Here is a 57,671-nt window from a genome sequence, read left to right on the forward strand (position 1 = left end):
TCCTGTACTCATTGTATTATATTTAATTTATTAATAATACGTTATAGTATTCAACAAGTGTGCCAGAAATAAAACCTTGCTAATTAACCGATTTTAAAGTTGTTTGAATCCTATAGTCGATAAAATTGGTCGCTACAGCACATAATTTAGATTTCAAATGTATATACGGATAACTTTGTAATCAGATTTCCCTCAGTCTATGATTACTTAAATAGATGTTTTATGGAAACTAAATTCTCTTTATTCAACCAGATTAATAGTTTATGTTACTGGTTATTAGTCTCAAGTGATTACCGAACCTCAGTAAAATTAGATGCCGAAAACGACACCTACAGTGTTTGCATTAATCATGCTGGCGTAGAACTTTACAGCAATACAATTACAGGCTTCAGTAAAAGAAACCCAACGTTTTTAGAACATGAATTAGATGGTATGGTCGCTGGCTTATTGCATTTAAAACAAAATGTTGAACAGAAATCTGCTTAGTGTTTTTATTGGTGAAAGTTATTGGGTTAGTAAGTTAATGAGTTATTCGATTGACTAATTTATCTGAAAACACAATGGAACCTAACTATGAGAGCACTCTTCAAAAACAAAATAACCAAATACACTTATATTATAAATAACTTTGTAGAGGTCAGTAGATAGTTACTTAAATTAGAGTTTAAATTTGAGTTAAATGTCTGGTTGAGCGCAGTCGAAACCTACTTTTTGTAAACGACTAGTTCTCGACTGCGCTCGAACGGACAACACAATTTAATTTAAAACCCTAAAAATCAATATGTTATTTTCTACTTTGGATAAGTATCTAACTACTGACCTATCGCGCCAATTTGCGCAACGCTACCCATTGTTTTAGCATCTCTCTAGAATCTACTGCAGGATAACCCAATACCGTTTTTCCAGCAGCCACATCACCCATAACACCAGAACCAGCACCAACGGTTGCACCAGAATGAATCGTAGTATGATCTTTTATAGAAGCACTACCTCCAATAACCACACCATCACCTAAGGTTACCGAACCTGCAAGTCCTGAACTTCCAGCCATAATACAAGAACGGCCTAAGACACAATTGTGCGCAATCTGCACCAAATTATCAATCTTACAACCATCGCCTAAAATCGTTGAGCTGAACTTACCACGATCTACACAAGAATTCGCACCAATTTCTACAGCATTACCAATAACCACGTTACCAATATGCGGAATCTTAACGAGGCCTCTTCCATCATCACTTGGACGATATCCAAAACCGTCAGCTCCAATACTCACATTATTATGAAAAATACAATGGCTACCAATCACAGAACGTTCTCTAATAATAGTACCAGACCATATGACGGTGTGATCTCCAATTGTAGTTTCATCCATAATAGTCACATTAGGATAAATGGTAACATGTTCGCCTATAACCACATCTTTACCAATATAGGAACCAGCTCCTACCCGACTTCCATTTCCGATTTTAGCAGTTTTATCAATCGTTGCCGAAGGATGAATATCAGTTTCGAAATGTGGTGGCTTAGGTGTAAATGTTTCTAATAGTTTAGCCATTGCCAAATCCGCGTTTTTCACTTTAATAAACACACGATTTTCGCCAGGTTCAATATCAATATTGTCATTTACAATAGCTAAACTTGCTTTAGAATCTTTCCACAAGCCTGCGAATTTACGGTTACCAATAAAGGTAGCCTGATTTTCGTTTGCCTTCTGAATTTGTTCCAATCCTGTTATTACATTTGTGGTTTCGCCAAAAACGGTACCATTTACAATGGCATTGATGTCTTCTATTGAGAATGATTTCATTGGTCTTAAATTGTATGTTAATTATAAAACACACAAGATAATACTAAATTTTGAAAATGTCTTTTTTCAACCTTAGACAATTTTTATGGGTTCAGAGTAAGAATTAGAAAAAATCAATACGGACTTCGACTACAAAGGATTGGTTCGTCGTACTCATATTTTTCTAAAAGGTGCGACTCCTCTGAAGTCGCAATTAACCATAGATGATTGTTTTTACAACTATTTGATGCCGCTGGCATCATCAAAAAGTATCAATAAACAGATAATGAAAAAATAGGTGATCTAAAAATATGTTACATAGTCATCTCCCGAAACGAAATGCCTAACGCTTTTTGAATGTCTAATATTTTTTGCATTTCTCCAGGAATAATAAGAGCAATGGATAGTCCCGTTTTTCCTGCTCTAGCAGTTCTACCACTTCTATGCGTGTAATATTCTAAATGTTCTGGCAATTGGTGATGTAACACGAAAGCAAGATTATTCACATCGATACCTCGTGCCGAAACGTCTGTAGAAATTAGAACTTGTACACTTTCATTTTTAAACGCTCGCATCACTTTATCACGTTCGCGTTGTTGCATGTCGCCTTCTAAAGCGCCAACCGCAAATCCCTCTTGCTGTAATTGATGTGTTAAGGCCTGTGTGCCTGCTTTAGTTCTACAAAAAATGATGCCTCTTTCGTCTTGGCGTTTTTCCAAAATTCGGATAATCATATGTTGTTTATCCTTTATACTGGTATGAATAAAATGGTGTGAAATATTTTCGTTCACCAAAGCATTTTTATTCACTTCAACTCGCACTGCATCAGCAGACATATACGTTTTTACAATGTTTTTAATTTCGTCTGGCATCGTTGCAGAAAACAACCACGTATTGCGTTTTTTAGTATTGTATTTTAAAATTTTAGTTAAATCTTCTTTAAAACCCATGCTTAGCATTTCATCGGCTTCATCTAAAACAAGAATCTTTACATTCGAAATATCAACAGCACCACGTTCTACCAAATCCAATAAACGGCCTGGTGTGGCTACGACGATATGCGTAGTTCGTGTTAAGTTTTTAATCTGACGGTCTATTTTTTCGCCACCATAAACACCTTCAGAAAAAATCTTTTGGTCAATGTACTTTGTGAATCGAAACAGTTGTTTTTGTATTTGCTGAACCAATTCGCGCGTTGGTGCAATAATCAAAGCTTGTATATCAGAATTATTAACATCAATCGCATGTAACACTGGCAAGCCAAAAGCAGCTGTTTTTCCGGTTCCGGTTTGTGCTAAGCCGATTAAATCTGTTTTAGATTTTAAAAGCGTCGGAATTACAGTTTGTTGTATTTCTGTCGGATTTACAATACCCAGTTCTTTTAATCCTTTGATATAGTTTTTATGGATGCCTAATTCTGAAAATGTTTTCATAGTGTTTTATTGTTGCACAAAGGTAATTTGTACTTTGCATAATTAGTAATTTTAAAGTCGAAAATTAGTTGGCTTGTTGAATTTAGTAAAACGATCTAAATTCTCTTACAAAATAGGTTTCGACTGCGCTCAACAAGACATTAATCCTAAATATCAAAATGAAGTGGATAGTACAACGTTCGAATTCGTCTTCAACTTCGGCTTCGATTTCTCTCAATAACTATTGAGATTCTGCTACCAACTTATCGGACGATAATCCTTCAAGAATTTCCCACACCAGTGTTTCCCTGTATTAATACCATCAAAAAGCGGATCCATAACACGTGCAGCGCCATCAACAATATCTAATGGTGGTTGAAAATCGTGTAACTCTTGTTTGCGTTTTGCTAATTCAGCCGGATCTTCATCGGTAACCCAACCTGTATCCACGGCATTCATATAAATACCTTCTTTAGCCAAACTACCAGCAGCAGTATGTGTTAACATATTTAAAGCCGCTTTGGCCATATTGGTATGTGGATGACGATCTTCTTTAAAGAAACTGTGAAACTTCCCTTCCATCGCAGATACATTGATAATGTGTTTTTGACCTGTGTGATCTTTCTTCATAACTTCAGACAAACGGTTACACAATACAAATGGTGCGACAGAATTAACGAGTTGAACCTCAATCATTTCAGTGGTTTCAATTTCACCTAATTTTAAGCGCCAACTGTTGGTTTTTCTTAAATCGACTTGTTGTAAATCGGCATCTAATTTTCCTTCGGGAAAGACTTCTTGGGATACCAAGGTATTATCGAAACTGTAAGGAATCTGAGATAATTTAGCAGACGATCTTAGTCCAATACCAGGTTCTGGTCCATGCCATGTGACTGGCATATTTTTATTAGAGGATGCTCCAGAAGTTAATTGCGTTAACTCATGCAAGCATTCCGAATGATCGTTGAGTAAATCGCGTGCAAATTTAGGGAAGTCTTCTATTGGTCGTTCTTCATTTGGCATGAGATGGCTGTAAAAACCAGCTGGTCGTCTTACGGTTTGTGCCGCATTATTGATAAGAATATCGAGTTTTTCGTAGCGTTGCTCTATAAAATTACAGAAGATTTCAACACTCGGAATATGTCTTAAATCTAATCCATGAATTTTTAAGCGATGTCCCCATTCTGTAAAATCTTCTTCTTTAGAAAATCGTAAAGCAGAATCCACAGGGAAACGCGTCGTTGCAATAACCGTTGCACCTCCTCTTAATAACATTAAAGTAATATGATATCCAATTTTTAATCGCGAACCTGTAATAACAGCTACTTGCCCTTTAACATCTGCGGTTTGAAAACGCTTGGCGTAATTAAAATCACCACATTCCGTGCACATCTGATCATAAAAATGATGTAATTTGGTAAATAGGGTTTTGCAGACGTAACAGTTTCTTGGCGACTCTAATTCTAGTTGTTCTTTCGCTTTTAAATCGGCTTCTGGTAATAATTTAGGTGCCACAAAAATGTGCGCTTCCCTTGCACTTCTTATGCCTGTGACTTTTCTGGCGTTTTTATCGCGTGCAGCTTGCTTTCGTTTGGCAGCTTTTTTCGCATCTTTTTTACGACGCGAAAATTCTTCTCTACTCGGACGTGATAATTGTCCAGAAGCTTTGATTAAAGCAGTACGTTGAGCTTCTGGTATTTCAAAAATGTCATCAGTATTTGCAACCAGATGTTCTAAAATGCTAATACATTTTTCAATATCTTCTGAAGCTATTTCTTTAGATGGTTCTGTGTTATCGCTGCTCATTGTTTAAAATGTATATTAAGTCCTCTTAATTTTAAAATCAATTTTTAGAAAAGAACGCCAAGGCTTAATCCAACTCCGTTCGCTCTTATTACAAAATCAGATGTACCAATCCATTCCTCTGTAAGGCTTATCGTCTTATGAGCAAATGAAAGGTCTGATACTAAACATAAATTATTCGCAACTTTAAATTTATAACCCATACCTATATTAAACACCATGCCTTTTCTTAATTTTGAATTTTCACCACCGATTCTTAGAGAAGGTCCAATATTTAAAAAGGTATAAAAAGCATCTTCATCATCCGATACATATGCTCTAATGTCCAGTAGAACTGGTAAAGTATTAAAATTTGGATTGTTATAACCATCTAATCCAATTGCAATTCCAAGAGAAAAAGTTGGCGAAATAAAATAGCCGTTTATAGTTTGTAAACTCCAAGCATCAGAATTTTCACTCGGAAGATCAGAAAAAAAGCTGCCTTCGCCTTCAATAAAGACCTCTTGTTTTAATTTAGTATTAGAAATGTACCCAATTTTGGTGATGTTAAAAAAACCTTCATTTTTATCCGATTCATTCTGTGCAAAGCCAAAAAGGTGGATGAAGAGCAGGTATGATACTACTAATTTTCTCATAACGTTGGAGTTAATTTTTAACACATCTAATTAAGAATTACTTCTGCCTTATTTTACGCTTCTGCAAGTTCTTTCTTAGACTTTCTGTACAAATAAGAATTGAAAATACTTCGTCTTGCAAAACGCATTTGTTTGTCTGAATTTACAAACTTAATAAAAACGTTTTTAGGCACTCCAAAATATTCATAAGTACTACCATCTAAAAATGTAATCTCTAATTGTAAACCTTTATGCTGAAAATCTTGAATACCAGAATTTGTAATTAACTCGGTGTATTCTTCAAGATTTGCAGCCTTAGTTTCTGGCGCAATACTCACTAAAAAATGATACCCATCGATAATTTCAACACTTTTCTTTTCAGCTTCTTCTTGACCTTCATCTCCATCTTGAAATTTATCTGGATGCCATTCTTTTACTAAATTTCTATAGGTTTTCTTTAAGGTTTTTAAATCGATTGAACCTTCGATAGAAAAAAGTGTTTTGTATTGCTTAATGCGTTTCATTTGAAGTGCTTTATTTTGAGGCGCGAAATTACGTTATTTCGTGAGATAAATAGTTATGGATTGTGAGATAAAAAGTTATTGATTATTAAGTGATTTCGGTATTCCATATAAGTAAAAAACCACACCTTCTTAGAAGGTGGCTTTGAAAAGCTCCTAAAACGGGTAAATGAGCAACGTATAAAAAATCAGGCTTCTCTATTGAGTCAGACCTTTCAGGTTTTTAAAACCTGAAAGGTTTAAAAAGCAGGCAAAGCCAGAAGAGCATTACCACCTACTCTTCAGGCGGAAACCCATGAATCTCTTCAAACTTCTCATCAAAATTAGTTCTTAAATACGATTTCAATTTCTTTTCGTAATCATCCTTCAACCATTTTAGGAAGTTGTAGGTGCTTCTACTAATACATTTAGCATAGGTTTCAATACGTTGGTTGATATCGTCTTTTAATAATTTTGCTAAGGCTAGTGCGTCATAAACATCTTCACTGTTTTCAATACAAATTTTAGCATGTTGTTCTATGGAACGTTCTAAAACTACTTTTGAAGATTCACCACTATCAACAGCATCTTTATACGTTTGTTTGATATCGAAATACGTTTCTTCAGATTTTGAAAATTCATCTTTTATCTCGTCTGATAAATCGTGCTTAAAATTAGATTCAATAGCCGCATCATCCTTAATACGATCTGCATACCAGTTTGGTGACTTAAAGATCAGTTGCCAATCCAAATCCGCTCCCCAAGGTCCAAAACGATATAAGTTATTCCCTAAATCTATAGTTGTGAATTTCGATTTATTGTTCAAAATACGAGAACCACGACCAATCATTTGGTAATATAACGTCAATGACTTTGTGGCTCTATTGAGTATAATGGTATCAATGGTTGGTTCATCAAAACCTGTAGTTAAAATACTTACCGACGTTAAAATAGCATCTGGTGTCTCGTGAAACCACTGTAAAATCTGCTTTCGTTGCTTTTTTGTCGCTGTGTTATCCAAATGCATTACTGGCAAATCAGCTTCTTTAAAAGCATAATAGACACTTATTGAAGTGTTAATTCCATTATTAAAGATCAAGGTTTTTTTTCCAAGCGAATGTTTTTTATAAGCATCTACTAATTTTTGCAACATGGCAGGACTCGAGTATAAATCTTCAGACGATTTTACCGTATAATCTCCGTTAGAACCTACTTCTAAAGACGTTAAGCCCATGTCGTACGCATAAGTTTCGGCTCGTGCTAAGAATTCATTTTCAATAAGATTTTCTATGGTTTCACCAGTAATAAGTTCATCGTAGTTATCCTTCATTGGTAACTCTTTATTAGAACTTAAGGGTGTCGCAGTAACGCCAAGAATAAAGGATTTTTCAAAAAATTTGAATAACTTGGTGAAGGAATTGTAATGTGCCTCATCAATAATCACCAAACCAACATCTGAGATGTCTAGCATATCGTCGTTTAAACGGTTGTTTAAGGTTTCAACCATAGCTACAAAACACGAATATTCTGCTTGGTCATCTAAATTCGCCTTACTATTTACCACTTTATTCGTCACGCCAAAACCATCTAGCATTTTAGAGGTTTGGTTACAGAGTTCTACTCTGTGCGTCATTATCAAAACCTTCTTATCGTGATTTTTAAGGTACTGACGAACCATTTCAGAAAAAATAACGGTTTTTCCACCACCTGTTGGCAATTGGTATAGTAAGTGGTAATCCTCACGTTCGTTATCGAACTTTTCAAAAATTTGACTTATAGCGCCTTGTTGATAGTCGTATAATTCTTTGTCAGTTTTTTTTTCTTGAACAGCTTGATTTGTTTGAGACATATATTTTATTTCGAAGTATTAATTGCAGTTGCAAATTTACAACACTTTAACCGACGAAAAAAGTAAGAGTTCTATGGATATTTTTCTAATAGCCTTAAAATCGGTTATTTCAAATTCAGGTTCATTTTCAAGATAAATAATATTTATTATATATTTACGTTTCAAAAGCCGACGAGATTATTTTTTCCCTCTATGAAGTCCATTTTTTTTAGTCTTATTTTTTGCGTTTCGCTTCAGGTCTTAGCCCAAGATGTACCAAATTCCAAGTCATTAAAAATTGAATTACAGACGATTAGATCTAATAAAGGAGTTGTTATTGAAGCTATTGAAATTCCCTTTATAAAAAAAGAAGTGGATCTTTTAGGTATAAAGACCAAAATCAAGACTATTGATAAAAATAGTATTGATATTAAAGCCGACTATTGGGATACCACCTTGCATAATCCTTATGTAGATACAAACCAAGAATTTCCGTTAGAATTAAAATTTACCGACACCACTTATGCCTCTCCAGTGCCTCATACCAAAGTCGTGACTTCGCGTTACGGTTGGCGAAGAGGTCGGCCACATAACGGTATTGATATTGATTTAGTCACAGGTGATAGTGTCGTTTCTGTACTTGATGGTATTGTACGTTTTGCTAGATATGCTAATGGCTTTGGAAATACAATTGTAGTACGCCATTATAATGGTTTAGAATCTACGTATGCGCATTTATCTTATATCGCTGTTAAAGCAAACGATACCATTGCGAAAGGCGAATATATTGGTAAAGGTGGCAATACTGGTAACTCAAGAGGTAGCCATTTACATTTAGAACTTTCATATAAAGGCGAATCGATTCATCCTGAATATTTGTTTGATTTTTCTTCAAAAAACACCATAAGATCCCAAAACGTTTGGGTGACACAGAAATGGACACATGCACGTTTTCATAATTCTAAGCGCATAAGCAAAGTTAAAGTCATACGATCCGCAGATGAAGCCGCCCTCTTGAATTTAACGAAGCGTCCCAAATTTCATGTCGTACAAAAAGGCGATACGCTTTATGGTATATCGCGACGAAATAATTTGTCTGTAGCTAAGCTCTGTAAAACCAATGGTATTACGCAATCCTCTCCTTTAAAAATTGGACAAAAATTAGTTTTAGAACTTTAGGACAAGATTATAGACCGCTTCGTTTTTAGAATTAAGATCCAAGACTACATTCTCACTCACTGAGAAAATTAGTTTATCGAGGTCAGTAGTTAAATACTTATCCAAAGCAAAAACTAATATCTTTATTCTTATAGTTTTAAATTTAGTTGTGTTGTCCGTTCGAGCGCAGTCGAGAACTAGTCGTTTACAAAAAGTAGGTTTCGACTGCGCTCAACCAAACATTTAGCTCAAATTTGAACTCTATTTGAAGTCACTATCTACTGACCTCTATTATTTTATTCAAGATTTTATTTGTTTTTAGGTCTTATTTTGATTTCTAAATTTGAAATAGAATTAAGATAATCTATTCGCGTATTGGTGATAAAATATTTTTAAAATTCACTAATTTGCAACTTCAAAAACTTAAACACATTTGAAAGTCTGTATTGCCGAAAAACCAAGTGTTGCCAGAGAAATCGCATCTGTATTAGGAGCCACAACAAGACACGATGGCTACTATGAAGGTAATGGTTATGCGGTGACGTATACGTTTGGACATCTGTGTACCTTATACGAACCCGCAGATTACAAACCGTATTGGAAAAGTTGGGATCTCAACAATTTACCCATGTTACCAGAAAAGTTTCAGGTAAAGGTTTCTAACAATGATGGTATAAAAAAGCAATTCAACATTGTAAAACGTTTATTCGATAAAGCTGAAGTGGTCATCAACTGTGGTGATGCTGGTCAAGAAGGAGAACTCATTCAGCGTTGGGTCATTAACGAAGCAAATTATAAGGGTAAAGTGCTGCGTTTGTGGATTTCATCTTTGACGACGGAAGCTATAAAAGAAGGATTCAAAAATTTAAAACCTTCTGAAAATTACGATAATCTCTATTATGCTGGGTTTTCACGCTCTATTGGAGATTGGCTTTTAGGCATCAATGCCACAAGACTTTATACCGTAAAACATGGCGGTTACAAGCAAGTACTTTCTGTAGGACGCGTGCAAACGCCAACATTAGCCATGCTTGTGAATCGTTTTAAAGAAATTGAAAACTTTGTGCCACAACCCTATTGGGAACTACAAACACTTTACCGAGATACGCTTTTTAGTTACGAAGAAGGGCGTTTTCTAAAAATGGAAGATGGCGAACTATTGGCCAATAAAGTTAAAGAGCACGAATTTGAAATTGTATCGACCACTAAAAAGAAAGGCACAGAATATGCACCAAAATTATTTGACCTTACTGGTTTACAGGTGTATTGCAATACAAAATTCGGGTTTTCAGCAGACGATACACTCAAAATTGCACAACGCTTATATGAGAGAAAAGTGGTTACGTACCCAAGAGTAGATACTACTTTTTTACCGAATGACGTGTATCCAAAAGTAAAAGGTATATTATCTAAACTTGTTGACTATAAGCAGCTTACTTCACCTCTTTTAGATAAAAAGATAAAGAAATCTGCGCGCGTTTTTAATGACAAGAAAGTAACGGATCACCATGCTATAATTCCAACAGGCATGCAAACCAATCTGCAATACAACGAGCAGCAGGTGTATGATATTATCGTAAAACGTTTTATTGCTGTGTTTTATGACGATTGTAAAGTTTCTAATACCACAGTGATTGGGAAAGCCGCAGATGTGAATTTTAAAACTACAGGAAAAGAGATTTTGTCTAAGGGTTGGCGAATTGTATTTGAGGCTTCGGGTGCAAATGACGCATCAAAAGATAACATGCTACCGGCTTTTGTTAAAGGTGAAAAAGGACCACATCAACCGTCGTTTTTAGAAAAACAAACCAAGCCACCAAATCAATTTACGGAAGCCTCTCTCCTACGCGCTATGGAAACAGCAGGCAAGCAAGTAGATGATGACGAGCTAAGAGATATTATGAAAGAGAATGGTATTGGTCGTCCATCGACACGTGCTAATATTATTGAGACGCTATTTAGACGGAAATATGTCAAACGAAATAAGAAACAATTACTTCCTACAGTAACAGGAATTCAGTTGATAGATACCATACAAAACGAATTGCTTAAATCAGCAGAACTTACGGGAAGTTGGGAAAAGCAATTAAAGGATATTGAAAAAGGTGAATTTAGCGCTAGTGCATTTATAAAAGGCATGAAGCGCATGGTTGATGCTTTAGTTTATGAAGTTCGGAGTGAAAAGGTGCAAACAAGGATTTCCGCAGTAAATAATAAACCTGCTTTGAAGTCGAAATCGAGTTTAAAGAAAAATTCAAAAGGAAAAACGGAAACACTTGTTGGTCAGTCTTGTCCTAAATGTAAATCGGGTCAGCTTTTAAAAGGGAAATCGGCTTATGGCTGTAATCTTTATGGGAAGTCTTGTGATTTTACCTTGACTTTTAGTTTTGGTGATAAGAAAATTTCAGAAAAGCAATACATTCGGTTGTTAACAAAAGGCTCTACGATCAACTTAAAAGGTTTTAAAATTGAAGGCAGTTCTCAAGAAGGTTTGTTGCGATTTGATGCGAATTTCAAACTAAAATTTGAACCGAAACAGGTGGTGAAAAAAGCAACTATTGAAGCTGGTGCTGCTTGTCCTAAATGTAAAACTGGGAAGGTTCTAAAAGGGAAAGCCGCTTTTGGTTGCAGCAATTATAAGGTTGGGTGTGATTTTCGAGTTGGATTTTGATGTTGAATGACGGAGTTATGACGGATTATGGCTCATCAGTAACAGATTCAAATAGTTTTTTAATAATATGCTGTTGATGCTTTGGTGTAACATCTCTAAAATACTTCAGCAAATCTTTACTCGTTGCGTATCTGTCCGTTTTAGTTTTTAGCTTACCATTAATAGTGTTCCAATCTTCAAGAAAGCGTCGTAGCGCTTTGTTTACCTTCTCCTCACCTATGGTTTTCTGAAATTGATACATAGCAATAGCACCTTTTGCATAATACACATAATCTTGATTCTCAACTAATGCCAATGAAGGCTCATTAAGACTACCTTTATCTTTTCCTTTTTTATAAATTTCTTTCTGATTTTCTAAAAACTGAAGTAGCTTTTCTTCGGAATAACGTTCTCTTAAAACCATCATTGCTCCATATTGTGCCAATGTTTCTAAAATGAAGTTTTTACCTTTTACATTTGCAGCTTCTACTTGCATACCAAACCATTGATGTGCCACTTCATGAGCCGTTATATAATAAGCCATATCTACATCTTTAGTAGCGTCTATATTTAAAACAAAGCCTATTGATTCTGAAAAAGGGATGGTTCCCGGAAATGATTGTGCAAATTGCGCGTAGCGCGGAAATTCCATGATTCTTAATTGCTCGTATTGATAAGGACTGAAATGTTTACTATAATAAGCAAGAGAGGCCTTCATAGAAGCCATCATTCTCTCAATGTTATAGTCATGTGCTTTGTGATAATAAATTTCAAGATTAATAGATTTTGCTACTGAATCTGATGAAGATATCCATTTGTCTTTATAAATTTCGTATTTAGCAGATACGATGGAATAAAAATTAACCATCGGAACCTGCATTTTATATTGATAATAGTTGCGGTTATCTGCTATCCATTGTCGTATTAAATTCCCTGGAGCTAAAGCGGTTTGATCTTTAGATGTTCCGATAATCATTTCAAAATTAATACCATCAGAATCACTACCTGATCTGGCGTTTTTGAGTTCGTTTATAGCTCCTCGTTCTGATTTATTAGTTCGAATAGGTAAATTATAGTCTTTTCGTTCGTCTTTATCATTTAGTTCATATTTGCGGTTGTAACCAATGGTCGGAAGATTAGTGTTATTAAAAAAAGTACCATTCTCTACAATGTTAGAGTTTGAATCACCAACCTCAAACCCTTTTGTGGTGAATGATTGTTTAAATTTCATTTTAATAGTGTCACTAGGATTCAGTACATTGTTTAATTTGTAAATTGTGTAATCGTAGTTTTCGTATTGTTTATTTTCAGTGGCACCTCCTTCAAAAATTACAGAATTTAATATAACATTCCCTTCTATTAATTTTTGAATATGAATCTCAGTAATCGGTTGCTCATTAGTGTTTTCCAAAATATAATAGCCTTCTGCCGTATAGTTTCTAGATGAAGGATAGAGCTCTACTCTTAAATACACATCCACAATTTTGGGTTGTGGTAGATACTCTAATGACTTCAGGTTTTTTTCATAAGCAACTCTAAATTCGGTAGCTTCTGTATTTGACCAATATTCGTTTAAAATATTTGTGTTGTAAAAAATGAAACTTCCAAAGGCAATAAATAGTCCTGCGATAACACTTGCGAACACAAAGAGCGGTTTACTTATACCATACTTAGCACCTTTTAACCGTTTTATAAGATTTGTTTCTGTACCTCTTACCATTAAAAGCGCTCCTATGATAAGTAGCAAAATTCCGAAGAAAAACCAATACGATTTAATAATGAGATAGGGTTTTAAAAAATGACCATAACCATTCATATCTGAATAGGCACCTAAAGCGTTTCCTCCAAATACATATAAGTAGTGATCAAAGCCAAATACACTGAGACTATTATTGGCAATAAAGCATGCTACGACGAGTATAATCCCTATAAACTTATGATTAATAAGAGATTGAATAAAAAATGCGATACAGGTGTATAATGCTAAAAATGGTAAAATTTCTAAGAAGAAACCATAGAAATAAACTTGAAACTCATAGTTATAATACCCACTTAATGTTTGAAATATAATTCCTGAACTGATTAAAGCCAAAATTAATACTACATAAATTAAGTTTAAACCAATATACTTACCTGCTAGATTAATAACGCTAGACATTGCTGATGCATCATAAATTAAATTCAGTTTTGCATTGCGCTCTTTCCAAACCATCTCACCAGAATAAAACACTAAAATAATAATGAAGAAAATTATTGATGTTTCTTGTAATTCTTCAACAATAAAATAGGTTTTAGGATAGCTATCAACTCCATAAACCGTTCCTAAGTTTACAGAGTTGATAAGAATGATGAACATACCGCAAATAACAATTGCCCAAAATGAAGGTTGTCTACAAATGCTTAAAAAATAAAACCAAGAAAACTGTTTTAATTGTGTCCATTTAGATAAAACGCCATACTGCTTTTTAGTGTGTGGTATTACAATATCGCTATCTTCATAGGTGTTTTTAACTTCTACTCTTTGTAATTGCTTGCGCTTTGATCGCTTCTCTTTAACAACATTAAAATTGAATTTTTTATAACCATATAGTAAAGCAAGTATCCCAAGAGAAAACCAAAACAACTTGTTGTACAATAGTGCTCCTGTAAATGGAATACTTTGATAACTATTTTCTAGCGCTGTCCAAGATTTTGTTATAAACGTCGTGGTTGTTAATGAAAATGGATCTAAAATAGCTTGCCAAAACTCGTTAGTAATTGCTTTGGTTAGCATAAATACCACAAACAAAATAATACCTTGCGTATATACTACGACTAAGTTTCTAGTTAATGCACCTGTAACAAAGAATAAAGCCGCTCCAAAAAATAAGGTTGGTAAGGTGATTGTCACAAACGTTTTTAAATAGACCCATACATTAAAGTTTAATAAATCATCTGGATTTTGCCATGGCATAAATTCACCTAATAGCATTCCGAATAAAACACCTGTAAACACAAAGACTAAAACCGTAAACGCACCTAGAAATCGACCGAGTAAATAATCTATTTTCTTGATTGGTGTAGAAAAAATTAATGATTCTATGTCGTACTCAAAATCTCGTAATACAGAAACTCCCATAATCATAGAGGCTAAAATCATGAATAAACCCGTAATGGCTCCCATTGTTTTTGCAACAACTAATGGTGAATTTTTTTTCATTAATTCGAAATCTGAACCTTGAAAAATAAAATCGACACCAATAATAGAAAACAGAAATAGGAATAAAAAGAAGACATAAGTGTCTGGTCGCTTTATACGATATTGTATTTCAAACTTAAAAATATTGTACCACATAACTAATTAGATTTTGAGTTAGTATTACTGAATATTTCTGAGAAATAGACATCTTCCAAACCAGCATTAATAGGCAAAAAACCATGTCTCGGATCTTCATCACTTAAGATGTGAATGGTTGGTTTTCCAAGAAATAATCTTTCACTAATTACTTGATAGTTCTGCTTGTAAGCTTCTAATTCGGATTTTTCGACTGTTTTCTTATAGACTTTACCTTTTAAATCCTCTATGATTTCTATTGGATTTCCTTTTAAACAAACTTGACCTTGATTAATAATCGCCATGTTAATGCAGAGTTCTTTTACGTCATCTACAATGTGAGTAGATAGAATTACGACAGTCTGTTCTCCCAGTTCACTTAAAACATTGTAAAATCGGTTTCTTTCTACAGGATCTAAACCTGCTGTAGGCTCATCTACGATGAGTAGTTTGGGATTATTGAGCAGGGCTTGTGCAATGCCAAAACGCTGTTTCATTCCGCCAGAAAAGCCTTTAAGGTTTTGTTGTCTTACGTCGTATAAGTTGGTTTTGTATAAAAGTGCTTTCACTAATTCTTTGCGTTCACTTTTATTAGAGATGCCTTTAAGTACTGCAAAATGATTCAGTAATACTTCGGCAGATATTTTAGGATACAAACCACATTGCTGTGGTAAGTATCCTAAAACCTGTCGTAACTCATTTTTTTGTTTTAATACATCTATCTCTCCTAAATGCACAGAGCCGCTGTCGGCTTCTTGTAAGGTTGCAATTGTTCGCATTAAAGTCGATTTGCCAGCACCATTCGGTCCCAACAAACCAAACATACCTTTAGGTATTTCTAAAGACACATTTTGTAAGGCTTTAATACCGTTAGAATAGGTCTTTGATAGATTGTCAATAATGAGTTCCATAGTGTTCGTTTTTTGATTGATTAAAACAAACATATTGGTGTTTTTTGCTGTTTAAAAACGTTAGTGACACAAATAGATTTATATGTGATAAACGTATGGTTTTAAGTTATATAGATGTTTTAAAACAGCTTTACAATAGTTTGTCACGTATTACCTGCTGTTTGTCAACTAATTTGTAAGCCGTGTTTTATTTAATTAATATTGACTTATGAATTTTATAATACCAGATAAAAAAAAGAAACTTTTAAAGCTTATTTTTAGACTAACGCTGGTTTTTATTGGTGTTGTTATAGTTATATTTAATGATGTTTTTGGCAGGTTAGACGGCTTTTTGGAGTTTGTAGCATTCTATTTCTTGGTTATATGTATTGCAATTTCACATTGGGTATTTAAGCAAATCAAATCGATTATTCGATTAAAAAATGAAAAGGCTAAAACCGAACTCATGCATTTAAAAAGTCAGGTTAATCCACATTTCTTTTTTAACATGCTGAATAACCTCTACGGTTTAGTAGATAAAGATTCAAAAAAAGCACAAGAATTAATCTTGAAACTTTCTGATATGATGCGTTACAGCATTTATGATGGAGAAAAAGACACTGTTTTACTTTCAGAAGAAATAACGTATCTACAAAATTATATAGAACTTCATAAAATGCGTTATCATAAGGTTATTGACATACAATTCAATATCGAAATAAAGGATAACGATTATGAAATAATGCCGCTTCTTTTTATAATTCTGTTAGAAAATGCGTTTAAACATGGTGTAGAAAATTTAAGAGCGCATGCTTATGTGCATATCAATTTAGTAGCACAAAAGAATGAAGTGACATTTAACATTGAAAATAACTTTGATAAAATGCAAGATAATGAAGAATCTGGTATTGGTTTAAAAAACCTAAAGCGACGATTAGAGTTAGTGTATCCAAAAAATCATATTTTAATTATGTCTAAAACTGACAGTGTATATAGTGCTAACTTGAAGATTACTGGATTATGATGACATACCTCATTATAGATGACGAACATATTGCGCATGATATTATAAAAAAGTATGGCGATATGTTACCTAATTTAGAATTCAAAGCAGATTGTTACGATGCTATTGAGGCCATTGACTATTTAAGTAAACATGAAGTTGATCTCATTTTTTTAGATTTAAACATGCCTAAATTAAAAGGCTTTGATTTTTTGAGAACCTTACCATCACCTCCAAAAGTTATTGTAACTACTGCATATAGTGAATTTGCTATTGAAGGCTACGAATTAAATGTTGTCGATTATTTATTAAAACCATTTAGTTTTGAGCGCTTTTTGAGTGCCATTAACAAAGTAACAGCTTCTACTACCCGAACCATAAAAAATGAAAGTAAGGAAACGCTAAAACCTGAAGAGAAATATATTTTTTTAAAGCAAAACAACAGTCATATACAAGTAGATTTAGATACTATATTATGTCTTGAAGCTTCTGGTAATTATACCAAAGTTATTACCAATAATGAAACCATAAGCATACGCCAAAAAATATCTGATACCATAGAATTGCTTTCTGATACTGATATTATCCAAGTGCATAAATCATTTGCAGTTTCAAAAAAGCACATTACGAGTATTGAAGGTAATCGCATTTATATTGGTGATTATATCGTTCCAATAGGAAAATTTTATAAGGCTAATGTCAATACGCTTTTAAAATAGAATGAAATTCGCAATAGGGTTTGTTCTAAAAGGAAAAGCCGCTTTTGGTTGCAGTAACTACAAGGTGGGTTGTGATTTTAGGGTTAGATTTTAATTCTAAACAAACATTATGTTTAAAATCCTACAAGGTCTTTTTTTTGACCTTGTAGGTATGAAATGATTAAATAAAAGATCTTCTTTTATGAATTTAAACAACGCTGTTTTTGTTTGAATTATTAGTGAAGCGTTTACACCTGCACCATTTCTAAAACTTTATCGGATGAATAAAAGGAACTATATATTTTATTTTTCAAAATTTCTATAATCACTTAAACCCACAAAAAAAAGCCACTATCACTGATAATGGCTTTACAAATCTTATAAAAAATATTATTTCGCTTGCTTTACTCTAACCGCATTCATACCACGTTGTCCTTTTTCAAGTTCAAATGTTACTTTATCGTTTTCTGCAATTTCGTCAATGATACCACTAACGTGTGTAAAGTGTTTTTCGTTTGTATCCATATCTATAATGAAACCAAAGCCTTTAGAATTATCATAAAATGATACTTTTCCATTTCTAATTGGGTCAAACGGTTCTTCGTCAGACTCTTCTTTTGTAGGAATACCAATAACGATATTTTCAGCTTTAACCTTTACTTTCATTGTTGGATCTGGCGGAGTATCCGTAAGATTTCCGTTGTGATCTACATACGCAATCGGAATACCATCTGATCCATTTTCTTCTCTTTCGAGTTTACGCGCTTCCATTTTCTTACGCTTATCTTCTCGTTTTTTTAATCTCTTTTTTTCTTTTTCACTTTTACTAAAAGTCTGTTGTGATTTAGCCATTCGTAGTTTTAAATATTAATGTGTTTGTGTGCTTTTGAAAATATTTATAATGCAAACAAGTTAATTAACTTAACAATGAATAGTATTAAAATCTAAATAATAACTTAAGGATAAAGCTATTTCTGTAGTATATTTTCAATAAACCGAATGCAAAGATACAATATCTACTGCAAAATATTAAATTTTTAGTGGTAATAAACAGAGCCTAGCGCTACTTTTATAGTAAATCTATAGACTTGTTATGAGTATTTAGAGTATTAACGCTTTGCTCATTTCATCTGTATTCAAAACGTTTTAATGGATCTAAAGAATAAACTAGCCTTTAATAACTATCTTTATACGCTATGACAAACACAACTATTGTTTTAATATTAAGTCTTATTTCTGGTGTGTCCTTTATTTATTACGGACTTAGCTGTTTTAAAAGTAAGCGTATAAAATTAGAATTTGAACGTTACGGCTTACCACACCGAAGAGTGCTCACAGGTGTATTACAATTGCTTGGTGGTACAGGCCTGTTATTAGGACTTTATATGCTGCCAGCTTTAGCTTTTGCAGCGAGTTTAGGATTAACCATATTGATGTTTTTAGGCTTTTCGGTACGATTGAAAATTAAAGATGGCTTTTTAGAATCTGCACCTTCGTTGATTTTTGCAATTTTAAACCTTTATTTATGCATTCACTTTTTTCAAATGATGCGTTTATAATTTAGACAAATGCAATGACTAAGCACATCACTAAAAATAAAGCTGCAGGAAACGACTTAAACAAAGGATCTTTAATTTTAAAATGCATAATAATTGATCCTGTAAGTAAGGTTGCCAAAACCAATGCTGCATAGTAACCATAGCTTTGCCAGTAAATAGAAGCTAGTAACACGACTGAAAATCCTACTTTTAAAAATCCGATAATATAAAGCATCGTATCACCTAATCCATAGACTTTAAATTCTTCTACTAACGTTTGGGCGTTGCCACCACGCCATTTGGTTGGCTTTTTATTCTGAATTAACCACACATTGATTAAACTGAAGCCTACAATTAGTTTTAATGCGATATATAAATAGTCCATAGTGATTTTCTTGTAGGTTAAGTTAGTAAAAAAAAAGATTAAATGTAAAAATTAGTATCATATTTAAACATATTCCGAACTGATATGATCGATCACCAAACCATCTTCCAAACTCATTATTAAACCTTGCGCAGCACGTTCACCTGAAAGCATAGCCGCATTTAACGAGCCATTCAATAAATGATCTCCTGCTAAAAAAACAGTGGATTTTAACTGTGTTTCGGTTGGTGAAATGGTGTTTTGAAGCGAAGCTAACTCTGGTAAGGCTTGTTTAATATGGTAACATTTCAAAAACTTATCTGTTTGTATATGACAATAGGTTTGCAGTTCTTTTTCGACTTGCGCTACTAAATCCGATTCGTTTAATTGATGCGTTTTTACAACCGTTACAGAAAGTAATTCTTTAGAGCCTTTTGCGGTTGTAGCAACACTATTATGATAAAATATATTATTAATCAAAGCGGCTTTGTCTGCAATGAGACCAATTATTGGGTCTGAAAGACTGCGTTTATCAACTTCGAAATATAAATTATAACACGATTTCCAATCTTGTTTCTGATTATTTAAATTAGGTATTAATTGATCTGCGGTAGTTGCGATAATCGTGAAATGTGTATCTAAAACAGAACCATCTTCTAATGCAATGTTGGCATCATTCACCTGTTTTACTTTGGTATTAAAACGAAATTCCGTTTTTGATAATTGTGCTTTCAATTGATTAGGAATGGCACAAATGCCGTCTTTTGGCAGCACAGCCGAACCTTCACCAAACATTTTATACACAAACTCAAACATTCTACTCGATGTTTTTAAATTCGGCTCCAAAAAAATGCCTGTAAAAAAAGGTTTAAAAAATTGCTCTATAACTTTATCTGAAAAGCCTCTAGATTTTAAATAGTCTAAAGTGCTCGTAGATTCTGAATTAAAAATACTATCGATGGACTTTTTCTTTAAAGCCGTATTGAGCTTGAAAATTTTTAATTTATCTGATATAGACGCCACAGAAGCCAATAGTGTGGGAAATAATAAACTCGTATCTCTTAAAGGATCACCAATGGTCTGAGATTTACCATCTGAAAAAATAACAGCACCTGACTTTAAGTTTTGAAGGTTCAGTGCCTTAAAATCGAGATGATTTTTAGCCTGTGGATAAGCATCGAGCAATACCTGAAATCCATGATCTAATTGATAGCCTTCAACAATATCGGTTTTAACACGACCACCAACACCACTTGAAGCTTCTATTATAATAGGATTGTAACCAGCTTCTTCTAACGTTTTAGCAGCAATCAATCCACTAACACCAGCACCAATAATATGTATTTTGTATGCGCTACGGTTCATTCTAATAATGTAAAAAAGTAACTTATAATTTTAATAATGTTCCTCTGTAACTGATATCACCACTTCGATTACCAGATAGCATTAAAAACGCATTACCATTTGGCTTAACCTCAATGGAAATTACATTGTTTTTAGTTTGAATTGTAATTGAAATATCTTGATTTTCATCATCGAATGATGCAGATATTTTACTGTTATCGTCATTAAACACATAACGCGTTTTGTCTGTAGAAAACGTTTCTAATTCGCCAAAAACCTTGTTTTTATTGATAATGATTTGGTTAGAGTTGTCTTTAAAACTTTCGCGCTTTTTTCCTTTAAACACCACATTGGCTACGAATTCAAACTGCTCAGACTTTACGGTTTCTTTTGATGTGTTATAAACACCTTCAAACATTTCTTTCTGAGTTTGTTTCGACTGTGCAGATACTAAGGATGCAGATGAAAGACTGCAAACTAAAACTAATAAAACTAAATTTTTCATGTGTTTCTATTTATTGTTTTTTATTGGGCAATTCGATAATTATCGGAACTGTTTGCTACTAATCATTATTTTCAATGTTAAAGATTTTAGCATGCTCGTTTCCTATTATTTTGGGTCTAAAATTAAATTTATGCGTTCTATACCATCTCTGTAATGGTATTTTGTTTCCGTATTTGTATTTGTTCTCGCTGCTGAAGTAAGCATTCGCTTTAGCACGTTTAACTCACCTCTAACCAGTGCTCTAACATCAGATTGATTGACGTTGTAATATTGTCTACTTCTATCTCGATCTAAATCTTCCGTCATTAAATTAAACATGGCATCTAAGTAAGCACGCTGCAAGTTACGTCGAAAAATTGAAACATTTGAAGCTGTTTTTGTCTCAGACCAAATTCCCGTTCGTAGCTCTTGTAATAATTCTAAAGCCGAATAATTATTAGCATCCATGGCTTTATGATCTATTAAGCGTCCTAAACGTTCAAAATTTAATAAATTATTAAGATGTCTCGATTGTAAACTTCTGATACGATCTGTATAGCCAGCGTAATTGATATTTTGCAGAATAGATTTATCAATGAGCCACATTGGTGTTTCAAAGGCATTTTTGTGCAACCATTGTATCGCAGATTTCTGATAGGCCTTATCTACAGGATTATAAACCATACCGTCTTGCGATGGATTTTTAGTATCTTCTACGACACCACCAACATGACTTACCACATGGCCAACATAACGACTCCAAACCCCTAACATTTCGCCATAAAGTTCTTCTAAGTCTTCGTAATTATCGGTTTGGTCGCTCGTCCAGTTTGGTAAATTTTCAGCGACTATTTTTAAGTTTTTAAGTCCGTAGGTACTCGCTTTGATACTATTATTACTGATATCTTCGGTTTGCGCTGTCGGATCGAATCGACTGCTTTGTTTTCCGAATTTATAAATCGGATTGCCTGCTTTTTCCAGTATCCAACCGTTTAGTGTTTCTTTTTCGGCTTCAGCAGAAGTGGCACCACCAATATATCTGTAGCCATAGTTTACAGCATAGTTATCGTAAGGCCCTAACTGTCTTATAAATCTTATGTTTTTATCACCAGGTTGCGCAATATAATTGTAGCGCGCATAATCCATTATGGTGGCTGCGATGCCGTTTTTTTGTGTGAACGCACCATTTCTATAATCTTCAACATCGTAAGCGCAACTCGCTCTCATATTATGTGGTAAACCTAGTGTATGGCCAACTTCATGTGCAATTACCATTTTCATCATTTCACCAATATCTTCTTCTGAGGTATCTAAGGTTCTTGCCGCAGGATTTGCAGCACCAGTTTCTAATAAATAACGATTTCTATAAGATCGTAAATGGTTGTGGTACCAAATAATATCACTTTCAATAATTTCACCACTTCTTGGATCGGATACACTTGGACCTGTGGCATTTCGTGTGGTACTTGCTACGTATCGTACTACGGAATATCTAATGTCTTCTGGACTAAAATCTGGATCTTCCGCCTTAGTTGGTGGATCTTTAGCGATAATCGCATTTTTAAATCCGGCTGCTTCAAAGGCTTTTTGCCATAGTTCAATCCCTTCTTTCATATAAGATCGAAACTTCATTGGTGTGGCTGGATCTAAGTAATACACAATTGGTTTTATCGGTTCTACCAATTCCCCTCTATTATAAGCTTCGATGTCTTTTGGTATTAATTTCCAACGTCTTATATATGTTTTTTCATCTGCTTTTAAAGCTTCACTACTATAATCGTATTGACTTAAGGTGAACCAACCCACACGCTCATCAAAAAGTCGTGGTTGCATTGGTACTTTTGGTAACAAAATCATGGATTGATTCATTTGCACGCTAATGGTTTCATCACCAGTATATACAGGTGGGTTTGACGCATTGTATGTAAAATCTTGAATCACTTCAATATTCTCAGGAAAGCTTTTAACGGAATTGATAAAACTTCTGGATTTATCTAAATTCTTTACTTTATAAGACGATCTTAAGCGCGAAGACAAACCACTTATAGATTTCACATCTGAACCATAAAAACTCGTAACATCAATAACCACAGTAGATGAATCTTTTGAAAAGGCTTTGATATCAAAAGCATATAAAGTAGGTTCATAATTATTAGCTTTTACCGAAACATTAATTGGCAAACTATCTGAAGCGACTGCGCTTGATGACTTTTCTTTGATTAAAATTTTGTCTTTAAAACGTTCCCAATTAATCAATCTGGTATTGGTTTTAGTACCAGCATTGATGTAGCCACCACCTAAATTTGAAGGTAATTTTGCAAAACGACTCACTAAAAGCATGTCTGTGTTGAGCTGATTTAAAGGAATTTCGAAATAATACGTGTCACCTACCAAATGCACATGAAACAATCCTTCATCTGAAACGGCATCTTTGGTAATGACTTTATCGTAGTCTTTAAATTTGCTTTTCTTTGTTGGTGTTTCGGTTGGTGCGGTTTGTGACGCGTTTTTCTTTTTTCCTGCTGATTGTGCTGTGGCACAAGACCATACAATCACTGATGATAGAACTAGCGTTAAGATTTTTTTCATGAAATAAGTGGTGTTTTGTTGAAATGACTTGCTAAAGATAATCAATAGATTCAACCTAGTAAATAATTTATTAAAAGGTGTTAAAAATGAGCGCTATTACTGAATTCTAAAGTACTTTTGCAGAAAATTTAGAATCATGTCAAAATTGTTGTCTGTTTTTAGAATCGTCGCCTTATTAGAAGGTGTTTCTTACCTATTATTGTTATTTATTGCGGTGCCTATTAAATACATTTCCGAAGATCCGCAATACGTAAAAATGCTAGGCATGCCACATGGTGTTTTATTTATGGCTTATGTCGTAATTGCCATATTCATTAGTGCTTATATGAAATGGAATTTAAAAACCTTAGCCATTGTATTAGCGGCTTCTGTAATTCCGTTTGGTACATTTTATGTTGAAAAAAAATACTTAAAACAAACGCCAAGTGCTTAACATCAAACACATTTTATACGATTTTCTTTTAGAAACTGGTTTTTCTAAAAACTCAGCGATCTATCTTAATATGCTGGCTTTACTCTTGGCTTTATTGTTGGTCGCATTTATAGTAGATTATGTAACAAAACGCGTACTTTGGCGATTTTCAGCAGGTGTAGCCAAACGTACTAAAACCAATTTTGATGATATTTTAATCACCAATAAGCTACCACGAAATATTGCACATATCATTCCGCTTATTATCCTTATTGAATTTGTTCCTCAAGTATTTACCGATTTTCCGTTTGCAGAAAACATCATCGAGAAAACCTTAAAGGTTATCGCTATTATCCTTACGCTTCAAATTATAAGAAGTTTATTGAGTTCTGTAAAAGATTACCTAAAAACCATCACACGATACAAGGACAAACCAATTGACAGTTACGTGCAGGTCTTTATGATTTTTGCTTGGTTACTCGGTATTTTTTCAATTTTTGCCATTGTTACAGGCATTTCTTTTATCAAATTCGCTACAACACTTGGTGCAGCTTCGGCAGTTATTTTACTGATCTTTAAAGATACCATTTTAGGTTTTGTAGCCAGTATCCAAGTCTCTATCAATGATATGGTGAGGATTGGTGATTGGATTACGTTTGAAAAATACGGCGCAGATGGTGATGTTATTGAAATTAATTTAGCCACTGTAAAAGTTCAGAATTGGGATAAAACGATTACGACGATTCCCACCTATGCCTTAATTTCCGATTCGTTTAAAAACTGGCGTGGCATGACGGAATCTGGCGGACGACGCATTAAACGCTCTGTTATTGTAAAAACGTCAACGATTAAGTTTCTTACCAAAGCCGATATTGCACGATTTAGTAAAATTCAGCTCGTTACCGACTATTTAAATAACCGATCTAAAGAAATTGAAATTCATAATAAGAATCACGAGATTGATAAGTCCGTTTTAATAAATGGTAGAAACCTGACAAATTTTGGTGTGTTTCGAAAATACCTTCAGACTTATATTGAAAACCATTCGGCTATAAATAAAGACATGACTTTGATGGTACGTCAGTTAGAGTCTACATCGCAAGGCATTCCGATGGAAATTTATGTATTTAGTAAAGACCAACGTTGGGTCAATTACGAATATATTGTAGGTGATATTTTTGATCATGTTTTAGCCGCTGTCACTTATTTTGATTTAGAAATTTATGAGCTGGCCTTGGGTAAGATTGAGTAAACTTTACAATTGCTTTTTTATTGAAATTTAGTGTTTTTTTACTTATCACTATTCTTGTTGGTTCGAGCGCTCCCGAAAGCTTTCGGGAATAAAACTATCTATACACTTATATAAAGGTTTCGATTGCGCTCAACCAGACAGGCCTTTTATTCGCATTAATTATATTCTAAAGTGATAACCAGTTAATCTATTTTATCATCTAATCGATCCTTAACAAATTCCACTTCCGTTTTGCCATGTGGCTTTGGTTTCCCGTCAGGTCCTAAGTTGACCATGACGATATGATCTACGGTTAAAATCGTTTCGCGCGTCATTTTGTTTCTGGCTTCGCATTTCATGGTAATTGATGATTTTCCAAATTTAAGCACCTCAATTCCTAATTCTACAATATCGCCTTGTACAGCAGAACTCATAAAATTGATTTCGGACATAAATTTGGTGACGATCTTAGAATTTTCGAATTGAATAATGGTATACAAAGCCGCTTCTTCATCGATCCAAGCTAAAAGCTTGCCACCAAATAAAGAGCCATTTGGATTTAAATCTTCGGGTTTAACCCATTTTCTGGTGTGGAATCTCATATTATATTTTTTTGGGACAAGTCTCGACTTGTCCGTACGTTATGCTTTTAAAGATATGGTTTTTGAAATATCATTCAAATATAACAACAGAATTAATTCAATTAGCCCAATTTTCCGCGCCAAAAGAGCTTCTAAATAGTCCGTTGCATTGAATGTTAATAAGAGCGTTGAAAAGAAACGTTAATTGAAATATGAAGCCCTTTTTAAAGCTTTAACTTTGAATGATTCCTAAAATCTTATAATGATGATGACGCGAACTAAAGCCTTACTTTCCATTAGACCAGAAATTACCGCAGCAAAAATTTATGATGGTATCAGTTCTGAAGAGTTATTTCAGAATAAAACATTGCGACCAATTATTAAAATGCAGCACGATTTGTTTATTGCTGTGTTTCGTAATTACATTAAGAAGCGTAAAAATGTGTTTTTGAATCTAACGCTACAAAAACAACTCGATTATATCGATCATGCCATTCAGAAAGACATGAAATTCAGAAACGCTTTAAAAGGCATTATTATTGGACAATTTACGGTTGAAGAATATGAACTTTATGTTGAAAACTCCTCAGCTTTAAATAAGCGTATGATGACAATTGTGAGAGAACGCTTAATTACAAATGTTCAGGTTTTTAGTAATACGCCAGAGGTTATTCAATCTAATTAAAGCAAAGATTCACCATTAAGGTTTGTGGTTAACACATCACTCATATAATCAAAAAAGGGTCTTATTTTTTTGAATGCATCATTGACGCTTTCTAAAAAGTCATCTTGCAAAACGTCTTTATCTGAATAGCTTTTAGTAAAAATAAACTGCTTTTTTCGGATTAAATCTATGGCAGGATGTTCTTTATCGAAGCCTCTTGGTGCTGTTTTTAATTCATCACCCGTAAAATTTCCCCAAGTGGACTTAAAGGTTTTATTGGCTAGGATATCTCGCATTTCACTAGCGTCCATTTCAAACTCTTTTCGTATTCTTTGTAAATCTTCTTTATTTGGATCCCAGAAACCTGTCGCTATAAACGATTCGTTATTTGGTTGAATGTGTACATAATAACCACCTCGCAGCTCTGGTTTTCTTCTGGCAAAAGAACCACTAAAATGCGTTTTATAAGGTAATTTGTTTTTAGAAAAACGCACATCTCTATAAATTCTAAACACCTTAACTTTTTCAATCTTATCGTGTGTTTGCATTAATTCGCCTAAATGATTGTAAACGACTTTCATTTTTACTTCAATGGCCTTGTAGTCTGGTTTGTGTTCGTTAAACCAATCTCTGTCATTGTTTTTTGCGAGTTTATTGAAAAAGGTGAGAGTTTCTTTTGGTATGGTGATGCTCATTTTGTTGGGTTGTTGGTTGTTGGCTGTTGGCTATATGTAAAAATATAAAAAGCCATCGAGATGATGGCTTTTCTGATTCAAAATTGTACTTTATTTATTCTGAATTGTTTCTGATTTCTTGGCACTTCTAATTATTAGAAAATGTTTCTTTTAAATCAGATGTTTTAACGTCTAATTGATTATCAAACTGTAAGGTTCTAATAGGAAACGGAATGTTGATGTTCTCTTTATCATAGGCCTTTTTAATTTCAATAATCGCTTTGGTTTTTGCTCTTAATTTTTCGAGCATACTTTCTGCATCAATCCAAAAACGACAAAGATAATTGATGGAACTTCCACCGAATTCTGTATAATAAAACTCAACATCCTCCGGCTTTTCCACCTGATCGAATGTTTTTGCAATCACTTCTTTGGTTAACTGCTCTACTTTTTCTAAATCAGATTCGTAACCGACACCACATTCTATAAAAACGCGCATTCTTGTGGTTAATGAGTAATTTTTAAGCGGATTATCTAGAATGGTTTTATTCGGAATGATAACGATATTGTTATCCGCTTCTTTTAGGGTGAAGTCTTTCAAATTAATATCCATAACCTCACCAGAAAAACCAGTAGTTTCTACCCAGTGGCCAATCTGAATTTTCTTTCTAAAAGATAATATCAAACCTGCAAACGTATTAGCTAAAGTGCCTTGAAGCGCTAAACCTATAGCTAAACCAACGACACCAGCACCTGCTAATAGAGAGGTTAATGCTTTTCCTAAATTTAAAACGCCTAGCGCCAAAAACAAACCTAAAGCCACAACGACTACAGCACTCACTCTAGAAATAGCATTTTTTATGGATTTTTGCTCAACACGACTTGCGACTAGTTTTTTAACTAGTTTACTCACGTATTTTGCCGTAAAGTAAGCTGCTACCATTACAAGAATGGCTAAAATAAAGTTGGGTATGTTGGAAATTATGGCTTTAAACCAACCTATTAATTTGTCTACTAGGTTGCCTAATGCGGTGTTAAATTGGTCTTTCATTATATAAGTTTTAAGGTTTATTGTAAGTACGTATTATTTTATGGACTGCCTTAACCCTTATGCTTCAATTATTGTCTCATTTAACTGAGACGCTGTATTTTTAGTGAATGCGTCTAACATCCAACTGTTTTTTTCTATTTCTCTAATGTAGGCACCAATTAAATCAATCGTCCCTTCATCTTTTGTTTCGTTTGCTTTGTCTACCACTTTAGACATTTGTTTGAGTAAAATGGCATGATTTTCTAAAATTGTAAGCACCATTTTCTTATCTGTTAATTTTGAAGACACTTCTTTAATCTGTGCTGTTTTCAAATAATCCTTTAATTGACTCATAGGATGGTAACGTAAGGTTAGAATACGTTCTGCGATTTCGTCGATTTTAACGCGTGCATCGTTATAGAGTTCTTCGAATTTATTGTGAAGTTCAAAAAAGTTTTCGCCGAGAATATTCCAATGAAAATTTCGCAGGTTTTGATAGTAAATATGGTATTCTGCCAATAATGCATTTAATTCTACTACAGTTGGCATTAATTTATCGTCTTTAATGTTTAAGTAACTCATAATTGTAATTTTGTTTTAGTTTTTATTAATTCTGTCTGTACTTAATATATAGGTATCACTTCTTTTAGCAAGTACCTTAACAGGGTTTAACGCTAAGAGGGTTGCTTTAACTTAATTTTTTGTTAAGTAAAGTCCTTAGTGTTAATAGGTTTTAACATTGAAAGAAAATTCGTTAATAATTGTTTTGGAATTAACTTGCGAGATTTAGGAATTTTTCCTATCATGCACTACTTTTAAAACAGACATTATATTTATGGGTAGACCAGCAACAAGACCAACAGCACTAAAGGACGGGTTCTATATTGAGATTAGAAATAAAGGCTCAAGATCAGGTGTAAAATTATACAGTGGCACCAAGTTACAGATGCATCGTGCTATAAAAATGTACGAACGATCAAAACAAATTATGATTTTAGGTGAATCAAAGAATGGAAAATTCGTTGATAAAGAGCCAAAATTACATGTATTAGGTTAATTTTTTAGCCGATGACATATGTTTCAATTTTAGTTTAAAATTGAATGATTTAATAGTTTTCCAACTGATATTAATTTATACAGCATAAATTTGCTTTATATAATTTAACTATCGTTGTTAGAATATTTTTTTAAAGAACCAACCAAATTATTAAAAGGTATGAGCATTTGTCTTATACCTTTTTTTTATTCAAAATTTACAGCATGAAGTATTAAGCCAGAAGCTGGTGCAATATAATCCATAACTTCTGTACTGTCTTTTTGCAAGGTTCTTTCTATATACTCTAAAGTCACTTCACCTCTACCCAACTTTATTAAACAGCCAAACATTAACCGGATTTGGTTGCGCATAAATCCTTTTCCAACGACTTTAAATACATAAGATTTCTCAGGAAAGAAATTGGCCGTATAGATATCATTATCTATAATTTCTGAAGTTTCAATCGCTCTAATATATTCACCTTTGTCTGTAGCGCGATAACAGTAGGTTTTAAAATTGTGCAGGCCTTCAAACAATTTGGCACCTTGTTTCATGACGTCCACATTTAGGGGTTCTAAAATTGTTGTTAGTATTGGTGCACAAAACGGATGATTTTTTTGTCCTTCTGAAAACACATAATGGTATTCCTTTAATTTAGAATCTTGAATGACATTAAATGTGTTATCAACTTCGATTATGCTTAAGGCTCTAATATCTTGAGGTAAATTATGATTAAATAGTTCTAAAAACGCGTCAAAATCTTCGATAGGTTCATTGTAGATAAACAATTCTAAAGCCGCTTCGTTTGCAGAAACCATAGCATCTGTTCTCCCTGCGCCTAAGGTTTTGAACCTTATATCTTGAAGAATAAATTTTAACGTACGATCGATCATTAAATGTACCGTTTTTACATCAGGTTGTTTTTGCCAACCATGAAAACGGTAACCTAAATATTGAATTTTAATGAGGTAGTAGTAACGTTTATCAAACATAACAGCAAGAACGTGCTTTTCTTGAAGATTCCAAAAGCAATCCGTATTTTTATAATTCTAAACATATCATTTGAAACGCTTATACCCTTTTGATCCTTTATTGAAGCATCACATTCTAATCAGTTTATTAGTAGCTGTTTGGGTTTTTGTGTTTCTTTATTTTACAGAGCCATTAGACGTTAGTGAGCTACCAGAAAAAGAGAAGCTTATGTTTTTGCCAGGTTACGGTTTAGTTGTTGGTTTCTGTTATATGTTGTTTTTACCTTTTCAATATTATTTATACAAACACTATAAACAACAATGGACACTTTTGAGCGAGTTGTTTTTTATCATCACCTTTAGTATTGTTACTATAGTCATTGCCAGAAATTACTATTTACATGTTGTAGTTGCCAATGAACCAAATCCATATACGCTCGGTTATATGCTTCAAACGATTTTTATGCCAGCACTAGCTACCATTCTACCCATTATTTTAGTAGCTCGTTTTGCCTTTGGAAAATATTATGAAAAACGACTAGACGATCAGAAAATTGAAATTAAAGGAGAAGGCAATTATGAAGGCTTACGATTACAATTAAATGAAGTGATTAGTATTCAGTCTTCAGATAATTATATTGAAGTGTTTTATATTTCTGGTCATAGTTTGAAAAAAACATTAATACGGAATAAGCTTTCCGTTATAGATGAAGAATTTTCAGAATTACTCAGAGCACATCGTTCTTATATCATTAATCCGTATCATTTTCAACAATGGAAAACGGAAAATAGTAAGTTCTACATGGTCCTTAATTATAATGTTGAAGTACCAATTTCTAAAACCTATCAAAAGGAAATAAAAGCGGCTATTAATTCCGCCACAAACTAAGGTCATTTCGCCCCAAACACTTATTATTACTGAATTATTTGCGTTTTCATAATTATGTTTGCTTCAAGAAAGTTTAACACTAAAACCCATTAATTATGAGAACTATTATCATTTTTACAAGTATTTTAATCATTTCATTATTCAATTTAAACGCACAAGAACAGCAAAAAGAAATTTTAATTGTTGGTACGATGCATGGTGTTCCAAAAATTGTAAAGCGTAGTTATAAACCAATGTTGAGACGCGCTAAAAAATACAATCCTACAGCCATTTATGTTGAAAGTCCAAGAGGAAACGACAGCCTAAGTTGGGAATATCTTAAAGCCGGTTGGTCTAAAAGTTATAAAGCATTTTATTATTTGTCAGATTCCATTCAGAAGGTCTTTACACCAAATACAACAAAGTATAATACAATTCTGAATACACCATTCTCTGAAATGACAACAACCGACTTAGATTTTATGATGACTAATTTTGCATACCATAGAGATCATGCTAATTATCAATTTTACAAGTACATTAAAGCGCATGGCATCTCAGGTGCTAAAAAGCCTACTAGAAATGAAGATGGAGACTTAACGTTTAAACTCGCTTTAGATAAAGGCATCAAATTATTAACGGCTATGGACGACCAACGTACTAATGGCAAATACCACGATGCGTGGGCAAAATGCTCTAAAGAAGGCCAAACCAATGGTAACAATGCCATTAACCAAAAGCTGAACAAGAAAGCCTACAACTCAGCCATGTTACCTGCAATTTTTAGAGGCTTAGGAAAACATACTAATAAGACGAAATCATTAGAACGTTTGCACAAAACAAGTTCATTTACCTATGTTGAAGTAGAAACTGAAGGCTGCACGGAAGGCGAACGCTACTGGAACGAGCGCAACCACCGAATGGCAAAAAACATTGCAGAACAAGTGATGGCTTCCGATTCAGAAAGAAATATTGTTATTGTTGGTGCTTCGCATGTTATTGGCTTAGAAAAAGAATTAAAAGACAACTATCCCAACTTAAAAATAGTTCTTGCTGGTGAATAAACTTTCTTAAACCTTACCTAAAGAACAAAGCTGCCATAATCAATGATTGTGGCAGCTTACTGATTCTAAAATTATGAAGATTTATCTAATTATTACCTTCTGTGTTTTCTGTTGATTATTACTCGATACCTTCACAAGGTAAATACCAGTAGATAATAGTGATACATCCATTCTATTTTGAGTACGAGACATATCTAAAGTTGATTGCAGTACAACTCTACCTTGAATGTCATAAACCTTAGCTTCTGTTTTCTCAGTTAACAAACCACTAATTAGTAATTCTTTTGGTTTTGTCGTCGCATAAATATTAAGACTATTGAGCTGGTCTTCTGCTATCGATAAGGCATTTGAAGCATAACGCAAATAAAAACGTCCAGTCCCATTTAAATCTAAAGAAGGAGTAAATGTATAGTCCGAAGCGTTTAGTAAAGTGAATGTGTTTTCAAATGTATCCTCTAGATACACATTAATAGCTGTTGGTAAATTAGAATTACTATCTATACTAATTGTTAAGGTTTCGCCAGCCTGTGCTTTTATACCAAGTGGAATTACAATATCATTAAAATCGTCATAAGGTAAAGATTGAATTGCCATATCCAAACCAGTGATTTCTTCCACTAAATTTGAAAATATAGAAAAACCAGCAGCATTGCCTTGATAAGAACCTGCATCATATCCAACATCTAAACCTCGAGTAGTACCTTCAATAAAGTAAATTTGTGTGGAAGCATTGTTTGATGCACTATTTAAATTTAATTTAGTAAGTGCGACGTTAGTTGATGTATTTCTTCCCTGAATGAAATCGTCAGCATAACCTGCTGTTCGCATTACTGTTGTAAAATCGACTAGTCCACCTGTTTGTTTAGACTTTACAAAAAAGGCCTGTCCTGGTGCTATTAACTCAGTAATAGTTCCATCTGCAATAGTGGCCAAATTCCAAACGGTCCATCCGTTAGATGCATTTCCATCATAACCATAAATGGCTTGGTAGGCACTATTAGGATCGAACTCGGCAGAATTAACAGCAAAGAAGGTTGCAAAATCTATATACGATGGATATGGATTACCAATAAGGTTCCACCCAGAGCTCGCAGAAGCATCTGAAATAGGAATATCCAAAACATCATTTGTTCTTACGACACCTGTAAACGTTAACGTACTTCCATCTGTTGTAGCAGCTCTATAACCCATACCAGCATTTAGTGTGGTTGACATATTTCCGCTAGCATCGTAATTCTCAAAAGATCCAGTATTCGCATTATAAGGAGCAAATGCTCTGAGTGTGCCAGATGCAGCCAAATTGGTATTAGCCGTTTCAAAACTTCCAAAAGTCTGACCAATTACAGGTGCTGAAATTAAATCGTTGGTACCTATTTGCGAGACGTATCTATTATAATTTACGGTTCCAGTAATAGTTCCATCAGATATTAAACTTGAAAACAGCAAGGAGGTAGAATTTAAATCAACTGTCGTTGCTGTAACAGTAACACTAGAGTCAATACTTAAAGTTGCACCAGGATTTACCACTATTGAATTGCAATTCGTATTTGCAGAGATATTAGCTGTTCCAGCATCTACAACTATGGCATCACTCATCGTGGCAACACCCACAGGATTATTTGGTAACCAACCATTATTATAAGTGTATGTCGTTCCACCGGCTTGTGGCGCAATGTAGATAGTGTAGTCTTCGGATTGACCGTAGACTAAAGACGTGTAACATGAGTCAGTTATTGGTCCGATACCATATATCGTATCTAAATCATTAATAAGCCTAATTCTTACATAATCACCAAAAGGAATTATTGCAGGATATGTTAAAACAATTGGTGTAACACTGTTAGCTGCGATTCCTCCTGTAACAAGGTATTGTTGTTCAGCATCATCATTAAAATCTCCATCATCGTTCCAATCTATCCAAACACCTAATTGATTAAGATTGACAGATACACCAACATTAAGTGTATTAGAGATAGAAGCATCAATTTCAAAATAACTTGAACAATTTCCGCTCTCATCAATATTTCCGCCATCGATAGCTGAGACTGAAGATGAAAACGCTATTCCATTTAATTCAACACTAGTAATTCCTGCGCTAAAGGTTGATGCGCTATTTGTTGAACAAACAGCAACAGGAGCAGCATAGCCAGCGTCTAAGGGCTCATCGCCTCTCGAATTAACTATGTTTGTGCCTTCCATAGCGGCTCGCGCTCTAGTTTTTTGGTCATTGGTTAGAAGATCAGCACAATTATAATAACTCATTATGTTGTTAACTGTATTGTTATTTAACCAAGCACTACCAGAACAAATATTATTCACAGGGCAAGAACTAGTTTCCCTCTTATGTGGTTCAGTATCCGCACAGCCGTCACTGTCAACTCCTACTGTAGCATTTAACGGACATACATCATCATATACACCATCATTAACTGGATCGTCACCTTGAAAAGTATGAAACAAATTAAAGTAATGACCCACCTCATGTACTACGGTACTATTATCTCCATTAGAATTTAATCCCCAACCATTTGTGTTGCCTGGATCATAACCAAAAACAGTAGACATCATTACAGAACCATGAAAATTTGCATTATCCTGATAAAAATACGCATAACCTTGAAAGCCAAAACCACCATTATTACCATCTAATTCTGTTACGATCCAAACGTTAAAATAGTCATTTGGCGACCAGCTACTTAATGCAACAATATCACTATAACTTGCTCCACTAGACCCTTGAACATTTACGCCAAAAGCTGAATAACCAGGCAGTGACGAAGCATTAATTCTATTAATACCTGTGGTTGCATTACAATTAGGGTCTCTTTGTGCAAGAGCGAACTCTATTTCAAAATCTGTTGGGCTCATAGGAATCTGTCCTCTGTAATAATCATTAAGATTATCTATGCTACTTTGAATTTGAGCATCAGAAATATTAGAGCCAACACCAATAGCTTCACCTAAATGTAACACATGTATCACAACAGGTATGGTTAACACATTACTCATTTTAGCGAGATCTTTGTTTTTAATAGCCTGAGCTATTTTTTCTTCTGCTTGTCTTTCTAATTGAGCAAAATTTGGATCTTTTAGTAACTCAGCTCTTTGTGTATCAAATCCACATTGCTGTTGTTGTTGTTGTTGTTGTTGTTGTTGTTGTTGTTGTTGTGCTTGAGATACATTAACAAATAAAGTAACTAACAGAAAAAAGAGGAGATTGTAATTTTTGTACATCGCTTTGATTTTAAAGTTGTTTGTAGATAGGGCTTTACAATTTCAAGTCAAAATACATTATTTATAGGTAAAATGCGTAAAATTTTATAACTATTCGTTTAAATCACCTTTTTTGTACTAATCATGTGTATAGCATCTCTTAAAAAGACATCTACAATAATTAACTAATTTCAGAATATAACGCACAAAAAAGTCCTTAAGATTTCTCAAAAGGACTTTAAATTTATAATTTAATTAAAACGTTGTTTACGCTTATTGATTTCCAAGAATAATAGGCATTCCACTATCACCAGAGCCAATTACGATGACTTTACTATTTTGTGACTCAGAAAGCTTTACAGTAGCTTCAATCCCTTTATCTTGTAGAATCTTATCTGTTAATGATGCACTTAAAATTCTATTTGATTCCGCTTTACCTTTAGCTTCAATAATTACTTTCTCAGCTTCTTTTCTTGCGCTTTCAAGTCTAAATTCATATTCTAATGATTCTTGTTCTTGCTTTAATTTACGCTCAATAGCATCTTTAATAGTTGTTGGTAGTTTTACGTTTTCAACAAGCACACGCTTTACGTTTACAAACTGACCCTCTAGTTCATTTCTTACCTCTTCAAGAATTTCTAATTCAATAATATCTCTTTTACTAGAATATAATTGCTCTGGTGTGTAACGACCAACCACACTTTTTGCAGCAGCATTAATGGCAGGATTTAATAATTCGTTGATATAGTCTTCACCTTTAGTCTGAATTAATTTTCCTAAGTTTTTATACTCTGGCTCAAACCAAATGGTTCCACTCACAGTAATATCAAGTCCATTCACTGAAAGTACATTCATGTTTTCTGAAATCGACTGTTGTCTTACTTTTTTAACAATCATATCATTCCAAGGCGCCACAATATGAAAACCTTCACCATAAGTACGTTCTGTATTTATACCGTTTCCTAAGGGTTCAAATAACACACCTCCTTGTCCTGGTCCTATCGTCACTAATGATTTAGCAACTAAAATAACCATTATGATTATTCCTATTAAAATTGGTAATCCAACCTTTGGTAACTTATCCATTTTTGTAATTTTTTAAATTAATCCGTTATATTTTCTAATAAACCACTCTGCAAAAAGGCTTAATGCTATGATGCCGAGGAGATATTTCCAATCCATCAAAGGTACGATATTTTTAGTGCTTTTTTGAATGGTAGCGTAGCGTTTATCTCCTAATAAATTGTTAATTAATTGACTTGATTCTGACGGAAAGAAGACTTTTCCATCACTATTTTCTGCTACTGCGTTTAATTTATCTACGTCTGCATTTAAAAATTGCTGCTCTACATTATACTCTAAAACTTGAAAACTTCCAGAAGCCGACACAGCTTCTGAATTATGCTTTACGGTAAAATCATACAATCCTGCCTTAATTCCGCTTAAGTCCACCGTGTAATTGCCGTTGTTTAATAATAAAGGAACTTCCCTTCTACTTTCATCATCTTTATTTTTAAGCACAATGCTCAGCGACGCTGAATTATCAAATTCGAAATTTTTATTGAAATATTGGGCAGTTATAATAACGTCATCATTGCCATTGTAAAACGATTTATAGTCAATGTTAATGCGTTTTCGTTTTTTGTTAGAACTTAAGTATTGCACTAATTTGTTAATAAATTCGTCAAAGGCATTAAAACTATTGGTATTTATAAAGGATTGTGCGCGCCATCGCCAAATATCTTCTCCATTAAGAATGGCGTGTTTTGTAGTGTTGGCTTCAAAGGTTGCTAAAAGAATATCCTCAGTAATAATGCCGTTAACCGTTTTAAACAACAAGGTTTCGTGAGGTACTGCAATTTGAAGCGATCCGAATTCTGATTTTAAAGGTGGAAAGCTATTGAAATCTAAATTTTCAACAATGAACGTACCATAATTTCTATTTAAACTGGCTTGATAGTTTTCGGTTTGGTTGGTGACTTTTTGTTTGAAATAATCTTGACTTGCATTAAGGCTATTCCAATTGGTTGTGGTACCAGCAAAGATAAATGAATTGAGTTTCTGTTCCTCAATCTCTTTAAGAATAGCATTAAACTTATTATTCGGCTGATATAATATAACTAATTGAAAATCATTAATTTTACTCAAATAATCTTTTGGTTTTATAATCGAAACACTACGTTGCTCATTACTTTCAATGGCTTTTTTAAGTGCTCCCAAGTCTGGATGCATACGCTCGTAAACCAAAGCGATATTTGTTTTCTGATCAATGACTTCTACGCCAAAATTCTTGGAATTATTGACTGTGTTTTTCTCATTATTTAAAGCTACCAATTCTACACGATAGGTTTTTACACCAACACTGTTAGCCATTAAAGCTGTGGATATAATCTCAGAAGATTTAGACGCATTAAATTCTAATGTTTTTCTGAAAACTACTGAATTACCAGACCATATTTTTATTTCTGTACTAACAGCATCTTTACCACTGTAATTCGCAATAATCTCAACAGGAAACTCATTCTTTAGATACACATAGCGATTGACATTCAATTGTTTAATACTCACGTCTGAATATACCGTTGAATCACCAAGAATCACAGGATAAATCGGTTGTTTGATGCCTTTAGCCATATAACTATAATCGGCACCATAGGTTTGATTGCCATCACTCAACACCACAATTGGTGCAGTTTGATTGGCATAAACTTCGCCAAATTGTTTTAAAGCCAAGGCCAAATTAGATTGACGCTCGTTAAAATTTAAACTATCTAAAGTGCTTACTGATTTTCCAAAGCGATACGCCTGAATATTGAAACGTTCATTTAATTCTGTATTGTCTTTTAGTTCATTAAGGACTTCCTTAGCCTTTTGGTCTTGTTTTAAGTAAGAAACCGATTCTGAATTATCGACAGCAAGTACTAACGTTGGTTTTTCATCGAAATACGTAAAGGATTCAAATTTTGGATTGATTAATAATAATAAAATACTAAATATTGAAATGGCTCTCAATACTGTAAGCACGTATTTTAGATTCGATTTTAATTTCGATTTATACAAATACTGAAACAGCGCTAATAAAAGCGCTGTAATTGCAGCTATTGTGATGTATATTATTGTTTGTGAATTCATTTAATTTTAACAAAAAATCATAAGATTCCTGCCTTCGCAGGAATTGTAGATTACGTCAACATTCCACCATCAACATTAAGCGTTTGTCCAGTAATATAAGCACTTAAATCACTAGCCAAAAACACACATGCATTAGCGATATCTTCAGGTGAGCCACCTCTTTTTAACGGAATTCCGGCTCTCCAGCCTTTTACAGTTTCTTCATCTAATTTAGCCGTCATCTCAGTTTCAATAAAACCTGGTGCGATGACATTGCTTCTGATATTTCGTGACCCTAGCTCTAATGCAACCGACTTTGAGAACCCAATGATTCCGGCTTTAGAAGCTGCATAATTGGTTTGGCCTGCATTTCCTTTAACTCCAACAACAGAACTCATATTAATGATAGAGCCTTTACGAGCTTTTAACATCGGACGCATAATGGCTTTCGTCATGTTAAAAACAGATTTTAAATTGACTTCAATCACTTTATCGAAATCTTCTTCTGCCATTCGCATTAAGAGATTATCTTTTGTGATACCTGCGTTATTTACTAAAATATCAATTGCTCCAAATTCCTTTAATACATCGTCTGCTAGTTTTTGAGCTTCATCAAAATTGGCTGCATTACTTTGATACCCTTTAGCTTTAATGCCTAAAGTATTTAATTCTTTTTCGAGTTGGTTTGCTGCCTCCACAGAAGAACTATAGGTAAAAGCAACATTTGCTCCGTGTTGTGCAAAAACTTCAGCGATTCCTTTTCCAATGCCACGACTTGCGCCTGTGATGATGGCTGTTTTTCCTTCTAATAATTTCATATTGTTTATTGTTAGTTAGATTCTTTTATGAAAATCCGATTTATTGAGTGCAATTAGTCATGTTTGAAACGTATAACTACATTAGGTTTCGACTGCGCTCAACCATACCTGGTAACTTATTTTAAAACCTCATTCAAATATACCAATTACTAATTGTGTCACATAAAAAAAACCTCATATTTTAACTTAAATATGAGGTTTCATTTTAGCCATAAAGATGTGCTTATTGCTTCAAGGCTTCAGGTTGATTATAATTGAAAAGATAATCGATATCCATTTCTTTTATAGTTCCTAATTTACTCAATGCATCAAAATCCATATCTTTCTTATTTCCGATAACCATAACGTTATAGTTTTCGCCTTTTATGTTATTATTAAAGAAGGTTTTAAGATCTTCCATCGTCATGTTTTTGATGGTATCATAAATTTCTTTACGATTATCATTGTCAATACCTCGTTTTTTCAAACCTTCATACGTCCAAAAAATATTTGATTTTGTAATTCGATTAGATGCAATTTTCTTTAGAGTCGCTTCTTTTGCTTGATTGAATTGATCTTCTGCCTCTGGCATATTGGTCATTAATTCCATCATAGCACTTACCGCTTGTTCTAATTTATTAGCTTGTGTACCAACGTAAGCCATGGTATAATCTGGCTTACCTGCTTCTCTTGCCATATCATAACTAGAAAATGCTGAATAAGCCAAAGACTTAGATTCTCTAATTTCTTGAAACACAATAGAAGATAAACCACTTCCAAAATACGTGTTGAATAATTGTGAAGCTGCCATTTTACTTGGACTAAACTCTTCACCTTTTGCTAATAACAAAATCTCACTTTGTACCATATCGTAATCTACAAAATAAACATTACCACCTGTTTCTAAGTTGGTATATTCTACTTTTTCTGGATAATCTAATAAGGTTTCTGGAATCTTGTGATGCGTATTTAAAGCTGTTTTAGCTTCATCTAAAGCATTACCGTAGTAAAAAATACGCTGTTTATAAGCACGCATTTCTTTTATTTTATTTACCAATTCTGTTGGACTCATGGCTTTGAGTTCTTTTTGAGAATAGATATTTCTTAATCGTGAATCTTCACCATATTGTCCATAACTCATTAAACCATTCCAAAAGATATTGCCTTTTTGAGTTTTGCCATCTTCTCTTTCTTTTAATATGCTTTCAACATACTTATTGTAAGTATCTTGGTTGGGCTCTGCGTTATTCCATAAATGCTGTAATAATGCTAAACCTGCATCGAGATTTTCTTTAAGTCCTGATAAACCAATATACGTTTTATCACTTGCAGAGAAGACGTTGTAACTGATTCCTATTTTATAAAATTCTTGCTTTAATTGCTCTGGTGAATATTTATCGGTCCCTAAATAATCTAAATAACCAGCAGCAAGAGATACCATACGATCGTTATCTTGGCCCATATCAAAAATAATATTCATATTAAAAATATCATTGTTTGGGTTTTCTATATAAGAAACTTTAAGACCATTGTCCATCGTTGTTTCTTTAATAGCGGTTTTATAATCAATATATTGAGGCTTTAAATCTGGTGAAACCATGGTGTTTAAAGTGGTTAAAAACTCTGATTCTTTGCCTCTATTTAATTCAATAGGAGTAATTCCTGGGTTTTCCACTTTTACGATAGATGTATCTTCTCCTTTTTTCTTGTGGACTTCAACATAATTATTAGCATAGAATGAATTTGCAAAATCAACCACTTCTTGCTTACTAATTTTCTTCATTTGATTCAGCATCTCTAAACGATCTTTCCAATTTTGTTCTCCAATAAAAGCGCCTAAATAAGCATAGGCTGTAGATGATCCGTTTTCGTATTGTCTAATTTGAGATAAACGTAAATCATTTACTACAGCTTCTAAAAGCCAATCTTCAAATTCACCTTTTTTAATTTTTTCAACCTGAGCAAGTAGTAATTCTCTAACCTCGTCTAAAGATTGATCTGCTTTTGGTGATCCATAAAGCATGTGAAAGCCATAGTCATTATCAAAATTGGTATATGACGATGCGTTTTGCACCATTTGTTTCTGATTAAGGTTGAGATCGATTAAACCTGCTTGCGAATTTGCCAACATATAATCAACCAAAGTTAACATTACTTCTTGATTAGACCCTTTTCCTTCAGACCTAAACGCTACATAAATAGATTCCGCAGTTGGCCCTAAAACTTCCTTTTTTACAGGTGCTGTAATTGGCTCTAATGCTGGAAATGTAGGATGTGTTACCTCTTTTTTCTCATAACTTCCAAAAGCGTCGTTGACTTTTTTAATGGTGTCATCAAACTCTAAATCTCCAACCATAATCACAGCCATATTATTAGGCACATAGTACGTTTCGAAATACGCATTGATGGCCTCCATAGAAGGATTTTTTAAATGCTCTGAAATACCAATTGTAGATTGCGTACCATAAGGATGCGTTGGAAATAAACCTTGGAGCGTAGCGAAATATTGTTTACGACCATCGCTGTCTTGTCCTCTATTAAATTCTTCATAAACGGCTTCTAGTTCCGTATGAAATAAACGCAATACTAATTTGCTAAAACGCTCACTTTCTACTTTAAGCCATTTATCAACTTCATTAGATGGTATTTTATTGACATAAACGGTTTGCTCGTTTGATGTGAAAGCATTTGTACCTTCAGCACCTAAAGAATTAACCATTTTATCATACTCATTAGCAATAGATAATTTTGAAGCTTCTAAAGAAATTTCATCAATTTTTTTATAAATGGCTTTCTTTTTCTCAGGATCTTGTTCCTTTTTGTGCGTCTCATATAAATCAGAAATCTGTTGAATTAGTTTCGATTCTTCTTCGTAATTAAGTGTACCAATTTCGTCAGTACCTTTAAAAACCATGTGCTCTAAATAGTGAGCCAAGCCTGTATTATCAGCAGGATCGTACGTAGAACCAGCTCTCACAGCTATAAGTGTTTGAATTTTTGGCTCTTCTTCATTTTTACCTAAATAGACTTTAAGACCATTGTCTAAAGTATAAAGTCGCAAACCCGTTGGGTCATTTGCTACGGTTTCATAACTAAAACCGTTAGCATCTTGGTTGGTTTCAACGGCATAAGCCATTTTTTTGTCATTGTTTTCAGTTTTACAACTAAAAACGACTACCATCAAAGACAGCAGCAAGAGTGATTTAATGTGTTTCATTTTTTGATTAGGTGAGTTAATTTATAAAAAAATCCATTAGCTAAATGTATAGCTAATGGATGTATAACGTTTTGATTTTAAATATATTTTAACAGAGGTCTATCCCAAGACTTCAGCTACTTTCTTTCCAATTTCGGCAGGTGAGTCTACTACGTGAATACCACAAGCTCTCATAATTTTCTTTTTGGCTTGTGCTGTATCATCACTTCCGCCAACAATAGCACCAGCGTGTCCCATAGTACGTCCTGCAGGCGCAGTTTCACCAGCAATAAAACCGATCACTGGCTTTTTACTTCCGCTCGCTTTGTACCAATGTGCGGCATCTGCTTCTAGCTGACCTCCAATTTCACCAATCATTACAACGGCTTCAGTTTCTGGATCATTAATTAATAATTCAACAGCTTCTTTAGTCGTGGTTCCGATGATTGGATCTCCACCAATACCAATAGCTGTTGTAATTCCTAAACCTTGTTTTACAACTTGATCAGCAGCTTCATACGTTAAAGTACCTGATTTAGAAACAATACCAACATTTCCTTTTTTGAATACGAAACCTGGCATAATACCAACTTTAGCTTCGCCTGGAGTAATAACACCAGGACAGTTAGGACCTATTAAACGACAGTCTCTATCTTTAATATAGTTAGACGCTTTAATCATATCCGCAACAGGAATACCTTCCGTAATAGTAATAATTACTTTAATCCCAGCATCAGCAGCCTCCATAATGGCATCTGCAGCAAAAGCTGGTGGTACAAAAATAATAGTGGTATCTGCAGCCACTTTTTCAACAGCTTCAGAAACTGTGTTAAAAACTGGCTTGTCTAAATGTGTTTGACCACCTTTTCCTGGAGTGACACCTCCAACGACATTTGTACCGTATTCAATCATTTGACCAGCATGAAAAGTACCTTCACTACCTGTAAAACCTTGAACTATAATATTAGAATCTTTATTAACTAAAACGCTCATGTGTTATTGTTGATTTTAAGTTTATCTAAAATGTAAAATTTGTTTTGCAAAAATAAGAGATTTATAGCGCAAAAGCGATCTCTTTTATAATTTTATTTGTTTGTAAGACGCCATACTTTCGGCATTACTTTCATCCACTTGTTGGCTAATTTCATAACCACGATATAACTTACCGTCTTTGACTTCCCATAAGGATGAAAAATGTCCTAATGCGATTTCAGAATCTGAGTTTTCAATAGTACAGCCATATAAGGTATGGCGTGTCGTTACGAATTCATTAGCTTCAATAAAATGTGTAAATTCAAATCTAAGGCTTGTGTAAGATAGTCTTGTAACTTCAAAAAACTCTTTCATACCTTTATAATCGAGTTGCATGAAACCTTGACTTCCTGTCCAATGTAGCTCACATTCTTTATGAAAGAATTTGGAAACGACTTTAGTATCATTGGCTAAATCCGTATCATAAAATGCTTTTACTAGTGCTTTTGCTGACATTACAGGTTTTTTAATTTTTGAAGAATTTCAGGAATCTTTTTGATGTATAATTGTTCTTTGAAAAACGCACGTGCTTCAACGGCAGGTGAACCAAAATAGGTTTTGCCTTCATCTGTAGTATGTCCTAAACCAGATTGTGCAAAAATTTCTGTTCCTTTTGAAATGGTGATGCCACTCTTAACACCAACTTGTCCCCAAAGTGTTACATTATCTTCAACCACAACACAACCAGCAATTGCAGTATGCGAAGCAATTAAACATTTTTTACCCAAAACGGTATCATGCCCAATTTGGATATGATTATCAAGTTTAGAACCTTCACCAATCGTTGTATCTCCTGTTACACCTCTGTCAATAGTGCAAAGTGCTCCAATATCTACATGATCTTTAATAATAACCCGACCGCCTGATTTTAACTGATCGTAGCCTTCTGGTCTGTTTTTGTAGTAAAAGGCACTTGCACCTAAAACTGTACCTGAATGAATTGTAACATGATCTCCTATAATAGCATCATCATAAATACTCACATTAGCATGAATAATGCAGTTTTTACCAATGGTAACATTGTTTCCGATGAAACAATTAGGCTGAATTATAGTGCCTTCACCAATTACAGCATCTTTTGCAATGGCAGCATTTGAAGCTTTAAAAGGCTTAAAATGACTGGTAAGTTTATTAAAATCTCGAAACGGATCGTCTGAAATTAAAAGCGCTTTACCTTCGGGACAAGCAACGTCTTTATTAATAAGAACAATGGTTGCATTAGATTCTAAAGCTTTATCATAATATTTAGGATGATCTACAAATACAATGTCGCCTTTCTCAACCACATGAATTTCATTCATGCCTAAAATCTCAAAATCTTCGGATCCTTTAAATTCGCAATCAATTAAGCCTGCAATTTCTTTTAATGTATGTGGTTTTGGGAATTTCATTTTTTTTTCGGTCTTCAGTTTACGATTTATATCCTTCAGTCTTTAGCATCAGCAAGCATTCTAAAGTAAATACTGCTAACTGAAACTGTCCACTGCGCACTGAATTATTCCTTAACACGTTCCTTATAAGTTCCTTTATCAGTTTCAACTTTAATTTTATCACCTTCATTAATAAATAAAGGGACATTTACTTCAGCTCCAGTTTCAACAGTTGCAGGTTTTGTAGCATTTGTTGCTGTATTCCCTTTTACGCCTGGTTCAGTTGCAGTAACTTCTAAAATAACACTTGCAGGCATGTCAACAGAAAGTGGCATGTTGTCTTCAGAGTTGATTTGAATAGTTACAATTTCGCCTTCTTTCATAAGATCTGGTCTATCTAAGGCTGATTCTAGTAATCTAATCTGTGTGTAATCTGCTTCATTCATAAAATGATAAAATTCTCCATCATTGTATAAATATTGAAATTTATGAGTTTCTACTCGTACATCCTCGATTTTATGTCCAGCTGAAAATGTATTATCTAAGACTTTTCCAGAGGTTACACTTTTCATTTTTGTTCTTACAAAAGCAGGCCCTTTTCCTGGTTTTACATGAAGAAATTCTATAATTTTATAGATATCGTTATTGTATCTTATGCATAATCCGTTTCTAATATCTGATGTACTTGCCATAATATTTTTATCGTTAAATCTATTTGTTGTTAAGTCGTTTCCTCCTTATTTTTAATCTTGAATAATTTTATTAATTCGATTTGAAGTAGCCTTTCATGATACCACGATGTGAATTCTTAATAAATTGCAGAATTTCATCGCGTTCTGGTGTGGCTTCCATTTCTGCTTCAATTAATTCTGAAGCTTGGGTATTGTTATAATTTTTCTGATAAAGCATTCTATAGATGTTCTGAATCTCTCTTATTTTTTCCGTAGTGTAACCTCTTCGTCTTAAACCTACAGAATTAATGCCGACATAAGATAAGGGTTCTCTACCTGCTTTAACAAAAGGTGGTACATCTTTACGCACTAAAGACCCACCTGTTACAAAGGCGTGATTTCCTATGGCGCAGAACTGATGTACAGCCGTCATACCAGCTAAAACCACAAAATCGCCAACCGTAATATGACCTGCAAGTGTACTGTTATTTGAAAAGATACAGTTGTTACCCACAAAACAATCATGTGCAATATGACAATACGCCATAATTAAACAATTATCACCAATTACGGTTTTCATTTTGTCAGTTGTACCTCTATTGATGGTGACGCACTCGCGTATGGTAACATTGTTTCCAATTTCTACCGTCGTGTCTTCATCATTATATTTTAAATCTTGAGGTACGGCCGAAATCACTGCACCAGGGAAAATATTACAGTTTTTTCCGATACGAGCTCCTTCCATAATGGTGACATTACTGCCAATCCAAGTGCCTTCTCCAATCTTCACATTATTATGAATGGTTGTAAAAGGTTCTATAACGACATTCTTGGCAATTTTTGCACCAGGATGCACGTATGCTAGTGGTTGGTTCATTCTTGTTTGTTGTTTAATTATTTTAGCTGTTACGTTGTTTATTGTTGAGTTACTCGTCTTAACCATCTAGTCGCTAAACGAGGTGGTAACAAACAGCATAACATTTATTTCACTTTTGATATTTGCGCCATTAATTCGGCTTCAGCACATAACTTTCCATTGGTGTAAGCATAACCTTGCATGTGACAAATACCTCGTCGTATTGGTGTAATTAACGAACATTTAAATATTAACGTATCACCAGGTACTACTTTTTGTTTGAATTTTACATTATCCATTTTCATGAAGAATGTCAAATAATTTTCTGGATCTGGAACGGTGCTTAAAACTAAAATGCCACCCGTTTGCGCCATAGCTTCAACGATTAAAACACCTGGCATAACTGGTGCACCTGGGAAATGACCTTTGAAAAACTCTTCGTTCATGGTCACATTTTTCATTCCTATTACATGATTTTCAGTAAGCTCATACACCTTATCTAATAATAGAAAGGGCTGTCTATGTGGTAACATATCCATAATCTGATTCACATCCATTAATGGAGGTGTATTCAAATCTATTTGAGGCACATTGTTGCGTCTTTCGTTTTTAATGAGCTTAGACATTTTCTTTGCAAACTGTGTGTTTACAAAATGCCCTGGCTTATTAGCAATGACTTTTCCTCTAATACGAATGCCTATTAAAGCTAAATCTCCAATAACATCTAACAATTTGTGACGCGCAGCTTCGTTAGGATGATGTAAAGTAAGATTATCTAAAATACCATTAGGCTTTACCGCAATATTCTCTTTATTAAATGCAATTCTTAACTTTTCCATTGTAGCTGGAGACAATTCTTTATCTACATATACAATGGCATTATTTAAATCACCACCTTTAATTAGGCCGTGTTCTAAAAGCATTTCTATTTCATGTAAAAAACTAAAGGTTCTTGCTTCTGCTATTTCTGTTTTAAAATCAGACATGGTGTTCAATGTCGCGTTTTGCGTCCCTAAAACTTTAGTACCAAAATCGACCATCGTTGTAATCTGATAAGAACTAGAAGGCATTAGAATAATCTCACTTCCCGTTTCTTCGTCGGCATAAGACACTACTTGTGTCACTTCGTATTCCTCTCTAAAAGCATCTTGTTCAACAATACCTGCTTTTTCTATAGCTTCTACAAAAAATTTAGACGATCCGTCCATAATTGGTGGCTCAGATGCATCTAATTCAATAATGGCATTGTCAATATCTAAACCTACCAAAGCAGCTAAAACATGCTCGCATGTTTGAATGGTGACTCCATTTCTTTCTAAGCAAGTACCACGTTGTGTGCTAGTCACATAATTAGCGTCTGCTTGCATTTTTGGGCTACCTTCTAAATCTACACGCACAAAAGTAAAACCTGAGTTTTCTACACCAGGCTTAAAAACTAATTTTACATCGGCACCAGTATGAAGTCCTACACCTGTTAGTGTCACTTCTTTTTCAATGGTTTTTTGTTTCGTTTCCGTTTTAATTATGGCCATCTACTTTTTTTTCTAATTCATTAATAGTCTTTACAAGTTTCGGTAAATTTTTGAAATATACGTAGGATTTATTCCAATCCGAATATCCAAAGGAAGGAGAGCCTTGTAAAATTTCTCCATCTTTAACATTTCTGCCAATACCAGATTGCGCTTGCACTCTCACATTATTGCCAATGACTAAATGACCAGCAATACCTACCTGACCTCCTATTTTGCAATGTTCACCAACCTTGGTAGAACCAGCAACACCAGTTTGCGCAGCAATAACGGTATTTTTTCCGATTTCTACATTGTGTGCAATTTGAATTTGATTATCTAATTTTACTCCAGATCTAATAATGGTTGATCCCATGGTAGCACGATCTATAGTGGTACCTGCACCAACATCGACATAATCTTCTAAAATAACATTTCCTATTTGTGGTATTTTAGAATAGCCTCCATCTTTAGTTGGGGCAAAACCAAAGCCATCTGCACCAATAATGGCACCTGAATTGATGACACAGTTATTTCCCAAGATACAATCGGCATAGACTTTACCACCAGAAAAAATAATAGTATTGTCTCCTAACTTTACATTATCGCCAACGTAAGCGTTAGGAAATATCTTAACATTAGCACCTATTTCTACATCATTTCCGATGTAAGCAAAAGCACCAATATAAATATCATCAGGTGTTTTTGTACTTTCAGAAATAAAACACGGTTGCTCTATTCCTGATTTATTCAATTTAATTTGATTGTAATATTCTAATAATTTGGAAAACCCTTCGTAAGCATCATCAACTTTAATCAACGTCGTAGAAATGGGCTTATCAGGTACAAAATCAGCATTAACTATGGTAATAGAAGCTTCTGTAGTATATATATAAGGAGTGTATTTTAGATTGGATAAAAATGTTAACGAGCCGGTTGTCCCTTCTTCAATTTTAGAGAGTTTAGAAACTTCTATCTTAGAGTCACCAACAACTGTTCCTTCTAAAATACCTGCGATTTGTTCTGCTGTAAATTTCAATTATTGTATTTTAAAGTCTTGATTGGTTTCACAAAAATAGAAAAAAAGGATTACATTTTCTTTTTAGGATAGCACATATAATATTTAGTAATAGGTTTACTCAATATTTTAAGGTCTAGTTGGTCTGATGCTTTCACAATATCCTTGATTTTTCCCGATTTCAATAAAATATTAATTTTCTGAGTTTTGTTTTGATAGGCCTGATTCATTAACTGTCCTTCAAACACAAAATAATCAGCTTCATGTGGTGTAATGCCATGCTTTTTTATGAGCGCATCTGAATGTATTTTTAAATCAGCTGCTGTAATCGGTTTATTCTTCAATTTTATTTTTAATAAATTTCTATCTAAAAGCATTTGGCACAGATTACTCAGCACAAAATCGTCATGACTTTGCCAATCTTTCATGGCTGCGACAATATCGTAATCATCTAATTTTGAAAAAACCGTTAAGGTTTCAGAATTAAACGTTTCAAGATTAATTTCAGAAAATAAAAAGTAAAATAAGGAATCACTACAATTTAACTTTACACCTTGTTGCACCAATGCTTTAGCACGTTTTAAAATGCGCATTAATAATTGCTCTGCCACCACACCTGTTTTGTGCAAATAGACTTGCCAATACATAAAACGTCTGGCAACCAAGAATTTTTCCACACTTAAAATGCCTTTTTCTTCAATTAGCAATTGATCGTTTACCACATTGAGCATGGTAATTAAACGTTCGCTATTAATGTTGCCTTCTGCTACTCCAGTATAAAAACTATCGCGTTTTAAATAATCTGCTCTATCCATATCTAATTGACTAGAAATGAGCTCGCACATAAATTGTCGTGGATATTCACCTTTAAAAATGGAAATCGCTAACGTTAAACTTCCGTTAAACTCTATATTAAGTTCTTCCATGAAACGCAATGAAATTTCCTCATGAGAGACATCATTAACAATGCTGTGTTCCATAGCATGAGTAAACGGTCCATGACTAATATCGTGTAATAAGATGGCGACTAACAACCCGTTTTCTTCATCGTCTGATATTGTAACTCCTTTAAAACGAAGTACATTAATTGCTTTTTGCATTAAATGCATACAGCCTAAGGCATGATGAAAACGTGTGTGATGTGCACCAGGATATACTAAATAAGACAATCCCATTTGGCTGATACGACGCAATCTTTGAAAGTACTTGTGTTGAATAATATCGAAAATTAACGAATTCGGAATCGTAATAAAACCGTAAATTGGATCGTTAAAGATTTTAAGCTTATTGTTTGTAGGCAAAATTTTAAATTTTAATTTTAAAGAACCATAAAACAAGTTCTTAAAACAAATATACCATAACATGATAAATATTCTCTGGGTTGACGATGAAATTGATTTACTAAAGCCACATATCATTTTTTTAGAACAAAAAGGATACACAGTGACCAAATGCCAAAGTGGTACGGAAGCCTTAGAAATTATAACAGACACTAATTTTGATATCGTTTTTTTAGATGAGAATATGCCAGGACTTACAGGACTGGAAACCTTGAATGAAATTAAAGAACGTCGCGCCAATTTGCCTGTGGTAATGATTACCAAAAGTGAAGAGGAATATATTATGGAAGAAGCCATTGGCAACAAAATTGCGGATTACTTGATAAAACCTGTAAATCCGCACCAAATTCTGTTGAGCTTGAAAAAGAATTTGGACCATTCGCGTTTAGTATCTGAAAAAACGACGTCTAATTACCAGCAAGAATTCAGAAAAATAGCCATGGATTTATCGATGGTGAATTCTTATGAAGAATGGATAGATCTGTATCAGAAATTAGTGTATTGGGAGTTACAGCTTGAAGGGATTGAAGATGTTGGCATGACAGATATTTTAGAATCTCAAAAAACCGAAGCGAATAATCAATTTGGAAAATTTATTGAGAAGAATTACGAAGATTGGTTTCAACCCAATACAGATGCTCCTGTAATGTCACATACACTCTTTAAAGATAAAGTGGTACCAGAATTAAGCGATAAACAACCAACGCTTTTAGTCGTTATTGATAATTTACGTTACGATCAGTGGAAAGCTTTTGAACCTATTGTAAATAATTATTACAAAAAGGCTTCAGAATTAGCATTTTATAGTATTCTACCTACAGCAACACAATATGCGCGTAACGCCATTTTCTCTGGATTAATGCCTGCTGATATGGAAAGCTTATTTCCGCAATATTGGAAAAATGATACCGACGAAGGAGGTAAAAATATGCATGAAGGAGATTTCTTAAGAGAACAACTGAAACGTTTAGGTCTTGGACATTTAAAACACGAATACCATAAAATTACCAATCTTAAAGCGGGTAAAAAACTCGTTGACAATTTCAGATCGTTAAAAGATAATGATCTTAATGTCATTGTTTACAATTTTGTAGACATGCTCTCCCACTCTAAAACCGAAATGGAAGTTGTGAAAGAATTGGCTTCTAATGATAAAGCTTACCGTTCGTTAACGGTGAGTTGGTTTAAAAATTCGCCATTGCTAGAAATGATTCAGTTATCACAACAACTTGGCTTTAAATTGATTCTTACTACAGATCATGGTACTATTAACGTAAAATCACCTACTAAAGTGATTGGAGATAGAGATACCAGTTTAAACTTGCGTTACAAAACAGGACGTAGTTTAACCTACCAAGATAAGGACGTATTGGCTATTAAAAATCCAAAATCAATTCACTTACCACAATTAACAATGAGTAGTTCCTTTATTTTTGCAAAAGGCGATTTGTTTTTGGCTTATCCTAATAACTTTAATCATTATGTTAGTTATTACAGAAACACCTATCAGCATGGTGGTGTGTCTTTGGAAGAAATGGTGATTCCTTTTGTGGTTATGGATCCTAAGTAACAGCAATTTTGCTGTTATGCTGAACTTGTTTCAGCATCTCAAAATAGCATCGAAGCAGAAACTATTAGAACAAAGACTTAGTTTAGTTTTTTTGGCTCTTGGCTTTTGGCTTTTGGCTTTTGGCTTTTGGCTTATAAAAATGAATCTCATTCCAATCTTTTAACCTTAAAAAAAACCCACAAACCGCAAAAATAACCGATGAAATACATATTTTCTTAGGTTTTTACAAATATTTTAGTTACTATTGTGCATTAAATAGATTAAGTAAACAGTGAAAACACTAGAATTTACATACCATCTAAAAGATATTGATGCTATTGCTACTAAAGTTTTAACACATTTAGAAGCGAAGGCGCTATTATTTATTGGTGATATGGGCGCAGGTAAAACCACATTTATAAATGCGCTATTAAAAGTTATGAATAGTGAAGATGTTGCCACTAGCCCAACCTTTTCTATAGTAAATGAATATAACTTACCAGACGATAAAGTGTATCATTTTGATTTTTATAGAATTGAATCTATAGAAGAAGCTTATAATTTTGGCATAGAAGAGTATTTAAGTAGTAAGCATTGGTTATTTATGGAATGGCCACAACGTGTAGAAGAATTATTACCAGAAAACACTCATACTATTACCATTACGCATTTAGAAGATAATAAAAGAACCCTCAAATTAACTATAAACACTAAACATTTAACCCAAAATATAGCCATGACAGCATCTAAATTTTAAATTCTAAATTTAGAATATTCCTACAAGATTAGACTAGTGTTACGGAAAAACCGTAAAGCGTACGTTATAATTCTTTGGACTTTAACAATTTCTCATTTTACAGCACTTCACAATGCCTGTATATTTGTAGTAATTAATTAATTAAATCCCTTGAATTATGAAAAACAAAAAAAACTTAGTCCTAGCGATCGCGATCTTTGGAGGAATGTTATTTACTGTACAAGCTACTAACATTATTGACTTAGATGGACAGACTACAAGCCAAGTTGACAAAAGAAAGATCAGGATTGCTTCTAAAGGATAAAACCTTTAGTAATAAAAAAATTTTTTTAGGGAGTATAGTTGCTGTGTTAATAGCAGCTACTCCCTTTCTTTTTTATATATATGAGTATGTTCCCGATACAAAAATTTGGGAAACACCGTTCGGCACATATAACAGTAACTATTATGAAAGTGCAAACGTTGGTATATGGGTTTTGATGATGAAATTCGTACCACTATTCTTATCATTAATATGGTTTTTCACTTGTCGTCATTGGTGGTATCATGCTTTATTAGTTCCTGTTGCAATGTTTTCATTCCAAACAATTAGCGCTTTTAATGATGAAGTAGTATTTATGGATGAATTGCACATAATTTGGTTGTTACCTTTTATGGCGCTTATAATACCATCAATTTACTTAATTAGAGCCAAGATGTTCAATAAAATCAATAACGCAGATAAAACGCTCGAAGAACTCGAAGAAGAATTTATGATTAAGCCTAAGGGAGTTTGGGGCAAGGTTAAGCAGTATTTTTAATTCTAATTTTTATATATGACTTTATTACTGTTGTTTTTGCTGACAAGCTATAAATAACTTAGTTTAAGTCTTAGAAGATTTGACATATATTTAGCAGTTTTAAACCATAAAACCGTTAATCACAACATATAAAATGTAGTGATTAACGGTTTTTCTTTTGCTTTAGCCTAAATAAGGTAAAGAACTAATGATTAAAGTTACTAAATTTATTTAGCAGACTACTAATGTCATTTGTTTTATCGCGTGGTTTTTAAGGTATGAATTTAAATTGGGAGCATTTATTTGATCTGTTCAGGTCTATACTAAAAGGTGTTATGTTTTATTTAGTTCTTTTTGGAAGTAGCAACTCTTTCAGAAATTTTTATCTATTGTAGAATTTTTTTCCAAAACCTTAACTTTTTGAACTCTAAACTATGAACTATATGACAAAAAAGACCATTCAAATCAATGAATGGTCTTTTACTATAAAACATATTGTATATCCTATTTCACAACCGCAGGCGCATTTAATTTGGTGCTCATTTCCATTGAAATAGCAGAGCGGTCAAATTTAATTTTACCAGCTAATGTTTCAATGACACAGCTGTTGTCTTTATCGTTTAAGTCTACAACTTTACCATGCATACCACTTTTAGTAATAACACGGTCGCCACGTTTTAATTCTGCGGCAAACTTTTTTTCTTGTTTAGAACGTTTCATTTGTGGTGCAATCATAAAGAAATACATCACAGCAAAAATAGCGATAAACGGTAAAAATGATCCTAATGCGTCCATTTAGTAGTTATAAGTAAAGGATTATTAATCGTGGTTATGACCTTCGTGACCTGGTTGCGTAGAAGATTTTCTAGGCGCAGCAGCTGCGTTAGTCGTTGATAAAGGATTCACTGTAGCCTTACCTGCAGGTGCAGCAGCCTTAGCTGGAGCATTTGGATCTTTCTCTACAAAAGCAGAAATTTTAACGATCTCAGTTCCTTTTTCAGTATTCGTTGTCATTGTTACTGACTTCGTTACTTTGTTACCATTACCTTTTCCATTAAACTTTACAGCAAACTCACCTGTTTCACCAGGAGCTACTTCTTTAGTCCAGTTAGATGGTACGGTACAACCACAAGTACTTTTAATATTACTTACTACTAACATAGAATTACCAGTGTTGGTGTACTTAAATGTTGTTTCTACAGGAGTTCCGTTTTCAATTGTTCCGAAATCGTGATCTGTTTTGTCGAAAGAAATTACAGGAAAATCACCTGCATTTGCATCTCTTTCTGCTGCAACAGCAATGTTTTCAGATTTAATTTTACTCGCAGCATCTTCTTTACAAGAAGTGAATGCTACCATACACAATGCACTAAGTCCTAAAATTACTTTTTTCATTACTTTTATTTTTTTGTTAAGGTTTAGATTCAGTCGGCGAAGATAATGATTATTTTAACGAATTAAAATTTTTAAACCCTTGTTAACAGGTTTTTATACGAAATCACTTACTTATCACCCTTTATTTTGTTATTTAAACTTCAAAATTCACCTATTATAGAGCCTTTTTGCCTTTATAAACGTCTTTTAAATAAAAACTACATTAAGCCACGTCCTGCTTTTTGATGCTTGTTTTCGGACTGATATTCTTTCACTATTTTATCTAAAATACCATTGATAAATAAACTACTTTTTGGTGTGGAATATTCTTTTGCGACTTCTAAATACTCATTAATGGTTACTTTATAAGGAATGGATGGAAATTTTTGAAATTCGCACAAGGCCATCTTCAGCAATACGCCATCTAAACTAGCTAAACGTTCGGAATCCCAATTGGTGGTTTTTGCACCAACTTCTTCAGCAAACTTAGAACTGTTTAGAAAGGTCTTTTTGAATAACTCTATGGCGAACTCCTTGTCGTCGTCATCCTTATACAAATCTGGCAGCAATGCCGTTTCTGGAGACGTTAACTTTAATTTGCGCAATACCTTTAATATGGCTGTATTTACAACTGGTAAATCGTCTAAAAAGGTGAGCTTTTTATCTTCAAAATAATCGTACAACTTATCGTTTGGTGCAATAATCTGTGTGAAAATTTCAACAACAAATTGTTTGTCTTTTTTAAAGCTGGTTTCTATTTCTTCAGTATAATTTTGGTAGATCTCACTTTTCAGAATGGCTTTAAAAATGATATCGACGTATTCAAAATCTAAATCCCAATAATTTAATTTTCTATTTGCAATGGCTTCTTGTAGCATTACATTGCAACTCACCAAATGCAATAGTTGATTTTCTTGAAATTTTAAGTTTGGATTTATATCGGCATCAGATCTTACAATCTTATTTTGCAACTTATTATTGTGATCCTTACTTTTTTTATGAAGCTCTGTAAGTAAGGCTAAAACCGACAAGTATAAATCGTACATGCTATCTAAACTGTGAAGCAGAAACTTTTGTTCTTTTATTAAATCATCACTTTCGGTTCCTTTAAAAGCATACATAGATTGCATCACTTTTATTCTAATGTGTCTTCGGTTTAGCATGTGTAAGAACTCACTTTATTTTGGTTATTAAAAAAGGTAAACCAATTAAGATTCACCTTGCAAAAATACTATTAATTAATTTTTATAAGAACAATAAATTGAGACTATTTCATATTTTCTCTCTTACGTGTTTCAATGCGCTCTCTCGCAATATTCAAAGCTGCATTATGCGTTGTAAGATGGTTAACTTTGGCGTTATCTAAAATTTCGAGCGTTGTATTATAAATATTTTCTGTTTTGCGCATTATTTCTTGTCTGTCGTAATTTTCTAACTCTGCATATACGTTAATAATTCCGCCTGCATTAATTAAAAAATCTGGTGCATAAACGATACCGCGTTCTTGTAAAATTTTACCGTGTTTAATTTCTTCAGCCAATTGATTGTTTGCAGCACCTGCTACAACTTTAGCTTTAAGTTTATAAATGGTGTCATCGTTTATTGTTGCACCTAAAGCACATGGTGCATAGATATCCATAGATTCGCTATAAATGTCATTACCTCCATAAATCGTTGCACCATATTTAGTCCGTATTTCTTCTAAACGGTCTTGACTGATATCAGCAATAGTAACGTTTGCACCTTCATTAACCAAATGCTCAACTAAAGCTTCGCCAACGTTTCCAATACCTTGTACAAACACATTTTTATCTTCTAAAATTTCTGAACCAAATTGAAACTTTGCAGCAGCTTTCATACCCATAAAAACACCATAGGCTGTAATTGGTGACGGATTTCCTGCTCCACCTTTACTTTCAGATATACCAGTAACATAAGGAGTCACCTCTCTAACGGTATCCATATCTTCGGTTTTCATACCAACGTCTTCAGCAGTAATGTATTTACCACTTAAAGAATGTACAAATTCACCAAATCTTCTCATTAATTCTGGTGTTTTCTGTGTTTTAGCATCACCAATAATAACAGCTTTACCTCCACCTAGATTTAAACCTGTAATGGCAGATTTAAATGTCATACCACGAGATAAACGCAAAACGTCATTTAAAGCTTCCCACTCATTGGCATAATTCCACATTCTGGTGCCACCTAAAGCTGGACCTAAAACTGTATTATGAATACCAATTATAGCTTTTAAACCAGTATCTTTGTCATTGCAAAAAACGATTTGCTCATGATCGTCAAAAGAATATTGCCCAAACACTGGATCCATTTTTTTTAATTCTTTAGACGATAATATTTCTGAAGTCATGTAAGTTAAGTTTTAGGGTGTTTAAAGATATTCTAAAAACAGCACGCAAAAATATATTATAATTGGAGCATTAGCAAAATATTAACTATAAAATACGATTATCGTAATACTTTTGAGCCACCTAATTACAGAATGAAAGCACTTAAACATCTTAATAAATACTTTTATAAATACAGATATCGCATTATTATCGGAATCATAATTACCATCGTTGGTAAGAT

The 57,671-nt window shown here is 33.7% G+C and carries 51 protein-coding genes (1 of these 51 running past the window's edge); 16 read left to right on the forward strand and 35 right to left on the reverse strand.

From position 1 onward, the window contains the following. The first annotated feature begins 222 nt into the window (after nt 1-222). Entirely contained in the window at nt 223-486 is a 264-nt protein-coding gene (locus AB8B52_RS07535) for a hypothetical protein (RefSeq protein ID WP_406026769.1), read from the forward strand. A 334-nt stretch (nt 487-820) separates the two neighbouring features. Here the strand turns inward: AB8B52_RS07535 and lpxD (AB8B52_RS07540) are convergent, their stop codons facing one another. The 6 genes from lpxD (AB8B52_RS07540) to AB8B52_RS07565 form a co-directional block, all read right to left on the reverse strand. Beyond that, a complete protein-coding gene (gene lpxD / locus AB8B52_RS07540) occupies nt 821-1,810 on the reverse strand; it encodes a UDP-3-O-(3-hydroxymyristoyl)glucosamine N-acyltransferase (RefSeq protein WP_406026771.1) in 990 nt (329 codons plus the stop codon). A 293-nt stretch (nt 1,811-2,103) separates the two neighbouring features. Further along, entirely contained in the window at nt 2,104-3,222 is a 1,119-nt protein-coding gene (locus AB8B52_RS07545) for a DEAD/DEAH box helicase (protein WP_406026773.1), read from the reverse strand. Between the two features lie 234 nt (nt 3,223-3,456). Further along, nucleotides 3,457-5,007, reverse strand: a complete 1,551-nt coding sequence (locus AB8B52_RS07550; RefSeq protein ID WP_406026775.1) for an SDR family NAD(P)-dependent oxidoreductase — start codon at nt 5,005-5,007, stop codon at nt 3,457-3,459. Between the two features lie 44 nt (nt 5,008-5,051). Next, on the reverse strand, nt 5,052-5,639 hold the full coding sequence (locus tag AB8B52_RS07555; protein WP_406026777.1) for a hypothetical protein: 588 nt from the start codon (nt 5,637-5,639) through the stop codon (nt 5,052-5,054). A gap of 53 nt (nt 5,640-5,692) precedes the next feature. Then, nucleotides 5,693-6,142 (reverse strand): KTSC domain-containing protein, encoded by a 450-nt coding sequence (locus AB8B52_RS07560; protein WP_406026779.1) that lies wholly within the window; start codon nt 6,140-6,142, stop codon nt 5,693-5,695. Nucleotides 6,143-6,413: 271 nt separating this feature from the next. Continuing rightward, nucleotides 6,414-7,967: a DEAD/DEAH box helicase gene (locus AB8B52_RS07565; protein WP_406026780.1), complete on the reverse strand. Its 1,554-nt coding sequence runs from the start codon at nt 7,965-7,967 to the stop codon at nt 6,414-6,416. Nucleotides 7,968-8,159: 192 nt separating this feature from the next. Between AB8B52_RS07565 and AB8B52_RS07570 the strand changes: the two genes are divergently transcribed. After that, nucleotides 8,160-9,125 (forward strand): peptidoglycan DD-metalloendopeptidase family protein, encoded by a 966-nt coding sequence (locus AB8B52_RS07570; protein ID WP_406026782.1) that lies wholly within the window; start codon nt 8,160-8,162, stop codon nt 9,123-9,125. Nucleotides 9,126-9,537: 412 nt separating this feature from the next. Further along, nucleotides 9,538-11,775, forward strand: a complete 2,238-nt coding sequence (locus AB8B52_RS07575; RefSeq protein WP_406026784.1) for a DNA topoisomerase 3 — start codon at nt 9,538-9,540, stop codon at nt 11,773-11,775. A gap of 25 nt (nt 11,776-11,800) precedes the next feature. Here AB8B52_RS07575 and AB8B52_RS07580 read toward each other — a convergent pair whose 3' ends face one another. Both AB8B52_RS07580 and AB8B52_RS07585 read right to left on the reverse strand, forming a co-directional pair. Then, nucleotides 11,801-15,088 (reverse strand): M1 family aminopeptidase, encoded by a 3,288-nt coding sequence (locus AB8B52_RS07580; RefSeq protein ID WP_406026786.1) that lies wholly within the window; start codon nt 15,086-15,088, stop codon nt 11,801-11,803. Between the two features lie 2 nt (nt 15,089-15,090). Further along, nucleotides 15,091-15,978, reverse strand: a complete 888-nt coding sequence (locus tag AB8B52_RS07585) for an ABC transporter ATP-binding protein (RefSeq protein WP_406026788.1) — start codon at nt 15,976-15,978, stop codon at nt 15,091-15,093. Between the two features lie 208 nt (nt 15,979-16,186). Between AB8B52_RS07585 and AB8B52_RS07590 the strand changes: the two genes are divergently transcribed. Together AB8B52_RS07590 and AB8B52_RS07595 are read left to right on the forward strand one after the other, a co-directional pair. Further along, nucleotides 16,187-16,981, forward strand: coding sequence for a sensor histidine kinase (locus tag AB8B52_RS07590; protein ID WP_406026790.1), 795 nt, complete (start codon nt 16,187-16,189; stop codon nt 16,979-16,981). Further along, nucleotides 16,978-17,679 (forward strand): LytR/AlgR family response regulator transcription factor, encoded by a 702-nt coding sequence (locus AB8B52_RS07595; RefSeq protein WP_406026792.1) that lies wholly within the window; start codon nt 16,978-16,980, stop codon nt 17,677-17,679. The genes AB8B52_RS07590 and AB8B52_RS07595 overlap by 4 nt, the downstream gene beginning before the upstream one ends. 369 nt (nt 17,680-18,048) lie before the next feature. Here AB8B52_RS07595 and AB8B52_RS07600 read toward each other — a convergent pair whose 3' ends face one another. Beyond that, nucleotides 18,049-18,510 (reverse strand): cold-shock protein, encoded by a 462-nt coding sequence (locus tag AB8B52_RS07600; protein ID WP_406026794.1) that lies wholly within the window; start codon nt 18,508-18,510, stop codon nt 18,049-18,051. A 344-nt stretch (nt 18,511-18,854) separates the two neighbouring features. Between AB8B52_RS07600 and AB8B52_RS07605 the strand changes: the two genes are divergently transcribed. Continuing rightward, complete coding sequence (locus tag AB8B52_RS07605) at nt 18,855-19,217, forward strand: DoxX family protein (RefSeq protein WP_406026796.1); 363 nt, start codon at nt 18,855-18,857, stop codon at nt 19,215-19,217. Nucleotide 19,218: 1 nt separating this feature from the next. Here AB8B52_RS07605 and AB8B52_RS07610 read toward each other — a convergent pair whose 3' ends face one another. The 4 genes from AB8B52_RS07610 to AB8B52_RS07625 form a co-directional block, all read right to left on the reverse strand. Beyond that, a complete protein-coding gene (locus tag AB8B52_RS07610) occupies nt 19,219-19,581 on the reverse strand; it encodes a DoxX family protein (protein ID WP_406026798.1) in 363 nt (120 codons plus the stop codon). 63 nt (nt 19,582-19,644) lie between these two features. Continuing rightward, complete coding sequence (locus AB8B52_RS07615) at nt 19,645-20,925, reverse strand: NAD(P)/FAD-dependent oxidoreductase (protein ID WP_406026800.1); 1,281 nt, start codon at nt 20,923-20,925, stop codon at nt 19,645-19,647. A 22-nt stretch (nt 20,926-20,947) separates the two neighbouring features. Then, complete coding sequence (locus AB8B52_RS07620; protein WP_406026802.1) at nt 20,948-21,409, reverse strand: hypothetical protein; 462 nt, start codon at nt 21,407-21,409, stop codon at nt 20,948-20,950. Between the two features lie 105 nt (nt 21,410-21,514). Further along, nucleotides 21,515-23,977 (reverse strand): zinc-dependent metalloprotease, encoded by a 2,463-nt coding sequence (locus AB8B52_RS07625; RefSeq protein ID WP_406026804.1) that lies wholly within the window; start codon nt 23,975-23,977, stop codon nt 21,515-21,517. A gap of 136 nt (nt 23,978-24,113) precedes the next feature. Between AB8B52_RS07625 and AB8B52_RS07630 the strand changes: the two genes are divergently transcribed. Then, nucleotides 24,114-24,410: a DUF3817 domain-containing protein gene (locus AB8B52_RS07630; RefSeq protein ID WP_406026806.1), complete on the forward strand. Its 297-nt coding sequence runs from the start codon at nt 24,114-24,116 to the stop codon at nt 24,408-24,410. Next, entirely contained in the window at nt 24,403-25,641 is a 1,239-nt protein-coding gene (locus tag AB8B52_RS07635) for a mechanosensitive ion channel family protein (protein ID WP_406026808.1), read from the forward strand. The genes AB8B52_RS07630 and AB8B52_RS07635 overlap by 8 nt, the downstream gene beginning before the upstream one ends. Before the next feature lie 182 nt (nt 25,642-25,823). Here the strand turns inward: AB8B52_RS07635 and AB8B52_RS07640 are convergent, their stop codons facing one another. Continuing rightward, nucleotides 25,824-26,222, reverse strand: a complete 399-nt coding sequence (locus tag AB8B52_RS07640; RefSeq protein ID WP_406026810.1) for an acyl-CoA thioesterase — start codon at nt 26,220-26,222, stop codon at nt 25,824-25,826. A gap of 244 nt (nt 26,223-26,466) precedes the next feature. On the opposite strand from AB8B52_RS07640, the gene AB8B52_RS07645 reads away from it, so the two are divergent. Next, nucleotides 26,467-26,886, forward strand: coding sequence for a glyoxalase (locus tag AB8B52_RS07645; protein WP_406026871.1), 420 nt, complete (start codon nt 26,467-26,469; stop codon nt 26,884-26,886). Here AB8B52_RS07645 and AB8B52_RS07650 read toward each other — a convergent pair. The 3 genes from AB8B52_RS07650 to AB8B52_RS07660 all read right to left on the reverse strand — a co-directional run bounded on the left by AB8B52_RS07650 (nt 26,883) and on the right by AB8B52_RS07660 (nt 29,151). Next, entirely contained in the window at nt 26,883-27,560 is a 678-nt protein-coding gene (locus AB8B52_RS07650) for a DUF2461 domain-containing protein (RefSeq protein WP_406026812.1), read from the reverse strand. The genes AB8B52_RS07645 and AB8B52_RS07650 overlap by 4 nt on opposite strands. 127 nt (nt 27,561-27,687) lie before the next feature. After that, the gene (locus AB8B52_RS07655; protein WP_406026814.1) at nt 27,688-28,590 is read right to left on the reverse strand and encodes a mechanosensitive ion channel family protein; all 903 of its coding nucleotides are present in this window, start codon (nt 28,588-28,590) and stop codon (nt 27,688-27,690) included. A 57-nt stretch (nt 28,591-28,647) separates the two neighbouring features. After that, entirely contained in the window at nt 28,648-29,151 is a 504-nt protein-coding gene (locus AB8B52_RS07660) for a Dps family protein (RefSeq protein WP_406026816.1), read from the reverse strand. A 253-nt stretch (nt 29,152-29,404) separates the two neighbouring features. Here AB8B52_RS07660 and AB8B52_RS07665 point away from each other — a divergent pair, with 253 nt between their 5' ends. Further along, complete coding sequence (locus AB8B52_RS07665) at nt 29,405-29,626, forward strand: hypothetical protein (protein WP_406026817.1); 222 nt, start codon at nt 29,405-29,407, stop codon at nt 29,624-29,626. Nucleotides 29,627-29,811: 185 nt separating this feature from the next. Here AB8B52_RS07665 and AB8B52_RS07670 read toward each other — a convergent pair whose 3' ends face one another. Next, nucleotides 29,812-30,597, reverse strand: a complete 786-nt coding sequence (locus AB8B52_RS07670; RefSeq protein ID WP_406026818.1) for a tRNA pseudouridine synthase A — start codon at nt 30,595-30,597, stop codon at nt 29,812-29,814. A 70-nt stretch (nt 30,598-30,667) separates the two neighbouring features. Here AB8B52_RS07670 and AB8B52_RS07675 point away from each other — a divergent pair, with 70 nt between their 5' ends. Both AB8B52_RS07675 and AB8B52_RS07680 read left to right on the forward strand, forming a co-directional pair. Further along, complete coding sequence (locus AB8B52_RS07675; protein ID WP_406026820.1) at nt 30,668-31,465, forward strand: LytTR family DNA-binding domain-containing protein; 798 nt, start codon at nt 30,668-30,670, stop codon at nt 31,463-31,465. A 95-nt stretch (nt 31,466-31,560) separates the two neighbouring features. After that, nucleotides 31,561-32,508, forward strand: a complete 948-nt coding sequence (locus tag AB8B52_RS07680) for a DUF5694 domain-containing protein (RefSeq protein ID WP_406026822.1) — start codon at nt 31,561-31,563, stop codon at nt 32,506-32,508. An 81-nt stretch (nt 32,509-32,589) separates the two neighbouring features. On the opposite strand, the gene AB8B52_RS07685 is transcribed toward AB8B52_RS07680, so the two are convergent. From AB8B52_RS07685 to AB8B52_RS07745, 13 genes are all read right to left on the reverse strand, one after another. After that, on the reverse strand, nt 32,590-35,742 hold the full coding sequence (locus AB8B52_RS07685) for a GEVED domain-containing protein (protein WP_406026824.1): 3,153 nt from the start codon (nt 35,740-35,742) through the stop codon (nt 32,590-32,592). A 252-nt stretch (nt 35,743-35,994) separates the two neighbouring features. Then, on the reverse strand, nt 35,995-36,807 hold the full coding sequence (locus AB8B52_RS07690) for a prohibitin family protein (RefSeq protein ID WP_406026826.1): 813 nt from the start codon (nt 36,805-36,807) through the stop codon (nt 35,995-35,997). 12 nt (nt 36,808-36,819) lie between these two features. After that, nucleotides 36,820-38,853: a VWA domain-containing protein gene (locus AB8B52_RS07695; protein WP_406026828.1), complete on the reverse strand. Its 2,034-nt coding sequence runs from the start codon at nt 38,851-38,853 to the stop codon at nt 36,820-36,822. A gap of 50 nt (nt 38,854-38,903) precedes the next feature. Then, entirely contained in the window at nt 38,904-39,650 is a 747-nt protein-coding gene (gene fabG, locus AB8B52_RS07700; RefSeq protein WP_406026830.1) for a 3-oxoacyl-[acyl-carrier-protein] reductase, read from the reverse strand. 223 nt (nt 39,651-39,873) lie between these two features. After that, nucleotides 39,874-42,846 (reverse strand): M16 family metallopeptidase, encoded by a 2,973-nt coding sequence (locus AB8B52_RS07705; RefSeq protein ID WP_406026832.1) that lies wholly within the window; start codon nt 42,844-42,846, stop codon nt 39,874-39,876. Between the two features lie 99 nt (nt 42,847-42,945). Next, entirely contained in the window at nt 42,946-43,818 is an 873-nt protein-coding gene (gene sucD, locus AB8B52_RS07710; RefSeq protein WP_406026834.1) for a succinate--CoA ligase subunit alpha, read from the reverse strand. Between the two features lie 84 nt (nt 43,819-43,902). Further along, a complete protein-coding gene (locus AB8B52_RS07715) occupies nt 43,903-44,313 on the reverse strand; it encodes a nuclear transport factor 2 family protein (protein ID WP_406026836.1) in 411 nt (136 codons plus the stop codon). After that, nucleotides 44,313-45,248 (reverse strand): UDP-3-O-(3-hydroxymyristoyl)glucosamine N-acyltransferase, encoded by a 936-nt coding sequence (locus AB8B52_RS07720; RefSeq protein ID WP_406026838.1) that lies wholly within the window; start codon nt 45,246-45,248, stop codon nt 44,313-44,315. The genes AB8B52_RS07715 and AB8B52_RS07720 overlap by 1 nt, the downstream gene beginning before the upstream one ends. Nucleotides 45,249-45,352: 104 nt before the next feature. Next, nucleotides 45,353-45,919 (reverse strand): elongation factor P, encoded by a 567-nt coding sequence (gene efp / locus AB8B52_RS07725; RefSeq protein ID WP_406026840.1) that lies wholly within the window; start codon nt 45,917-45,919, stop codon nt 45,353-45,355. Nucleotides 45,920-45,989: 70 nt separating this feature from the next. After that, on the reverse strand, nt 45,990-46,775 hold the full coding sequence (lpxA, locus tag AB8B52_RS07730; protein ID WP_406026842.1) for an acyl-ACP--UDP-N-acetylglucosamine O-acyltransferase: 786 nt from the start codon (nt 46,773-46,775) through the stop codon (nt 45,990-45,992). Nucleotides 46,776-46,879: 104 nt separating this feature from the next. Continuing rightward, nucleotides 46,880-48,286, reverse strand: coding sequence for a bifunctional UDP-3-O-[3-hydroxymyristoyl] N-acetylglucosamine deacetylase/3-hydroxyacyl-ACP dehydratase (locus tag AB8B52_RS07735; RefSeq protein WP_406026844.1), 1,407 nt, complete (start codon nt 48,284-48,286; stop codon nt 46,880-46,882). After that, nucleotides 48,273-49,301, reverse strand: a complete 1,029-nt coding sequence (gene lpxD / locus AB8B52_RS07740) for a UDP-3-O-(3-hydroxymyristoyl)glucosamine N-acyltransferase (protein ID WP_406026846.1) — start codon at nt 49,299-49,301, stop codon at nt 48,273-48,275. The genes AB8B52_RS07735 and lpxD (AB8B52_RS07740) overlap by 14 nt, the downstream gene beginning before the upstream one ends. Nucleotides 49,302-49,351: 50 nt before the next feature. Next, nucleotides 49,352-50,581: an HD domain-containing protein gene (locus tag AB8B52_RS07745; RefSeq protein ID WP_406026848.1), complete on the reverse strand. Its 1,230-nt coding sequence runs from the start codon at nt 50,579-50,581 to the stop codon at nt 49,352-49,354. Between the two features lie 61 nt (nt 50,582-50,642). Here AB8B52_RS07745 and AB8B52_RS07750 point away from each other — a divergent pair, with 61 nt between their 5' ends. From AB8B52_RS07750 to AB8B52_RS07760, 3 genes are all read left to right on the forward strand, one after another. Continuing rightward, nucleotides 50,643-52,190, forward strand: coding sequence for a PglZ domain-containing protein (locus tag AB8B52_RS07750; RefSeq protein ID WP_406026849.1), 1,548 nt, complete (start codon nt 50,643-50,645; stop codon nt 52,188-52,190). Between the two features lie 271 nt (nt 52,191-52,461). Continuing rightward, nucleotides 52,462-52,926: a tRNA (adenosine(37)-N6)-threonylcarbamoyltransferase complex ATPase subunit type 1 TsaE gene (gene tsaE, locus AB8B52_RS07755; protein ID WP_406026850.1), complete on the forward strand. Its 465-nt coding sequence runs from the start codon at nt 52,462-52,464 to the stop codon at nt 52,924-52,926. Nucleotides 52,927-53,171: 245 nt separating this feature from the next. Then, the gene (locus AB8B52_RS07760; RefSeq protein WP_406026851.1) at nt 53,172-53,726 is read left to right on the forward strand and encodes a hypothetical protein; all 555 of its coding nucleotides are present in this window, start codon (nt 53,172-53,174) and stop codon (nt 53,724-53,726) included. 483 nt (nt 53,727-54,209) lie between these two features. On the opposite strand, the gene yajC is transcribed toward AB8B52_RS07760, so the two are convergent. The 4 genes from yajC to AB8B52_RS07780 all read right to left on the reverse strand — a co-directional run bounded on the left by yajC (nt 54,210) and on the right by AB8B52_RS07780 (nt 57,450). Continuing rightward, nucleotides 54,210-54,500, reverse strand: a complete 291-nt coding sequence (gene yajC / locus AB8B52_RS07765) for a preprotein translocase subunit YajC (protein ID WP_406026853.1) — start codon at nt 54,498-54,500, stop codon at nt 54,210-54,212. A 24-nt stretch (nt 54,501-54,524) separates the two neighbouring features. Beyond that, nucleotides 54,525-55,100, reverse strand: coding sequence for a DUF1573 domain-containing protein (locus tag AB8B52_RS07770; protein WP_406026855.1), 576 nt, complete (start codon nt 55,098-55,100; stop codon nt 54,525-54,527). Nucleotides 55,101-55,297: 197 nt separating this feature from the next. After that, nucleotides 55,298-56,242 (reverse strand): transcription antitermination factor NusB, encoded by a 945-nt coding sequence (gene nusB, locus AB8B52_RS07775; protein WP_406026857.1) that lies wholly within the window; start codon nt 56,240-56,242, stop codon nt 55,298-55,300. 104 nt (nt 56,243-56,346) lie between these two features. Further along, complete coding sequence (locus tag AB8B52_RS07780; RefSeq protein WP_406026859.1) at nt 56,347-57,450, reverse strand: Glu/Leu/Phe/Val dehydrogenase; 1,104 nt, start codon at nt 57,448-57,450, stop codon at nt 56,347-56,349. A 132-nt stretch (nt 57,451-57,582) separates the two neighbouring features. On the opposite strand from AB8B52_RS07780, the gene AB8B52_RS07785 reads away from it, so the two are divergent. After that, a protein-coding gene (locus AB8B52_RS07785) for an ABC transporter ATP-binding protein (RefSeq protein WP_406026861.1) crosses the window boundary here: on the forward strand, nt 57,583-57,671 show its 5' end (the start). Its footprint extends 1,666 nt past the window's final position; only the first 89 of its 1,755 coding nucleotides appear in the window; the start codon lies at nt 57,583-57,585; its stop codon lies beyond the right edge, outside the window.

This window comes from Winogradskyella sp. (assembly GCF_045105575.1).
GTDB lineage: Bacteria > Bacteroidota > Bacteroidia > Flavobacteriales > Flavobacteriaceae > Winogradskyella.

Bases quoted from the DNA above. Each gene is read 5' to 3' on its own strand.
- AB8B52_RS07535 (WP_406026769.1), top strand. From the start codon at position 223: ATGGAAACTAAATTCTCTTTATTCAACCAGATTAATAGTTTATGTTAC.
- lpxD (WP_406026771.1), bottom strand. From the start codon at position 1,810: ATGAAATCATTCTCAATAGAAGACATCAATGCCATTGTAAATGGTACC.
- AB8B52_RS07545 (WP_406026773.1), bottom strand. From the start codon at position 3,222: ATGAAAACATTTTCAGAATTAGGCATCCATAAAAACTATATCAAAGGA.
- AB8B52_RS07550 (WP_406026775.1), bottom strand. From the start codon at position 5,007: ATGAGCAGCGATAACACAGAACCATCTAAAGAAATAGCTTCAGAAGAT.
- AB8B52_RS07555 (WP_406026777.1), bottom strand. From the start codon at position 5,639: ATGAGAAAATTAGTAGTATCATACCTGCTCTTCATCCACCTTTTTGGC.
- AB8B52_RS07560 (WP_406026779.1), bottom strand. From the start codon at position 6,142: ATGAAACGCATTAAGCAATACAAAACACTTTTTTCTATCGAAGGTTCA.
- AB8B52_RS07565 (WP_406026780.1), bottom strand. From the start codon at position 7,967: ATGTCTCAAACAAATCAAGCTGTTCAAGAAAAAAAAACTGACAAAGAA.
- AB8B52_RS07570 (WP_406026782.1), top strand. From the start codon at position 8,160: ATGAAGTCCATTTTTTTTAGTCTTATTTTTTGCGTTTCGCTTCAGGTC.
- AB8B52_RS07580 (WP_406026786.1), bottom strand. From the start codon at position 15,088: ATGTGGTACAATATTTTTAAGTTTGAAATACAATATCGTATAAAGCGA.
- AB8B52_RS07585 (WP_406026788.1), bottom strand. From the start codon at position 15,978: ATGGAACTCATTATTGACAATCTATCAAAGACCTATTCTAACGGTATT.
- AB8B52_RS07590 (WP_406026790.1), top strand. From the start codon at position 16,187: ATGAATTTTATAATACCAGATAAAAAAAAGAAACTTTTAAAGCTTATT.
- AB8B52_RS07595 (WP_406026792.1), top strand. From the start codon at position 16,978: ATGATGACATACCTCATTATAGATGACGAACATATTGCGCATGATATT.
- AB8B52_RS07600 (WP_406026794.1), bottom strand. From the start codon at position 18,510: ATGGCTAAATCACAACAGACTTTTAGTAAAAGTGAAAAAGAAAAAAAG.
- AB8B52_RS07605 (WP_406026796.1), top strand. From the start codon at position 18,855: ATGACAAACACAACTATTGTTTTAATATTAAGTCTTATTTCTGGTGTG.
- AB8B52_RS07610 (WP_406026798.1), bottom strand. From the start codon at position 19,581: ATGGACTATTTATATATCGCATTAAAACTAATTGTAGGCTTCAGTTTA.
- AB8B52_RS07615 (WP_406026800.1), bottom strand. From the start codon at position 20,925: ATGAACCGTAGCGCATACAAAATACATATTATTGGTGCTGGTGTTAGT.
- AB8B52_RS07620 (WP_406026802.1), bottom strand. From the start codon at position 21,409: ATGAAAAATTTAGTTTTATTAGTTTTAGTTTGCAGTCTTTCATCTGCA.
- AB8B52_RS07625 (WP_406026804.1), bottom strand. From the start codon at position 23,977: ATGAAAAAAATCTTAACGCTAGTTCTATCATCAGTGATTGTATGGTCT.
- AB8B52_RS07630 (WP_406026806.1), top strand. From the start codon at position 24,114: ATGTCAAAATTGTTGTCTGTTTTTAGAATCGTCGCCTTATTAGAAGGT.
- AB8B52_RS07640 (WP_406026810.1), bottom strand. From the start codon at position 26,222: ATGAGATTCCACACCAGAAAATGGGTTAAACCCGAAGATTTAAATCCA.
- AB8B52_RS07645 (WP_406026871.1), top strand. From the start codon at position 26,467: ATGATGACGCGAACTAAAGCCTTACTTTCCATTAGACCAGAAATTACC.
- AB8B52_RS07650 (WP_406026812.1), bottom strand. From the start codon at position 27,560: ATGAGCATCACCATACCAAAAGAAACTCTCACCTTTTTCAATAAACTC.
- AB8B52_RS07655 (WP_406026814.1), bottom strand. From the start codon at position 28,590: ATGAAAGACCAATTTAACACCGCATTAGGCAACCTAGTAGACAAATTA.
- AB8B52_RS07660 (WP_406026816.1), bottom strand. From the start codon at position 29,151: ATGAGTTACTTAAACATTAAAGACGATAAATTAATGCCAACTGTAGTA.
- AB8B52_RS07665 (WP_406026817.1), top strand. From the start codon at position 29,405: ATGGGTAGACCAGCAACAAGACCAACAGCACTAAAGGACGGGTTCTAT.
- AB8B52_RS07670 (WP_406026818.1), bottom strand. From the start codon at position 30,597: ATGTTTGATAAACGTTACTACTACCTCATTAAAATTCAATATTTAGGT.
- AB8B52_RS07680 (WP_406026822.1), top strand. From the start codon at position 31,561: ATGAGAACTATTATCATTTTTACAAGTATTTTAATCATTTCATTATTC.
- AB8B52_RS07685 (WP_406026824.1), bottom strand. From the start codon at position 35,742: ATGTACAAAAATTACAATCTCCTCTTTTTTCTGTTAGTTACTTTATTT.
- AB8B52_RS07690 (WP_406026826.1), bottom strand. From the start codon at position 36,807: ATGGATAAGTTACCAAAGGTTGGATTACCAATTTTAATAGGAATAATC.
- AB8B52_RS07695 (WP_406026828.1), bottom strand. From the start codon at position 38,853: ATGAATTCACAAACAATAATATACATCACAATAGCTGCAATTACAGCG.
- fabG (WP_406026830.1), bottom strand. From the start codon at position 39,650: ATGAAATTATTAGAAGGAAAAACAGCCATCATCACAGGCGCAAGTCGT.
- AB8B52_RS07705 (WP_406026832.1), bottom strand. From the start codon at position 42,846: ATGAAACACATTAAATCACTCTTGCTGCTGTCTTTGATGGTAGTCGTT.
- sucD (WP_406026834.1), bottom strand. From the start codon at position 43,818: ATGAGCGTTTTAGTTAATAAAGATTCTAATATTATAGTTCAAGGTTTT.
- AB8B52_RS07715 (WP_406026836.1), bottom strand. From the start codon at position 44,313: ATGTCAGCAAAAGCACTAGTAAAAGCATTTTATGATACGGATTTAGCC.
- AB8B52_RS07720 (WP_406026838.1), bottom strand. From the start codon at position 45,248: ATGAAATTCCCAAAACCACATACATTAAAAGAAATTGCAGGCTTAATT.
- efp (WP_406026840.1), bottom strand. From the start codon at position 45,919: ATGGCAAGTACATCAGATATTAGAAACGGATTATGCATAAGATACAAT.
- lpxA (WP_406026842.1), bottom strand. From the start codon at position 46,775: ATGAACCAACCACTAGCATACGTGCATCCTGGTGCAAAAATTGCCAAG.
- AB8B52_RS07735 (WP_406026844.1), bottom strand. From the start codon at position 48,286: ATGGCCATAATTAAAACGGAAACGAAACAAAAAACCATTGAAAAAGAA.
- AB8B52_RS07750 (WP_406026849.1), top strand. From the start codon at position 50,643: ATGATAAATATTCTCTGGGTTGACGATGAAATTGATTTACTAAAGCCA.
- AB8B52_RS07760 (WP_406026851.1), top strand. From the start codon at position 53,172: ATGGACAGACTACAAGCCAAGTTGACAAAAGAAAGATCAGGATTGCTT.
- yajC (WP_406026853.1), bottom strand. From the start codon at position 54,500: ATGGACGCATTAGGATCATTTTTACCGTTTATCGCTATTTTTGCTGTG.
- AB8B52_RS07770 (WP_406026855.1), bottom strand. From the start codon at position 55,100: ATGAAAAAAGTAATTTTAGGACTTAGTGCATTGTGTATGGTAGCATTC.
- nusB (WP_406026857.1), bottom strand. From the start codon at position 56,242: ATGCTAAACCGAAGACACATTAGAATAAAAGTGATGCAATCTATGTAT.
- AB8B52_RS07780 (WP_406026859.1), bottom strand. From the start codon at position 57,450: ATGACTTCAGAAATATTATCGTCTAAAGAATTAAAAAAAATGGATCCA.